Origin of the sequence: Microbispora corallina (assembly GCF_016863035.1) — a bacterium.
GTDB lineage: Bacteria > Actinomycetota > Actinomycetes > Streptosporangiales > Streptosporangiaceae > Microbispora > Microbispora corallina.
On record NZ_BOOC01000030.1, the window covers coordinates 1 to 54523 of the forward strand.

60 protein-coding genes and 1 tRNA gene (1 of these 61 cut by a window edge) are annotated in these 54523 nt (G+C 72.1%); 21 read left to right on the forward strand and 40 right to left on the reverse strand.

The window, feature by feature from the left end; translation table 11 throughout:
* Window positions 1-490: 490 nt before the first annotated feature.
* The 10 genes from Mco01_RS26065 to Mco01_RS26110 form a co-directional block, all read right to left on the reverse strand.
* The gene (locus Mco01_RS26065) at window positions 491-1033 is read right to left on the reverse strand and encodes a hypothetical protein (protein WP_239103927.1); all 543 of its coding nucleotides are present in this window, start codon (window positions 1031-1033) and stop codon (window positions 491-493) included.
* Window positions 1030-1518, reverse strand: coding sequence for an Rv1363c family protein (locus Mco01_RS26070; RefSeq protein WP_204059511.1), 489 nt, complete (start codon window positions 1516-1518; stop codon window positions 1030-1032). Before Mco01_RS26070 ends, Mco01_RS26065 begins: the two co-directional genes overlap by 4 nt.
* Window positions 1519-1707: 189 nt before the next feature.
* A complete protein-coding gene (gene rplL / locus Mco01_RS26075) occupies window positions 1708-2103 on the reverse strand; it encodes a 50S ribosomal protein L7/L12 (RefSeq protein WP_036328549.1) in 396 nt (131 codons plus the stop codon).
* A gap of 75 nt (window positions 2104-2178) precedes the next feature.
* On the reverse strand, window positions 2179-2703 hold the full coding sequence (gene rplJ / locus Mco01_RS26080) for a 50S ribosomal protein L10 (RefSeq protein ID WP_036328551.1): 525 nt from the start codon (window positions 2701-2703) through the stop codon (window positions 2179-2181).
* Window positions 2704-2921: 218 nt separating this feature from the next.
* Complete coding sequence (locus tag Mco01_RS26085) at window positions 2922-3752, reverse strand: SCO4651 family lipoprotein (RefSeq protein WP_204059512.1); 831 nt, start codon at window positions 3750-3752, stop codon at window positions 2922-2924.
* 190 nt (window positions 3753-3942) lie between these two features.
* A complete protein-coding gene (rplA, locus tag Mco01_RS26090; RefSeq protein ID WP_198167359.1) occupies window positions 3943-4656 on the reverse strand; it encodes a 50S ribosomal protein L1 in 714 nt (237 codons plus the stop codon).
* A gap of 113 nt (window positions 4657-4769) precedes the next feature.
* Complete coding sequence (gene rplK, locus Mco01_RS26095; protein ID WP_204059513.1) at window positions 4770-5201, reverse strand: 50S ribosomal protein L11; 432 nt, start codon at window positions 5199-5201, stop codon at window positions 4770-4772.
* Between the two features lie 114 nt (window positions 5202-5315).
* Window positions 5316-6089 (reverse strand): transcription termination/antitermination protein NusG, encoded by a 774-nt coding sequence (gene nusG, locus Mco01_RS26100; protein WP_036328559.1) that lies wholly within the window; start codon window positions 6087-6089, stop codon window positions 5316-5318.
* Between the two features lie 55 nt (window positions 6090-6144).
* On the reverse strand, window positions 6145-6402 hold the full coding sequence (gene secE / locus Mco01_RS26105; RefSeq protein ID WP_036328561.1) for a preprotein translocase subunit SecE: 258 nt from the start codon (window positions 6400-6402) through the stop codon (window positions 6145-6147).
* 76 nt (window positions 6403-6478) lie between these two features.
* A tRNA-Trp gene (locus Mco01_RS26110) sits at window positions 6479-6551 on the reverse strand.
* Between the two features lie 233 nt (window positions 6552-6784).
* Here Mco01_RS26110 and Mco01_RS26115 point away from each other — a divergent pair.
* Window positions 6785-7990: a pyridoxal phosphate-dependent aminotransferase gene (locus tag Mco01_RS26115; protein WP_204059514.1), complete on the forward strand. Its 1206-nt coding sequence runs from the start codon at window positions 6785-6787 to the stop codon at window positions 7988-7990.
* A 57-nt stretch (window positions 7991-8047) separates the two neighbouring features.
* Here Mco01_RS26115 and Mco01_RS26120 read toward each other — a convergent pair whose 3' ends face one another.
* From Mco01_RS26120 to Mco01_RS26130, 3 genes are all read right to left on the reverse strand, one after another.
* Window positions 8048-9289: an ATP-binding protein gene (locus tag Mco01_RS26120; protein ID WP_204059515.1), complete on the reverse strand. Its 1242-nt coding sequence runs from the start codon at window positions 9287-9289 to the stop codon at window positions 8048-8050.
* A gap of 77 nt (window positions 9290-9366) precedes the next feature.
* Window positions 9367-10347 (reverse strand): PASTA domain-containing protein, encoded by a 981-nt coding sequence (locus tag Mco01_RS26125; protein WP_204059516.1) that lies wholly within the window; start codon window positions 10345-10347, stop codon window positions 9367-9369.
* The gene (locus tag Mco01_RS26130) at window positions 10344-10844 is read right to left on the reverse strand and encodes a SigE family RNA polymerase sigma factor (protein WP_204059517.1); all 501 of its coding nucleotides are present in this window, start codon (window positions 10842-10844) and stop codon (window positions 10344-10346) included. Before Mco01_RS26130 ends, Mco01_RS26125 begins: the two co-directional genes overlap by 4 nt.
* 74 nt (window positions 10845-10918) lie before the next feature.
* Between Mco01_RS26130 and Mco01_RS26135 the strand changes: the two genes are divergently transcribed.
* Window positions 10919-11938: an adenosine deaminase gene (locus Mco01_RS26135; protein ID WP_036329442.1), complete on the forward strand. Its 1020-nt coding sequence runs from the start codon at window positions 10919-10921 to the stop codon at window positions 11936-11938.
* A gap of 19 nt (window positions 11939-11957) precedes the next feature.
* Here the strand turns inward: Mco01_RS26135 and Mco01_RS26140 are convergent, their stop codons facing one another.
* Both Mco01_RS26140 and Mco01_RS26145 read right to left on the reverse strand, forming a co-directional pair.
* Window positions 11958-12779, reverse strand: a complete 822-nt coding sequence (locus Mco01_RS26140; RefSeq protein ID WP_204059518.1) for a hypothetical protein — start codon at window positions 12777-12779, stop codon at window positions 11958-11960.
* Window positions 12763-13305, reverse strand: a complete 543-nt coding sequence (locus tag Mco01_RS26145) for an RNA polymerase sigma factor (protein WP_204059519.1) — start codon at window positions 13303-13305, stop codon at window positions 12763-12765. The genes Mco01_RS26140 and Mco01_RS26145 overlap by 17 nt, the downstream gene beginning before the upstream one ends.
* Window positions 13306-13440: 135 nt before the next feature.
* Here Mco01_RS26145 and Mco01_RS26150 point away from each other — a divergent pair, with 135 nt between their 5' ends.
* From Mco01_RS26150 to Mco01_RS26170, 5 genes are all read left to right on the forward strand, one after another.
* Window positions 13441-14172, forward strand: a complete 732-nt coding sequence (locus Mco01_RS26150; protein ID WP_204059520.1) for a class I SAM-dependent methyltransferase — start codon at window positions 13441-13443, stop codon at window positions 14170-14172.
* Window positions 14173-14261: 89 nt separating this feature from the next.
* Window positions 14262-14738: a hypothetical protein gene (locus tag Mco01_RS26155; protein ID WP_204059521.1), complete on the forward strand. Its 477-nt coding sequence runs from the start codon at window positions 14262-14264 to the stop codon at window positions 14736-14738.
* Between the two features lie 213 nt (window positions 14739-14951).
* Window positions 14952-15650 carry a response regulator transcription factor gene (locus Mco01_RS26160; protein ID WP_036328575.1) on the forward strand — a complete coding sequence of 233 codons (699 nt, stop codon included), beginning with the start codon at window positions 14952-14954 and terminating at the stop codon, window positions 15648-15650.
* The gene (locus tag Mco01_RS26165) at window positions 15650-17035 is read left to right on the forward strand and encodes a sensor histidine kinase (RefSeq protein WP_204059522.1); all 1386 of its coding nucleotides are present in this window, start codon (window positions 15650-15652) and stop codon (window positions 17033-17035) included. The genes Mco01_RS26160 and Mco01_RS26165 overlap by 1 nt, the downstream gene beginning before the upstream one ends.
* A 45-nt stretch (window positions 17036-17080) precedes the next feature.
* Entirely contained in the window at window positions 17081-18955 is a 1875-nt protein-coding gene (locus Mco01_RS26170) for an acyl-CoA dehydrogenase family protein (protein ID WP_204059523.1), read from the forward strand.
* Window positions 18956-19028: 73 nt separating this feature from the next.
* Here Mco01_RS26170 and Mco01_RS26175 read toward each other — a convergent pair whose 3' ends face one another.
* Window positions 19029-19202 carry a hypothetical protein gene (locus Mco01_RS26175; RefSeq protein ID WP_204059524.1) on the reverse strand — a complete coding sequence of 58 codons (174 nt, stop codon included), beginning with the start codon at window positions 19200-19202 and terminating at the stop codon, window positions 19029-19031.
* A 377-nt stretch (window positions 19203-19579) separates the two neighbouring features.
* Between Mco01_RS26175 and Mco01_RS26180 the strand changes: the two genes are divergently transcribed.
* Window positions 19580-19735, forward strand: coding sequence for a hypothetical protein (locus Mco01_RS26180; protein ID WP_157099699.1), 156 nt, complete (start codon window positions 19580-19582; stop codon window positions 19733-19735).
* Between the two features lie 52 nt (window positions 19736-19787).
* Here Mco01_RS26180 and Mco01_RS26185 read toward each other — a convergent pair whose 3' ends face one another.
* The 5 genes from Mco01_RS26185 to Mco01_RS26205 form a co-directional block, all read right to left on the reverse strand.
* The gene (locus tag Mco01_RS26185) at window positions 19788-20933 is read right to left on the reverse strand and encodes an acetyl-CoA C-acetyltransferase (RefSeq protein ID WP_036328581.1); all 1146 of its coding nucleotides are present in this window, start codon (window positions 20931-20933) and stop codon (window positions 19788-19790) included.
* An 84-nt stretch (window positions 20934-21017) separates the two neighbouring features.
* Window positions 21018-22157: a hypothetical protein gene (locus tag Mco01_RS26190; protein WP_204059525.1), complete on the reverse strand. Its 1140-nt coding sequence runs from the start codon at window positions 22155-22157 to the stop codon at window positions 21018-21020.
* A 91-nt stretch (window positions 22158-22248) separates the two neighbouring features.
* Window positions 22249-23157: a class F sortase gene (locus tag Mco01_RS26195; protein WP_239103928.1), complete on the reverse strand. Its 909-nt coding sequence runs from the start codon at window positions 23155-23157 to the stop codon at window positions 22249-22251.
* A gap of 9 nt (window positions 23158-23166) precedes the next feature.
* Entirely contained in the window at window positions 23167-24051 is an 885-nt protein-coding gene (locus tag Mco01_RS26200) for a hypothetical protein (protein ID WP_204059526.1), read from the reverse strand.
* A 150-nt stretch (window positions 24052-24201) separates the two neighbouring features.
* Window positions 24202-24711, reverse strand: coding sequence for a hypothetical protein (locus tag Mco01_RS26205; RefSeq protein ID WP_204059527.1), 510 nt, complete (start codon window positions 24709-24711; stop codon window positions 24202-24204).
* Between the two features lie 7 nt (window positions 24712-24718).
* Here Mco01_RS26205 and Mco01_RS26210 point away from each other — a divergent pair, with 7 nt between their 5' ends.
* A complete protein-coding gene (locus tag Mco01_RS26210) occupies window positions 24719-25369 on the forward strand; it encodes a hypothetical protein (protein WP_204059528.1) in 651 nt (216 codons plus the stop codon).
* Between the two features lie 270 nt (window positions 25370-25639).
* Complete coding sequence (locus Mco01_RS26215) at window positions 25640-26371, forward strand: hypothetical protein (protein WP_204059529.1); 732 nt, start codon at window positions 25640-25642, stop codon at window positions 26369-26371.
* Between the two features lie 15 nt (window positions 26372-26386).
* Here Mco01_RS26215 and Mco01_RS26220 read toward each other — a convergent pair whose 3' ends face one another.
* Window positions 26387-27277, reverse strand: coding sequence for a class F sortase (locus Mco01_RS26220; protein ID WP_204059530.1), 891 nt, complete (start codon window positions 27275-27277; stop codon window positions 26387-26389).
* Window positions 27278-27288: 11 nt separating this feature from the next.
* Entirely contained in the window at window positions 27289-28719 is a 1431-nt protein-coding gene (locus Mco01_RS26225; protein WP_204059531.1) for a hypothetical protein, read from the reverse strand.
* Between the two features lie 220 nt (window positions 28720-28939).
* Here Mco01_RS26225 and Mco01_RS26230 point away from each other — a divergent pair, with 220 nt between their 5' ends.
* A complete protein-coding gene (locus Mco01_RS26230; protein ID WP_204059532.1) occupies window positions 28940-30085 on the forward strand; it encodes an acyl-CoA dehydrogenase family protein in 1146 nt (381 codons plus the stop codon).
* A 6-nt stretch (window positions 30086-30091) separates the two neighbouring features.
* On the opposite strand, the gene Mco01_RS26235 is transcribed toward Mco01_RS26230, so the two are convergent.
* From Mco01_RS26235 to Mco01_RS26250, 4 genes are all read right to left on the reverse strand, one after another.
* Window positions 30092-30253 carry a hypothetical protein gene (locus Mco01_RS26235; RefSeq protein WP_204059533.1) on the reverse strand — a complete coding sequence of 54 codons (162 nt, stop codon included), beginning with the start codon at window positions 30251-30253 and terminating at the stop codon, window positions 30092-30094.
* A 65-nt stretch (window positions 30254-30318) separates the two neighbouring features.
* Window positions 30319-31101, reverse strand: a complete 783-nt coding sequence (locus Mco01_RS26240; RefSeq protein WP_204059534.1) for an alpha/beta fold hydrolase — start codon at window positions 31099-31101, stop codon at window positions 30319-30321.
* A gap of 176 nt (window positions 31102-31277) precedes the next feature.
* Complete coding sequence (locus Mco01_RS26245) at window positions 31278-33506, reverse strand: ATP-binding SpoIIE family protein phosphatase (RefSeq protein WP_204059535.1); 2229 nt, start codon at window positions 33504-33506, stop codon at window positions 31278-31280.
* Window positions 33507-33625: 119 nt separating this feature from the next.
* Window positions 33626-34330 (reverse strand): iron-dependent transcriptional repressor DtxR, encoded by a 705-nt coding sequence (locus Mco01_RS26250; RefSeq protein WP_036328604.1) that lies wholly within the window; start codon window positions 34328-34330, stop codon window positions 33626-33628.
* Window positions 34331-34408: 78 nt separating this feature from the next.
* Between Mco01_RS26250 and Mco01_RS26255 the strand changes: the two genes are divergently transcribed.
* Window positions 34409-35020: a UdgX family uracil-DNA binding protein gene (locus Mco01_RS26255; RefSeq protein ID WP_204059536.1), complete on the forward strand. Its 612-nt coding sequence runs from the start codon at window positions 34409-34411 to the stop codon at window positions 35018-35020.
* Between the two features lie 41 nt (window positions 35021-35061).
* Here Mco01_RS26255 and pdxH read toward each other — a convergent pair whose 3' ends face one another.
* Window positions 35062-35706, reverse strand: coding sequence for a pyridoxamine 5'-phosphate oxidase (gene pdxH / locus Mco01_RS26260; RefSeq protein WP_204059537.1), 645 nt, complete (start codon window positions 35704-35706; stop codon window positions 35062-35064).
* Between the two features lie 170 nt (window positions 35707-35876).
* Here pdxH and Mco01_RS26265 point away from each other — a divergent pair, with 170 nt between their 5' ends.
* Together Mco01_RS26265 and serC are read left to right on the forward strand one after the other, a co-directional pair.
* Window positions 35877-36983 carry a citrate synthase 2 gene (locus tag Mco01_RS26265; protein ID WP_204059538.1) on the forward strand — a complete coding sequence of 369 codons (1107 nt, stop codon included), beginning with the start codon at window positions 35877-35879 and terminating at the stop codon, window positions 36981-36983.
* A gap of 170 nt (window positions 36984-37153) precedes the next feature.
* Window positions 37154-38266 (forward strand): phosphoserine transaminase, encoded by a 1113-nt coding sequence (serC, locus tag Mco01_RS26270; protein WP_204059539.1) that lies wholly within the window; start codon window positions 37154-37156, stop codon window positions 38264-38266.
* Window positions 38267-38298: 32 nt separating this feature from the next.
* Here serC and Mco01_RS26275 read toward each other — a convergent pair whose 3' ends face one another.
* From Mco01_RS26275 to Mco01_RS26300, 6 genes are all read right to left on the reverse strand, one after another.
* Window positions 38299-38874: a rhomboid family intramembrane serine protease gene (locus Mco01_RS26275; protein ID WP_239103929.1), complete on the reverse strand. Its 576-nt coding sequence runs from the start codon at window positions 38872-38874 to the stop codon at window positions 38299-38301.
* 157 nt (window positions 38875-39031) lie between these two features.
* Window positions 39032-39811 (reverse strand): crotonase/enoyl-CoA hydratase family protein, encoded by a 780-nt coding sequence (locus Mco01_RS26280; protein ID WP_204059541.1) that lies wholly within the window; start codon window positions 39809-39811, stop codon window positions 39032-39034.
* Window positions 39812-39827: 16 nt separating this feature from the next.
* The gene (locus tag Mco01_RS26285; RefSeq protein ID WP_204059542.1) at window positions 39828-40601 is read right to left on the reverse strand and encodes an SDR family NAD(P)-dependent oxidoreductase; all 774 of its coding nucleotides are present in this window, start codon (window positions 40599-40601) and stop codon (window positions 39828-39830) included.
* A 33-nt stretch (window positions 40602-40634) separates the two neighbouring features.
* Window positions 40635-40979, reverse strand: coding sequence for an STAS domain-containing protein (locus tag Mco01_RS26290; RefSeq protein WP_036328620.1), 345 nt, complete (start codon window positions 40977-40979; stop codon window positions 40635-40637).
* A 233-nt stretch (window positions 40980-41212) separates the two neighbouring features.
* The gene (locus Mco01_RS26295) at window positions 41213-43018 is read right to left on the reverse strand and encodes a glycosyltransferase (RefSeq protein WP_204059543.1); all 1806 of its coding nucleotides are present in this window, start codon (window positions 43016-43018) and stop codon (window positions 41213-41215) included.
* 92 nt (window positions 43019-43110) lie between these two features.
* Complete coding sequence (locus Mco01_RS26300) at window positions 43111-43686, reverse strand: hypothetical protein (RefSeq protein WP_204059544.1); 576 nt, start codon at window positions 43684-43686, stop codon at window positions 43111-43113.
* Between the two features lie 362 nt (window positions 43687-44048).
* Between Mco01_RS26300 and Mco01_RS26305 the strand changes: the two genes are divergently transcribed.
* The gene (locus Mco01_RS26305; RefSeq protein ID WP_204059545.1) at window positions 44049-45305 is read left to right on the forward strand and encodes an MFS transporter; all 1257 of its coding nucleotides are present in this window, start codon (window positions 44049-44051) and stop codon (window positions 45303-45305) included.
* 17 nt (window positions 45306-45322) lie between these two features.
* Here Mco01_RS26305 and Mco01_RS26310 read toward each other — a convergent pair whose 3' ends face one another.
* Window positions 45323-46186, reverse strand: a complete 864-nt coding sequence (locus Mco01_RS26310) for a helix-turn-helix transcriptional regulator (protein WP_204059546.1) — start codon at window positions 46184-46186, stop codon at window positions 45323-45325.
* Window positions 46187-46287: 101 nt separating this feature from the next.
* Here Mco01_RS26310 and Mco01_RS26315 point away from each other — a divergent pair, with 101 nt between their 5' ends.
* From Mco01_RS26315 to Mco01_RS26325, 3 genes are all read left to right on the forward strand, one after another.
* Window positions 46288-47205: an SDR family NAD(P)-dependent oxidoreductase gene (locus Mco01_RS26315; RefSeq protein ID WP_204059547.1), complete on the forward strand. Its 918-nt coding sequence runs from the start codon at window positions 46288-46290 to the stop codon at window positions 47203-47205.
* Between the two features lie 101 nt (window positions 47206-47306).
* A complete protein-coding gene (locus Mco01_RS26320) occupies window positions 47307-47876 on the forward strand; it encodes a DUF6232 family protein (protein WP_204059548.1) in 570 nt (189 codons plus the stop codon).
* Between the two features lie 22 nt (window positions 47877-47898).
* Entirely contained in the window at window positions 47899-48243 is a 345-nt protein-coding gene (locus tag Mco01_RS26325; protein WP_204059549.1) for a hypothetical protein, read from the forward strand.
* A gap of 19 nt (window positions 48244-48262) precedes the next feature.
* On the opposite strand, the gene Mco01_RS26330 is transcribed toward Mco01_RS26325, so the two are convergent.
* Window positions 48263-49135 (reverse strand): NAD(P)H-binding protein, encoded by an 873-nt coding sequence (locus Mco01_RS26330; RefSeq protein WP_204059550.1) that lies wholly within the window; start codon window positions 49133-49135, stop codon window positions 48263-48265.
* Between the two features lie 97 nt (window positions 49136-49232).
* On the opposite strand from Mco01_RS26330, the gene Mco01_RS26335 reads away from it, so the two are divergent.
* Complete coding sequence (locus tag Mco01_RS26335) at window positions 49233-49607, forward strand: winged helix-turn-helix transcriptional regulator (RefSeq protein ID WP_036328637.1); 375 nt, start codon at window positions 49233-49235, stop codon at window positions 49605-49607.
* A 29-nt stretch (window positions 49608-49636) separates the two neighbouring features.
* On the opposite strand, the gene Mco01_RS26340 is transcribed toward Mco01_RS26335, so the two are convergent.
* Window positions 49637-50311, reverse strand: coding sequence for a GntR family transcriptional regulator (locus tag Mco01_RS26340; protein ID WP_204059551.1), 675 nt, complete (start codon window positions 50309-50311; stop codon window positions 49637-49639).
* A 120-nt stretch (window positions 50312-50431) separates the two neighbouring features.
* On the opposite strand from Mco01_RS26340, the gene Mco01_RS26345 reads away from it, so the two are divergent.
* Window positions 50432-51517 carry a mandelate racemase/muconate lactonizing enzyme family protein gene (locus Mco01_RS26345; protein ID WP_204059552.1) on the forward strand — a complete coding sequence of 362 codons (1086 nt, stop codon included), beginning with the start codon at window positions 50432-50434 and terminating at the stop codon, window positions 51515-51517.
* Between the two features lie 85 nt (window positions 51518-51602).
* Here Mco01_RS26345 and Mco01_RS26350 read toward each other — a convergent pair whose 3' ends face one another.
* Together Mco01_RS26350 and Mco01_RS26355 are read right to left on the reverse strand one after the other, a co-directional pair.
* Window positions 51603-52472 (reverse strand): alpha/beta fold hydrolase, encoded by an 870-nt coding sequence (locus tag Mco01_RS26350; protein WP_204059553.1) that lies wholly within the window; start codon window positions 52470-52472, stop codon window positions 51603-51605.
* Between the two features lie 93 nt (window positions 52473-52565).
* Window positions 52566-53129 carry a YciI family protein gene (locus Mco01_RS26355; RefSeq protein WP_204059554.1) on the reverse strand — a complete coding sequence of 188 codons (564 nt, stop codon included), beginning with the start codon at window positions 53127-53129 and terminating at the stop codon, window positions 52566-52568.
* A gap of 379 nt (window positions 53130-53508) precedes the next feature.
* Here Mco01_RS26355 and Mco01_RS26360 point away from each other — a divergent pair, with 379 nt between their 5' ends.
* Window positions 53509-53958: a hypothetical protein gene (locus Mco01_RS26360; RefSeq protein ID WP_204059555.1), complete on the forward strand. Its 450-nt coding sequence runs from the start codon at window positions 53509-53511 to the stop codon at window positions 53956-53958.
* Between the two features lie 152 nt (window positions 53959-54110).
* On the opposite strand, the gene helR is transcribed toward Mco01_RS26360, so the two are convergent.
* Window positions 54111-54523: the final stretch of an RNA polymerase recycling motor ATPase HelR gene (gene helR, locus Mco01_RS26365; protein WP_204059556.1), read on the reverse strand. The gene runs 1735 nt beyond the window's last position; the window shows 413 of its 2148 coding nt (coding positions 1736-2148); its start codon lies beyond the right edge, outside the window; the stop codon is at window positions 54111-54113.

Sequence of the window (54523 nt, forward strand, 5' to 3'; positions counted from 1 at the left end):
CGATACGTGAAAACGACACGGTACGGGGACCGGCGGGTACGGCGGAGGCGTTGCGCGAGGCTGCCAACAGATGTCCTTCCGAGGGCTCGCGGACTGACTACACGCACGCCAGACGACCAGGACTAAGCATTACTCAGAGAAGCGGTCGTCAAAGGGCAGCGCAAAGGGGCAGTGTAGCCGATAGGCATACACCTGTCCACTCCGCTCTCGCTCTGCGCTCCACGTTGGTGGCAGCATCACCCGTCCGCGCCGAAACGTCAAGCCCGAGAGCCGACATTTCGCCTAACTGACAGGCACCACGCTGGGTTTTTCCCGCCCGTGTGACTGCCTACCGCCGACGGATCCAGTCCCTACCCGGGAGCCGGTCCAGGTAACGCTCTGTCACACGGAGGGTCCAACGCTGACCGTCGGTCGACGCCGCCGTGCCCTTGTCATCCCACCGGGCGGCCCATCCCAAACGCAGTCTTTGCTAACAATTTAGTCACGCCCCTCAGCGGGCGGGCGTGTCCCCCAGGAGGGTCGACAGGGCGGACACCCTCCAGCCGTCGCCCTGCGTGACCAGCACGAGTCTCGCCCTGCTCTGGACCACCTGCTGGGTCGGCCGGGACGCCCCTGGATCGGTCCTGCTGGTGACCAGGTTGACGAACACGAGCACCCGGACCTCGCCCGGCGACTGCGACTCGACGCCCGCCGCGGCCACCACGGCCTGTTGCACCTTGTGACGCAGCCGGGCGTCCGGGCCGATCGCGGCCGGCAGGCGGCGGTACTGCTCGGCGAGCGCGCCCGTCGCGTGTGCGCCCGCCCGCGCGAGGTCCCTGTCGATCGTCCGGTAGTCGTACGACAGCATCTCGGGCGCGTACGCCCGCGCTGCCGCCAGGGCGCTTCCTCCGGCCTTCTCGGCGTCCTGGAGGCTCCGAAGGTCGCGGTAGGCCGACAGGGCCGCGAGACCCAGGCCGACGGCCGCCAGGGCCATTAGGGCCACCAGGAGACGTCTGAGCCGCCCCGGGGGCCGCCGCCCCTCCTCCGGGGTCACTGGACGAGCTCCGACCCGGCCACGAGCCACGAGCCGGACGTCTTGACCAGGTCCATCCGCCACCGGAAGAACCGCTCCTCGGGGGCGGCCTTCCTGCCGTCCTCCCAGTGGATCACGGCGTCGGCCACCACCAGCACCTCCGCCGTACGGCGGTCGGCGCCGAACGAGGCGAGCGCGGTGGCCCGCAGGACGCCGGTCTGCACGACCTTGTTCTTGGTCGTGGCGTCCCTGAGGTCGGTCTGGCCGGCCGCGAACCGCTCCCGCTCGGGCCCGGTGGACGTCGCCAGGACCCGCTTGATGTCGTCGTCGATCGTCCGGTGGTCGACCGACAGGAGGGCCACGGCGTGGGACGCCGCCGCCCGGACGGCCGCCTCGCGGTCGTCGGCGAGCGCCTGGGCGGCGCTCCTGTCCTGCCCCAGCCGCACGACCAGGGCCGCCAGCGCGGCGACGAGGAGGACCAGGCCGAGGGTCAGCGCGCGCCGCATGGTCGCCCACCCCCTGATCACGTCGCCGGACGCCGGATCCTAACCCGCAACATAGATCAGCGGCCGCGGGTGTGCCCATAGGGTCTGGAGCCCGTACGGACCCCGGGCATGCGAAAGGGGCGGGTCATCCGGCACCTGGATGGACCCGCCCCTTCCGGTGAAGCGTGGTCGGCTCGACCCGGAACGGTCTTACTTGACCGTGACGGTGGCGCCGGCGCCCTCCAGGGCGGCCTTCGCCTTCTCGGCCTGCTCCTTGTTGACCTTGCCGTCGAAGACGGGCTTGGGAGCGCCGTCCACGAGGTCCTTGGCCTCCTTGAGGCCCAGGCTCGTCAGGGCGCGGATCTCCTTGATGACCTGGATCTTCTTGTCGCCGGCGGCCTCGAGGATGACGTCGAACTCGTCCTGCTCCTCGGCCTCCTCGGCGGCGGCGGCACCGCCGGCGCCGGCCGGGGCGGCGGCCACGGCCACGGGGGCGGCGGCCTTGACGTCGAAGGTCTCCTCGAAGACCTTCACGAAGTCGGACAGCTCAAGGAGGGTCATCTCCTTGAAGGTCTCGAGCAGCTCGTCGGTGCTGAGCTTCGCCATGTTGGTGTTCCTCCAGTGGATCTAGCAAAAATGAAAAGGGACCGCGGTGCGCGCTCCCCCGCCCGCTGCGCGGACCTACTCGCCGGCCTCTTCGCGCTTGGCGCGCAGAGCTTCGGCCAGTCGAGCCATCTGCGTGGGCAGCGCGGCGAAGGTGGCGGCAGCCTGGGACTGCTTGGCCTTCAGCGCACCGGCCAGCTTCGCGAGGAGCACCTCACGGGACTCGAGGTCAGCAAGCTGGGTGATCTCCGAGGGGGTCATCGACTTGCCGTCGACGACGCCGCCCTTGATCACCAGGAGGGGGTTGGCCTTGGCGAAGTCACGCAGACCCTTGGCCGCCTCCACGACGTCGCCCTTGACGAACGCGATGGCGGTCGGGCCCTGGAGCAGGTCGTCCAGGGCGGTGATCCCGGCGTTGTTCGCCGCGATCTTGGTCAGCGTGTTCTTCGCCACGGCGAACTTCGCATTCCCACCGAGCGAGACGCGCAGCTGCTTGAGCTGGGCGACGGTGAGACCGCGGTATTCGGTCAGAACGGCGGCGCTGGAGCCTTCGAACTCGTTCGCGAGCTCGGCGATCGCACCGGCCTTGTCTGCCTTCGCCATGGGCCTCCTTCCAGATGTGCCGCCGGCGAAGGCCCGGGAAAACGAACAAGCCCCGGCGCAGGCGCACGGGGCTTGGATGGACGTGACACGTCCCAAGCGTCTCCATACCTGCGCGGGTCGTCCACTTCCGTGGATCCTTCGGTCACCGGGGTTTGCCCGGCGACGACCGGCGGTCTTCGGCAGGAGACAGAATACGTGTCAATCCCTAGGACGCCAAATCAGTTGCCCGGCCGGAAGTTCTGCGGCAGCTCACCGACCTGGTCGGCCGGGGGCGCGTCGATCGTGACCGGCTCGTTGAACGACTTGAACAGGGCGGTCGCCTTGAACGTGCCCTGATCGGCCTTGCCGCCGTTCAGCTCGATCTTGCGCGGCAGGCCCTGGCCGTCGATCCAGGCGTCGAACTTGACGTCCTTGGCGTCGGCGAGCTGGCCCCGCATCCGCGCCTGGGCGTCCGCAGGCAACTGCTTCACGGCCTGATCCACCGGGAACGTGCCCGAGTAGTGCGTGGTGTCCACGCCGCCCACGCTCTCGGTGCCGACCGACTTGACGTCCTTGGACGCGGTGAGCAGCGCCACGCTGGTCTTCAGGTCGATCTGCTGGGCCTGGGCGAGGTACTGGTCGACGTTCACGCCGGCGTTCGAGCCGAGCTGCTTGAGGTCGAGCCTGATCCACGGCTTGGTGGCGCCCACGAGGGTCTTGAGCATGTCGAGCTTCACGTACGCGACGTCGCCCTGGAGGATCACCCGGACGCCGCCCGGCAGGTTCTGCCCGCCGAACGCCACCTGGTTGAGCGTGATGTCGGACGCGATCTGCGGGGTCTTCTTGTAGAGCATCGTGCCCTGGACGCCGCCCGTGCCCCCCTGCTTGTCGCTGACGTTCACGACGAGGTCGGCGGAGTACGAGGTGACATCGTCGGCCTTCTGCGCGGTCTGCTGCAGGACTTCGGCCGCCGAGAGCTTGGCGTTCTCCAGAGACGGAGTCGCGGTCGTCCCGCATCCCGCGACCGTGATCGCGGCCACCGCTCCGGCGGCCACCAGTAGTCGGCGCATGTTTCCATCCCTTTCGTCTCCCCGATTTACCTGCCCTTGACCCTATGCGCCTAACTCGCGCCGCGCGGCGATCGCCCGCAAACCCTCATGGATCATCCACAAACCCTGCACAACTGCCGCAGGACGCGCGGAAACGCGGAAGGCCTCCGTCCCGAGGGACGGAGGCCTTCGCTGCTGTGCCGGAGAGGGCTCAGGCGTCGATCTCGGCGGTCATCGCCCGCGTCACGTTCGGGTCGACCGGGATGCCCGGGCCCATGGACGTGGTGAAGGTGACCTTCTTGAGGTAACGGCCCTTGGCGGCCGACGGCTTGAGACGCAGCACCTCGTCGAGCGCGGCGGCGTAGTTCTCCAGGAGCTGGCGCTCCTCGAAGGACGACTTGCCGATGATGAAGTGCAGGTTCGCGTGCCGGTCGACCCGGAACTCGATCTTGCCGCCCTTGATGTCCGTGACCGCCTTGGTCACGTCCGGGGTGACGGTGCCGGTCTTCGGGTTCGGCATGAGACCGCGCGGGCCGAGCACCCGGCCCAGGCGGCCGACCTTGCCCATCAGGTCCGGCGTGGCGACGACCGCGTCGAAGTCGAGACGGCCCTTGGCCACCTCGTCGATCAGCTCGTCCGAGCCCACGATGTCGGCGCCCGCGGCGCGGGCCTCCTCGGCACGGTCACCGGTCGCGAAGACCAGGACCCGGGCGGTCTTGCCGGTGCCGTGCGGGAGGTTGACGGTGCCGCGGACCATCTGGTCCGCCTTGCGCGGGTCGACGCCCAGGCGCAGGGCGACCTCGACGGTGGCGTCGAACTTGGTGGTCGCGGTCTGCTTGGCCAGCCGGACGCCGTCCAGCGGGCTGTAGAGGCTCGCGCGGTCGACCTGGGCCGCCGCGTTCTTCCAGTTCTTGCTGCGCTTCACGATGGGTCTCCTTCATGGAGTTCGTGGTTCCGGGCCCGCGCAGGCCCTCCCACTCTGCTTGTCTGCCACGCCGCTGCCGGCTGCCGACGTCGCCGCGTCCGCGGCGCCGAAGGCTAGTCGGCGATGGTGATGCCCATGGAGCGGGCGGTGCCGGCGATGATCTTCTCGGCGGCGGCGATGTCGTTGGCGTTGAGGTCCTGCATCTTCGTCTCGGCGATCTGCCGCAGCTGGTCGCGGGTGAGCTTGCCCACCTTGTCCTTGTGCGGGTTCGCGCTGCCCTTCTGCAGACCGGCGGCCTTCTTGATCAGCTCGGGCGCCGGCGGCGTCTTCGTGACGAAGGTGAAGCTGCGGTCCTCGAAGATGGTGATCTCGACGGGGATGATGTTGCCCCGCTGGGACTCCGTCGCCGCGTTGTACTGCTTGACGAAGTCCATGATGTTGACGCCGTGCGGACCGAGGGCGGTACCGACCGGCGGCGCGGGCGTGGCCTGACCAGCGGGAAGCTGGACCTTGACCAGCGCCGCGATCTTCTTCTTTGGAGGCATCTGTTTTTCTCCGGGTCCTTTTTTCCTACAGAACCCTCACACGCGTGTGGGGAGCCGCCGCAGGACGACTCCCGGAAACGCGGTGAGGACGGCTATCGAGTCTATGCGAAGGCGTCAGATCTTCGAGACCTGGTTGAACGACAGCTCCACCGGGGTCTCCCGGCCGAAGATCGACACGAGCACCTTGAGCTTCTGCGACTCGGCGCTGATCTCGCTGACGGTGGCGGGAAGCGTGGCGAAGGGGCCGTCCATGACCGTGACGGACTCGCCGACCTCGAAGTCGACGGTCGCGGCGGCGGTCTTGGCGGTCGCCTTCTTGGCCTCCTCGGTCGGCTCCGGGGCGAGGAGCTTGGCGACCTCGTCGAGGTTGAGCGGGCTGGGCTTGTTCGACAGGCCCACGAAGCCCGTCACGCCCGGAGTGTTGCGGACGGCGGCCCAGGACTCGTCGGACAGGTCCATCCGCACCAGCACGTAACCGGGCAGGACGCGCTCCTTGATCGGAGTCTTCTTGCCGCCCTTGAACTCGGTGATCGTGTGCGTCGGCACCTCGACCTGGAAGATGAAGTCCTCCATGTTGAGGGAGCCGATGCGGCTCTCGATGTTCTGCTTCACGCGGTTCTCGTAACCGGCGTAGGAGTGGATGACGTACCACTCGCCGAACTGGCCGCGGAGCTGACGCTTGAACTCTTCGATCGGGTCGACGTCCGGGACGATGTCGCCGTCCTCGTCGACCTCCGCCTCGGCCGAGGCGGCGTCGTCGCCGGCATCGTCCGAGCCGGCGGACTCGACGTCGCCGGTCTCGGTGTCGCCGACCTCTGCTACGGCCTCGTCCGGCTCGGTCTCCCACTCGTCACGGGAGCCGTCAGCCGGCATCGGGGACTCGGACACGGGACTCTTCCTTCTTCGATCGATGACTTTGACGCGCTGCGACGTCTCGGACGGATCAGGATCCGCCGAAGGCCCAGAGCACGCCCTTCGTCAGAAGGAAGTCTAGTCCGGCCACGACCCCGACCATGATCACAACGAAGACCAGGACGACCGTGGTGTACGTGACCAGGTCGGTTCGCCGGGGCCAGATGACCTTGCGCAGCTCGGCGACGACCTGCCGGTAGAACAGTGCGGGCGAGGTGCGCCTGACCTTCTTCTCACCGGTTGGCTTGCCTGGCTTTCCAGCGGTCTCGCCGCGGGTGTCGATCGCCACAATCCTCACCTGATCCGTCGTGTCCGTCGCATCGCGCGGCGCGCTTTCACGCCATTGTTGCGCGGACCGCACTCCGCAGGGCACGAGGGACTCGAACCCCCAACCGCCGGTTTTGGAGACCGGTGCGCTACCAATTGCGCTAGTGCCCTAAGCCGTGCACCACGATACCCGAGAAACGTCCTTAAGCATCCGTACATCGCTCGCGTGGCCCACTAGTCGGTGAAGTGTACGTGGGAATCACCGCTTCGTCGAACCACGCGGCCGGCACGGTGAAGGGACGCCGGCCCGGTACCGCCGTGTGCTGCTCAAAAGTACCGTGCGGACCTGTCCGGATCCTGGATATGCCGAGGAAACCGCACGGCGCGTCTGGAACGATGGGGGCATGACCCGACCTCGCATCTCCGCGCGTATCTCCGCGATCTCCGAGTCCGCGACGCTCGCCGTGGACGCCAAGGCCAAGGCGATGAAGGCCGCCGGTCGCCCGGTCATCGGCTTCGGCGCCGGCGAGCCCGACTTCCCCACGCCCGACTACATCGTCGAGGCGGCTGTCGAGGCGTGCAGGAACCCCAAGTTCCACAAGTACACGCCGGCGGGCGGCCTGCCCGAGCTCAAGCAGGCCATCGCGGACAAGACGCGCCGCGACAGCGGGTTCGAGGTCGAGGCGTCGCAGGTGCTCGTCACCAACGGCGGCAAGCAGGCGGTCTACGAGGCGTTCGCCACGCTGCTCGACCCGGGTGACGAGGTGCTGGTCGTGGCGCCGTACTGGACGACGTACCCGGAGGCGATCAAGCTCGCGGGCGGCGTGCAGGTCGACGTGGTCACCGACGAGACGACCGGCTACCTGGCCACGGTCGACCAGCTCGAGGAGAAGCTGACCGACCGCACCAAGGTGCTGCTGTTCGTCTCCCCGTCCAACCCGACCGGGGCCGTGTACACGCCCGAGCAGGTCGAGGAGATCGGCCGCTGGGCCCTCGACAAGGGCCTGTGGGTCGTCACCGACGAGATCTACGAGCACCTCGTGTACGGCGGCGCCCGGTTCTCCAGCATCGCGACCGCCGTGCCCGAGCTCCGTGAGCGCGTGGTCGTGCTGAACGGCGTCGCGAAGACGTACGCCATGACCGGCTGGCGGGTGGGCTGGCTGATCGGCCCGTCCGACGTGGTCAAGGCCGCCACGAACCTGCAGTCGCACGCGACCTCGAACGTCGCGAACGTCTCCCAGGCCGCGGCCCTCGCCGCCGTCGCCGGCGACCTGTCGGCCGTGGCGCGCATGCGCGAGGCGTTCGACCGGCGGCGGCAGACGATGGTCCGGATGCTCAACGACATCCCGGGCGTCCTCTGCCCCGAGCCGCTGGGCGCCTTTTACGCCTACCCCTCGGTCAAGGCCCTCCTCGGCAAGGAGCTGCGCGGCCGGCGCCCGCAGACGTCCGCCGAGCTGGCCGAGCTCATCCTGGAGGAGGCCGAGGTCGCGCTGGTGCCCGGCGAGGCCTTCGGCACCCCGGGCTACTTCCGCCTCTCGTACGCCCTGGGCGACGACGACCTGGCCGAGGGCGTCAGCCGGGTGGCCAAGCTCCTCGGCGAGGCCCACTGAGCGTTCTTCCGACGGCCCGGGCGACGCACTCCGCCCGGGCCGTCGCCGTGTCCGGCCTCAGCTCCAGATCGCGCAGATGGGCGCGGCCACGATCCGCTCACCCAGGTCGTAGACGGCCGGCCCGGTGTGCAGGACCACCCCGGCGACGAACCGGTCGCCCAGCTCGTCCCTGAGCCATTTGAGGTGCTTCGCGTCGTCCGCTCGTGGCGCGGCCTTCGCCTTCACCTCGATGCCCACCACCCGGCCCATGCCCAGCTCCAGGACGATGTCCACCTCGTGCCGTCCCTGGTCCTGGCGCAGGTGGTACATCCGGGGGCGGGACGCGGACACGGGCGTCTCCGCTCTGAGCTGCTGGGCCACGAACGTGTCGACCAGCCGTCCGAGCAGGTCCGGGTCACGCAGGACCGCCTCGGGGCCGGTCCGCAGCAGGGCCGGGACCAGCGCGGGCTCGACGACGTACCGCTTCGCTCCGCGAACCAGTCGCTTGAGCCGGTTGCTGAACCAGGCCGGGATCTTGTCGACCAGCAGGAGATCCCGCAGCAGCCGTTCGTACGCCTCCGCCGTGCGGGCGTTCACGGCTGCCGACTCATAGAGCGTCCTGTCCGTCACCACGCCGGCCGTGTTGAGCGCCAGCGCCTCAAGGTAGGCCCTGAGCCGGGCCGGGTCGCGGCGTCCGTCCAGTGTCTCGATGTCCCGGGTGAGGGTCTGCTCGACGTAGCTCTCCAGCCATCGGGTCCGGACGGGGTCCGGCATCCGGTGTGCCTCCGGGTATCCGCTCCTGAACGCCATCGTCACGTAGTCGACGAGATCCGGAGGCCGGGCCGGCGTCGCGAGCTCCTCCGTACGGCCCTCCGCGAGGAGATCGACGAACGACGGCCTGCCGGTGGTCCGCTCGATCTCCTTGACGGCGAGACCGGTCATGTCCAGCCGCACGACGCGTCCGGTCCCCGGCCACGTACGCCCACCGAAGTCGGACCAGACCGAGCCGGTGAGGATGAAACGCCCGGGGCGGTGGCCGGCGTCCACCGCCCGCTTGACCGCCCCGAGCACCTCCGGGACGACCTGCCACTCGTCGAGCAGCGCCGGCTCCCGCAGCCGCCGCAGGGCGGCGTCTGGATCGGCCAGGAAGGGGGCGTTCTCCTGCTCGCGGTCGAGCCGGACGACGGTCTCCACGTGACGTGCGGCCGTCGTGGTCTTGCCCGTGGCACGCGGCCCCACCAGCATGATCGCTGGAAGGGTCCGGAACATCTCCTCGATCAGCGGGTCCACGAGACGAGGGATGTACGCGTCGGGGGCCATGACCTACACACTACCAAGATGACCCAGGGCCGAGTGCGAAGATGACCCAGGGGTGAGTGCGAGGATTCCGCAGTTGGTCAGCCGGCGGGGGTGACGTGGGCGGCGATCTCGCGGAGCTCGGCGTCGGCGGCGTCCTCTCCCAGCTTCGCGCGGTAGTCGGGGCTGATCATCACTTCGACCCCCAGGCCGGGCCGGAGGGTCCAGAGGACGGCGCGGGTGGTGTTCCCCTCGGCCTCCGACACGAGGTAGGCCGTCGTGCCGCCCAGATCCACGGGCGTGCCGGTGCCGCGGGCGGCCTTGACGCGGCTGGCCAGGTCGCCGGCGGCCGCGCCGCGGTAGACGACCATCTCGACGCTGTACAGCCCGGTCTTCTCCAGGCCGCGCTCCACCCAGCTCGTGGCGTAGCTGTGCGTGCCGAAGCCGTCCTTGCCGGACCACTCGCCCCACACGAGGCCCTTCGGGAGGTATCCGACGTGGACGCCGCCGAAGGCCCGCCCGTCGCCCAGGTCGCCGAGGTCCTGCGGCATCTCGTCACGGCTCCCGGACGGGTCCGGGGTCGGCGTCGCCGAGGGGCGGTCGGTGGTCGCGATGACGGCCGCGACCTGCGAGCCGGGCGCGGCCGGCGCGCCGGCGGCCGGGTCCTGGGAGACGATCGTGCCCGGCGTCACGCCGGGCGTGACGGTCTTGCGGAAGGCCACGGCGAGCCCTGCGTCCTCCAGCATCGCCCTGGCCCGCTCGACGGCGACGCCGACGATGTTCGGGACCACGATCTGGGGCACGGCCACGTCGTCACCCGAGACGGCGGCCGACGGTCCCGCCGAGGGCGCGGCCGCCCCCACCGGAGCCGGAGACCCCCGGTGTCCCGTCGCGTCCTGCAGGGTCAGGTAGGCCGGTGCTGCTCCCGCCACCGCGACCGTCACCGCCGCCGCCCCCGCCGTGCGGAAGCGGACCTGGTGGCGGCGCCTGCGCCGCCGTACCGCCTGCCCGATCGACGGCGACGCGTGCACGCCGGCGACCTGCGCGCCCATCGCGTCCCTCAGCGCCTCTTCCACGTTCATGCCGACGCCCCTTCCATGTGTCCCATTCGTGCGCGGACGCGGGCCAGGCCCCGCGCCGCCTGACTCTTCACGGTCCCGACCGAGCAGCCGAGCATGGCCGCCGTCTCGGCCTCGGACATGTCCTCCCAGTAGCGCAGGACGAGCACCGCCCGCATGCGGGCGGGCAGCCTCCTGAGCTCGTCGAGAAGGGCCTGCCGCAGGCCGACGTCCGGGGACTCGACCGGCGTGTCCGGCGGGTGGGCGAAGGTGATCTCCTGGAGGACCTTCCTCCTGCGGGCCCGGCTGATCGCGCCGTTGACGACGACGCGCCGGGCGTACGCCTCCGGGTTGTCGTGCCGGATGCGCGGCCAGTGGCGGTAGACCTTCTCCAGCGCGCTCTGGACCATGTCCTCGGCGTCGGGCGTGGACGCCCCGCAGACCAGGATCGCCGTGCGGAGCAGGGCGGTGCTGCGCGCGGCCAGGAACTCGTCGAAGGCCGCCTCGTCTTCCTCGGTCATGGACTCCCCTTTCGCCCGTCCCCAACGTGCGAGGCGGGCGGGAGGTTGAGAGCGGGATGCGGGAGGATGTGGAGATGCCGCGTCCACTCGACAAACTCCCCAAGGCCCATCTGCACCTGCACTTCACCGGCTCGATGCGGCACGGCACGCTGATCGAGCTCGCCCGCGAGCAGGGGGTGCACCTGCCGGACGCGCTGGAGCAGGACTGGCCGCCCAAGCTGCGCGCAACCGACGAGCGCGGGTGGTTCAGGTTCCAGCGGCTGTACGACATCGCCAGGTCCGTGCTCCGGCGGCCCGAGGACGTCGGCCGCCTGCTGCTGGAGGCCGCGCAGGACGAGGCGCGCGAGGGCTCCCGGTGGCTGGAGATCCAGGTCGACCCCTCGGGGTACGCGCAGCGGTTCGGCGGCCTGACGGAGACGCTCGAGCTGGTGCTGGACGCGGCCGGGCGGGCCTCCGGCGCCACGGGCGTCGGCATCGCCGTGATCGTGGCCGCCAACCGCACCCGGCATCCCCTCGACGCCAGGACGCTCGCCCGCCTGGCCGCGCAGTACAGCGACAGGGGCGTCGTGGGGTTCGGCCTGTCCAACGACGAGCGGCGCGCCCGGGCCCGCGACTTCGACCACGCCTTCCGTATCGCCAAGCGTGCCGGCCTGCTGGCCGTGCCGCACGGCGGCGAGCTGCTGGGCGCGGGAAGCGTCGCCGAGTGCGTCGACGACCTCGACGCCGACCGCGTGGGCCACGGCGTGCGCGCCGCCGAGTCGCCGCGGCTGATGGAGCGCCTCGCCGACCGGCAGATCACGTGCGAGGTGTGCCCGCTGTCCAACGTCGGCCTCGGCGTCGCCGAGCGGCCCGAGGACGTGCCGCTGCGCCGGCTGTTCGAGGCGGGCGTGCCGATCGCGCTCGGCGCCGACGACCCGCTGCTGTTCGGCGCCCGGCTGCTGCCGCAGTACGAGCTCGCCCGCGAGGTGTACGGCTTCGACGACGCCGAGCTGGCCGAGCTGGCCCGCCAGTCGATCCGGTCCTCGGCGGCGCCCGAGTCGGTGAAGAAAGAGGTGCTGTCGGAGATCGACGCCTGGCTCGCCGCCCCCGCCTGACTCGGCCCCGGCCGTACGGTCAGCGGACCGACGCGGCGATGCGGAGGGCGCGGGCGCGGTCCGGGCCCTCCAGGCGCAGGCCGACCGCGTGGCGCTGCCAGATGAGCGTGGGCCCGGCCACCCGTTCCTCACGCGGGACCCCATTCGACGGCACGTACGAGACGCCGTGGGGTCGCTGGATCCACCAGCCCCGGATCTGCGGCTGTTCCTCCGGCCACGGCTCGCCCAGCTCCTTGCGGAACACCACGCCCAGCGTGCCGTCGTACTCGTCGAGCCGGATCCCGGGCCAGAGCAGGGTCACGACGCGTCCGCCGTCGGCCACGCGGACGTCGGCGGGCTCGGGCAGCGCCGTCGGCACGGCCACCGGGAAGCGGACCGAGGCCCGCGCCTCGTCGAGCGTCACCCGCCGCTCCCCCGGCAGCGGCCGGGGGACGCCGGTGGGCAGCGGCCCGGGCTCGCCCACGTGGATCTCGACCCCGGCGAACCGCAGCACCGACGCGACCGCGGCCCGGCCCTGCGGGGTGGCCCCGAGCAGCACGGCGAGGACGACGGCGACCCCGGCGGCGACCCGGCGCGGCGACGGCCGGAGGCGTCGCAGGATGCCCCAACGGTTCCGGTCCGCGCGCCCGGGGTCCGCGCCGGGCCCGCTCCCCGGGACCGCCTCGCGCCCACGCCCGTCCGGCGACGCCTCGCGTTCCAGGCGGGCGCGGACGGCCCGGGCGACGCCGGAGGGAGGCGGGGCGGGAACGGCGAGGCTCTCGCCGAGCGCGAGGAGGTCGGCCTCCAGGTCCGCCAGGCGCTCGTCCGGGCGGTCGTCCGGGCGATCAGGCGAGGAGCTCACGGCCCACCTCCTCTCGCAGGCGCTTCAGGCCGCGGAAGGCCCGGGACTTCACCGTGCCGAGCCGCACCCTGAGGACCTCGGCCGTCTCGGCCTCGGACAGCTGAAGGAAGTACCGGCAGACCAGGACCTCTCGTTCCCGCTCGGGCAGCCGCCGCACCGCGTCCAGCAGACGGCCGCGGCCGTCCGCGGCGACGGCGGCGTCCTGCGGGTCCTCCGGTCCGCCGGGCTCGCCCCGCGCCTCCAGACGCAGGCCGAGGTCCGTGCGACGGCCGCGCGAGCGGGTGACGTTGTGGGTCTCGTTGGCCACGATCCGCAGGAGCCAGGGCTTGAAGGCCGCCTCCCGCCGGAAGCTCGCGAGGTGGCGGAACGCCTTAACGAACGCCTCCTGCACCACGTCGTCGGCCTCATCCCCCGCGCCCAGCAGGCTCGCCGTACGGTGGGCGGCCGCGCTGTACCGGGTGACCAGCACCTCGTAGGCGTCCAGGTCACCGGCCAGGGAACGTGCAACGGCCTCGTCGTCGTCCATAGGGGGGATGAATCCGGTCGGGATGGGAGGTGAAGCCTACGATCGAGCGGGCATGCCGTCCAGAAGAACGCACACCGCCCGAACGGGCGGGCACTAGACTCTCCAAGACCGTCAGCCCGCGTAAACGAGGATCCTATGTCTGGATATGACCGTGTAGTTCAGCCGGCGGCCGGAGACGAGGCTCTCGAGAACCACCTCGGCGGCGACGAGGCCAAAAACTACCGGCAGTACGAGTTCGACATGGTCGCGCCGCACGTAGGGCGCTCCCTGCTGGAGATCGGATCGGGGCTCGGACACTTCGCCGAGCAGTTCCTCCCCCGCCTCGACCGCCTGGTGGTCAGCGACTTCGACCCGTACTGCGTCGAGCAGCTGGAGAAGCGCTTCGCGGACCGCTCCGACGTGTCGGTGCTCCAGTTCGGGCTGCCGACCGAGATCCCGCTGGCCGAGCCGGTGGACACCGTCGTCATGATGAACGTCCTGGAGCACATCGAGGAGGACGCCGAGGCGCTGCGGTCGCTGGCGAAGGTGACGGCCCCGGGCGGCCGGATCGTGATCTGGGTGCCGGGCTACATGCAGCTCTACGGGGACTTCGACCGCAAGGTCGGCCACGTCACCCGCTACACCCCCGCCACACTGCGCAAGACGGTGACCGAGGCCGGGCTGGGGATCGACGTGCTGAAGCCCATCAACTTCCTCGGCGGCATCGCCTGGTGGGCCGCAGTGCGGCGGGGCGGCGTCGGCTACCCCGACCCCAGGCTCGTGAAGATCTACGACCGCACCGTGGTGCCCACCACGCGGCTCATCGAGCGCTTCATCCGGCCGCCGTTCGGGCAGACGGTCTTCTGCGTGGCCCGCGTCCCGGGCTGACGACTCTCAGGGTTTTCCCATGAATCTCCTCCTCTAGGCCAAGCGGGGACCGCTTGTCTGAAACGGTCACCCGGCAAGAGGAGTGCTGAATGAGGAAGCTGGCCATGGGCGCCGCGGCTGCGGCCGCCGCCGGCCTCCTCAGCGGTGGCGCCGCACTCGTCGGCGGCCAGACCGGTGCGGCAGCGGCACCGGCCGCGTCGTACACCCGGCCCGGTCAGGCCGCCGGCGCCACGTCCGCCCTCCGCGCGCACCGGCGCACGGCCGGAATCCACGGCCAGGCCACGTTCCGCGCGAAGGGCGGCGCCTTCGTGGTGCGAACCTGGCAGCGCGGCGCCGTGACCGCGAGGACGGCCGCCACCGTCACCGTCAGGAGCGCGGACGGCCTGTCCTGGACCTGGTCCACCGGCGCCTCTACCCGCGTACGCCGGGACGGCGGCCGCTCGGCCCTGTCCGCCGTCGCCGTCGGCGACACCGCGACGGTCGTGGGCACCCCGGCCTCCTCTCCTTCCGGATACCCGGCCGCCACGGCCGTCGTCGTCCGGACTCCGACCGCTCAGGGGAACTGAGGGGATCGCGGGTGCGGGGCCTCCAGGTGCGACGGAGGCCCCGCACCTGCACAATGGGTGCTCCATGAGTGCAGCGAAGAAGGCGAATCACCAGGCACGGCGCGATTCGCGAACGCGGCCCCCAGTCGGCGGGCGAGGGGGTGGCATGAGCGAGCGAAGCGAGCGAATCACCGGGCTCGAACGCGACCCGGAGCCGGCGGGCGAGGGGGCGGCATGAGCGAGACGAGGATCCTCGTCGTGGAAGACGATCCGAACATCCGGGACGTCATCGACGTGGCCCTGCGCTTCCACGGTTTCCGCGTCACGGCGGTGGGGACCGGCAAGGGGGCGCTGGACGAGGTGAGCACGTCCCGGCCCGACCTGGTTGTCCTCGACGTCATGCTGCCCGACGTCGACGGGTTCGAGGTGTGCCGCCGGATCAGGGCCGACGGCGTCGGCGCTCCGGTGATCTTCCTGACGGCCCGCGACACGGTCGCCGACACGGTCAAGGGTCTGACCCTCGGCGGCGACGACTACGTCACCAAGCCGTTCTCGGTGGAGGCCCTCGTGGCCCGCATCCGCGCGGTGCTGCGGCGCACGACCGTGCCCGCCGAGGCCGAGCGCGCCAGCGGGAACCTGCTGCGCGTGGCCGACCTCGAGCTCGACGAGGGCCGGTGGGAGGTGCGCCGGGGCGGTGTCCCGGTGGAGCTGTCGCCGACCGAGTTCCGCCTGCTGGCCTTCCTCATGCAGCACGCCGGGCTCGTGCTGACCAAGCGCCAGTTGCTGGAGGAGGTCTGGGGCTATGGCGGGTCGTCGCAGGTCCTCGAGACGTACATCTCCTATCTGCGGCGCAAGCTCGACCCGCTCGGGCCCGCGCTGATCCACACGCAGCGCGGGATCGGCTATTCGCTGCGCCCGCCGCAGAGCCCGTGATGTCCCTGCGGACGCGCCTGCTCGCCGGCCTGCTGGGGGTGAGCGCCGTCCTGCTGGTGGTGCTCTCGTTCGTCAGCGTGGTCGTCCTGCGCGGGCACCTGCTGACCCGGCTGGAGGGGCAGGTCCTCGCCGCGACGGCCACGGCGGCCCGGCGGTTCGTGGACGAGGAGCCGGTCTCGCAGGCCCTGACGGGCTCCACCTACGCCGTCGCGTCGTACAACATCACGCTTGAACGGGCCCGGCTGGTCAGCGGGGACGCGTCGGAGGCGTCGGAGGTCCCGCGGCTGGTCGAGGCCCTCGGCAAGCAGCGCCTGCTGGCCTACTCGACGCAGAGCAACACGTTCAGCCTCGACCCGACGGGACGATACGAGCTGATCGCTGCGGCGGCCCTGGCCCGCAGCGGCTACCGCCTGGTGATCGTGGCCGTGCCGATGGACGCGGTCGACGACCCGGTCCGGCATCTGGTGCTCAGCGAGCTGGTCACGGGCGGGTTCCTCATCCTGTTCCTCGCGGTGGGCGGGCGGCTGCTGATCGCGAGCGGCCTCGGGCCCCTCGAGAAGATGGCGGTGACCGCGCACCGGGTGGCCGAGGGCGGCGACCTGTCGGAGCGGATGCCCGAGGGCTCGACGGAGATCGGCAGGCTGGGCGGGGCGATCAACCTGATGCTCGACCGCATCGGCGAGGCGTTCCGCGACCGGGGGGCGTCGGAGGAGCGGGTCCGCCGGTTCGCCGCCGACGCCTCGCACGAGCTGCGCACGCCGCTGTCCACCATCAGCGGGTACGCCGAGCTGTACCGGGCCGGGGCGATCCCCCCGGAGGACCTGCCGAAGATCATGGCCAGGATCGAGGGCGAGGCGGGGCGGATGGGCCGCCTGGTCGGCGAGATGCTGGAGCTCGCCCGCCTCGACCGCGGGGCCGTGCTGGAACGCTCGGAGACCGATCTGTCGGAGATCGCGCGGGAGGTGGCCGCGGATTCCACGGCCCTCGACTCCGGGCACCCGATCGCGGTCGACGCCCCGCACCCGGTGGTCGCGGTCGTCGACGATGCCCGGATCAGGCAGGTGCTGGTCAACCTGCTGGGCAACGTCCGCGCCCACACGCCCGAGGGCACCCCGGCGACGGTGCGGGTGTTCAGGACGGACGACGCGGTGGCGCTGGAGGTGGCCGACAAGGGGCCGGGGATGCCGCCCGAGCAGGCGTCCCGGGCGTTCGACCGGTTCCAGCGGGGCGAGGAGCGGCTGTCGGACGGCGCCGGTCTCGGCCTGTCGATCGTCAAGGCCATCGCCGAGGCGCACGGCGGACGCTGCCACATCATCTCCTCCCCGGGGGGCGGCACGGTCGTAAGCATCGAACTTCCCGCGATGCAGGAGGCTACTGGCGGGTAGGTATCGGGCATGGCTTCGTGAGCAGGCACCCTGAGGAGGTCGCCGATGACCGATTACGCCAGGGCCCGAGAGGTCGCCGAGCAGGCCCGCGAGACGGAGTGGACGCGCCCGAGCTTCGGCAGGCAGCTATTCCTGGGCGACTTCCGGCTCGATCTGGTCCATCCCGCCCCCCGTCTCACCGAGGAGGCCGTCAAGAAGGGCGACGACTTCCTCCGGGCCCTCCGCCGGTTCCTGCAGGACAAGGTCGACCCCGCCCTCATCGAGCGCACCGCGCGCATCCCGGACGAGGTGGTCAAGGGTCTGGGGGCCATCGGCGCCTTCGGCATGACGATCGAGGAGGAGTACGGCGGCCTCGGGCTGAGCCACCTCTACTACAGCAAGGCGCTCCAGATGGTGGCGTCGTACTCCCCCGCGCTGAGCGCGCTGCTGTCGGCCCACCAGTCGATCGGCGTCCCCCAGCCGCTGCGGCTGTTCGGCACGCCGGAGCAGAAGCAGCGGTTCCTGCCCCGGTGCGCCGCCGGGGAGATCTCGGCGTTCCTGCTGACCGAGCCGGACGTGGGCTCCGACCCGGCGCGGCTCGGCACGACCGCCGTACGGGACGGCGACGCGTACGTCATCGACGGCGTGAAGCTCTGGACCACGAACGGCGTGGTGGCCGACCTGCTCGTCGTCATGGCCAGGACCGGCGCCAAGATCTCGGCGTTCGTCGTCGAGGCCGACTCACCCGGCATCACGGTCGAGCGGCGCAACGCGTTCATGGGCCTGCGCGGCATCGAGAACGGGGTGACCCGCTTCCACCAGGTCCGCGTCCCCGCCGACAACCTCATCGGCCGCGAGGGCCAGGGCCTGAAGATCGCCCTGACCACGCTGAACACCGGCCGCCTGTCGCTGCCCGCCACCTGCGCGGGCGCGGCGAAGTGGGCCGCCGGGATCGCCCGCGAGTGGGGCACGGCCCGCGTCCAGTGGGGCCGCCCGATCGGCGAGCACGAGGCGGTGGCCGGCAAGATCGCGTTCATCGCCGCGACGGCGTACGCGGTGGAGGCCGTGGTCGACCTGTGCAGCCGTCTCGCGGACGACGAGCGCAACGACATCCGGATCGAGGCGGCCCTGGCCAAGCTGTACGGGTCGGAGATGGCGTGGCAGGCGGCCGACGAGCTGGTCCAGATCCGGGGCGGGCGCGGCTACGAGACCGCGGAGTCGCTGCATGCGCGGGGCGAGCGCGGCGTTCCGGCCGAGCAGATGCTCCGCGACCTGCGGATCAACCGCATCTTCGAGGGATCCACGGAGATCATGCACCTGCTGATCGCCCGGGAGGCCGTGGACGCCCACCTGTCGGTCGCGGGCGAGCTCATCGATCCCAAGGCCGGGATCAGGGCGAAGGGCCGCGCCGCCACGCGGGCCGGCGGCTTCTACGCCCGGTGGCTGCCGAGCCTGCTGGCCGGGCCGGGACAGCTGCCGAGCTCGTACGCCGAGTTCGGCCCGCTCGCCCAGCACCTGCGGTACGTCGAGCGGACCAGCCGCAAACTCGCCAGGTCCACGTTCTACGGGATGTCGCGCTGGCAGGGGCGGCTGGAGCACAAGCAGGGCTTCCTCGCCCGGATCGTCGACATCGGCGCGGAGCTGTTCGCGATCACGGCGGTGTGCGTGCGGGCCCAGGAGGACGGGGCCGAGCTCGGCCGCCCGCCGTACGAGCTGGCGGACGCGTTCTGCCGCCAGGCGCGCGTGCGGGCCGAGGCGCTGTTCGACCGCCTGTGGGACAACACCGACAGCGCGGACGTGCGGCTGACCCGACGGGTGCTGGAGGGGCGGTACGCCTTCCTGGAGGACGGCGTGCTCGACCCCTCACTCGACGGTCCCTGGATCGCGGCGCAGCGGCCCGGCCCGTCGGAGGCGGAGGACGTCCACCGGCACGTCCGCTGATCGTCACGGGCCCGCAGACACGCGTGGACCGCCCCCTCGTCGAGGGGGCGGTCCACGGTGTCTCCTTGGGAGATCAGACGTCGTAGCACCACATCCAGCCGTAACCGGAGATGTAGCAGCGGTACCAGCCGTCGCCCGGCTGCATCGCCTGCGCCGGGCTCGACATCACGCCGAAGGTCGCGACCGCGACGGCGGACGTGGCGAGGAGCGCGGCGGAGCGGGTGAGGGTGCGGCGGACGGACTTCATGTCGGGTGTCTCCTGTGGTTCGTCGTCCCGTTGACAGGACGAGTAGATCCGAGGCGACTTGCAGCCAACTGCGCGATCACTTGGACGCCGCCTGAGCCTGGATCGCGTCCCCGGCCGAGCGCGGCCGACGGGCGTCACGGTAGGGGCGGCACGGGGGCGTTGGGGCGGCGCGAGGGCGGCGGGAAAACCTGTTGGGCCGCGGCCGGGCGGGCTGTTACGGTCGCGGCATGTGGATTCTGTACGGCGACCGCTGATCCGCCGGGCGTCCCCGCACGCCCGACCGGTCGCGCCTCAGCTCTCTGGCCCTGTCCTTCCCGACGCGGCGGCTGAGTGACGGCACCTCGGTGCCGCGTCCCGTACGTACAAGGAGATTCCGCATGCCTGCTCACCCCTACGCCAAGCGCGGCAAGGACCAGCCGCGCACTCCGCAGCCGCAGCCCAAGCACGGATTCCCGCCGGCGCGTCAGACGCCGGCGCCGCCCATGCCGGCCCGCCCGATCCGGGCGCCGCGCCGCATCCCCCGCACCAAGTGACGGGAGAAGGGCACCCCGGGCCGGCCCGGGGTGCCCTTCTCCGTCTGCGACGTCAGAGACGTTCGATGATCGTGACGTTGGCCTGGCCGCCGCCCTCGCACATCGTCTGCAGGCCGTACCGGCCGCCGGTGCGCTCCAGCTCGTGCAGCAGTTTGGTCATCAGGATCGCGCCGGTGCCGCCGAGCGGGTGGCCGAGGGCGATGGCGCCGCCGTTCGGGTTGGTGCGCTCCGGGTCCGCGCCGATCTCCTTGAGCCAGGCCAGCGGGACCGGGGCGAACGCCTCGTTGATCTCGACGACGTCGATCTGGTCGATGCTCAGGCCGGCCCTCTTCAGCGCCTTCTGGGTCGCCGGGATGGGCGCGGTCAGCATGTAGACCGGGTCGTCCCCGACCAGCGACAGCGTGACGATCCGGGCGCGCGGGGTCAGGTTGTGCTCCCGCACCGCCTGCTCGGAGGCGATGAGCACGGCGCCCGAGCCGTCCGAGATCTGCGACGAGGTGGCGGCGGTGATCCGGCCGCCCTCCCGGAGGGTCTTCAGCTCGGCCATCTTCTCGAGCGTGGTGTCGGGACGGGGGCCCTCGTCGTCCTCCACGCCGTTGATCGGCGCGATCTGCTCCTTGAAGTGACCGTTCGCGATGGCCTTGGCCGCCCGCTGGTGGCTCTCGTAGGCGTACCGGTCCAGCTCCTCGCGGCTGAAGCCCCACTTCTCGCACATCAGCTCGGCGCCGCGGAACTGGGAGATCTCCTGCTTGCCGTACCGCTCCACCCACTTGTCGCCGAACGGGAACGGCATTCCCTTCTCCAGGGCCGCCGTGATGCTCGACCCCATGGGCACGATCGACATCGACTCGACGCCGGCCGCGACGACCAGGTCCTGCGTGCCGGACAGCACCCCCTGGGCCGCGAAGTGCACGGCCTGCTGCGAGGAGCCGCACTGGCGGTCGATCGTGACGCCCGGGACCGTCTCCGGCAGGCCCGCGCTCAGCCACGCGTTCCGGGCGATGTCCATCGACTGCGGGCCGAACTGCATGACACAGCCCATGATCACGTCGTCCACCGCGGCCGGGTCGACGCCGGTGCGCTCGACGAGCGCGGCTAGGGTGTGAGCGGCAAGGTCGGTCGGATGGACCGTGGACAGCCCGCCCTTCTTCTTGCCGACCGGGGTCCGGACCGCCCCGACGATGTACGCCTCTGCCACAGTGCCTCCATAGGAAACCGAGCAATGTTCGGTCAATGAGAGGTTACATCAGAACTTTCGTCTGTGGACGGTCCGGGTGGGGCCTCAGGCGTACCGCCCGGGCAGCACGTCCTCAGGCTCCCCGAGCTGGAACGCCCCGGAGTCCGCGGCGATCCCCTGGAGGCGGTCGGCGAGGGTCAGCGCCAGCGTCGCGCGGGCGAGCATGGCCTCCTCGGCATCGGCCGACCCGGTCTCCGGGCCGTACGCGAGGTCGTCCTCGTCCCCGGACGCCTCCTCCATCTCCTCGGACTCCACGCTCTCCGGCTCGCCGCCCGCGCCGTCGACCACCGCGCCGTCGACCACCGCGCCATCCGCCGCGCCGCTCTGAGCGTCCTGCGCCGTCGCGGTTGCCTCGTCGTCCGCCGTCCCGTCCCGCTGCCCGTGCTCCCCCGCATCCTCCGGATCTTCTACGGCTCTCGCATCCACGTCGGCCACCTCGACGGTCTCGGCGGGCTCCTCCGGAGCGGCCGGCTCGTCCAGGTCGTCGGCGGCCCCCCGGCCGGGGTCGGCCTCGGCAGGCGGCCGGGGCGGCAGCGGGGAGACCCGCAGGACGGCGACCTCCGTCAGGTACGGCCAGCGGACCCCGACGGCCGGAGGGACCCGGTGGCCCTCCTCCACGGTGACGACGGTGTCCGCCCCGGCGTACACGTCGGTCACCCGCCCCTGGCGGACCGCGACGTGCACGATGCCGTCGGCCAGCTCGCCGTCCGGCCACCGGGCGGTGTCGAGCGCGTCGACCGGGCGCAGCAGCCCGGCGAGGACGGGCAGCGTCTCCTCCGGCGTCGGCGCGGCGGGCAGGTAGACCACGGGGTAGCGCCGTTCGTCCTCGACCGGGTCGGTCGGCTCGCCCTGGCAGAGCGACCAGCCGCCCAGCCGGTAGGCGATGCCCTCGGCCAGGGTCTTGTCGAAGAAGTCGACGGGCAGGGGGCCCTCGGCGGCGATCCGGCAGGCCCACAGCCGCTCCTCGCCCTCTACGCCGAGCTTGGCCAGCATGTCGGCGCCGAGCTCGACGGCGGGGAGGATGCGCGAGCCGCCCGCGAGGATTCCGTCGCCGTCGGGCCTGGCGGCGGGGTCGGCGAGCTGGGCGATGGCCAGCAGCGTCTTGGGGTCCGGGCGGACGGGAAGCAGGACCGTCGGTCCCGTCCTCAGCCGGCCGGGCAGCAGAAGATTCGAGAACCAGCCCACGGGCCCTCCTCATGATCGGTCGAAGAGACGATAGCCCCACGGACCGCGATCCACATGCCCTTCGGGAAGGGGCCCCCGTTCGGTCGTGTCCCTAGGATTTGGCCTTGGCGAGATGCGTGCTCGTCATCGTCGCGTACACGATGACGTTGTCCACATAATGGCCGGTCGTACGGTTGTAGGCACCCCCGCAGGTGATGAGCCGCAACTCCGCGTTGGCCGCCTGCCCGTAGACGCGGTTGGTCGGGAAGGTCTGCTTGTTCGCCTGCTCGACGCCGCCCACCATGAACACGGCGACCGTGCCGTCCATGCGGGTCACCTCGATCTCGTCGCCGTACCGCAGCTCGTGCAGGCGGCTGAAGACGGCGCTGCGGGTGGTGGTGTCCTTGTGACCGAGCATGACGGCGGGCCCGGCCTCGCCCGGGGTGGGTCCGCCGCGGTACCAGCCGACGAGGTTGGCGTTGTTGATCGGCGGCGTCTCGATCGCCCCGGCCTTATCGGTGCCGACCGAGACGATCGGCGCGTTGATCCCGAGCTTGCGGATGATGAGCCGCTTCGGCGAGGACGGCTGCATGGCCGGCGCCGCGGGAGCCGGCGGCGCCGGCGGGGGCGCCATGGGCACGGCCTGGGTGAGCGCCTGCCCCGGGCCGCCCGGCCCGACGCTGGGCGCGAGGCCGCCCTGCCCCTTGGCCAGGTTGAGGCCCGTCCGCTCGGGCGGGGCGTACTCGTCGGGTGAGCTGACCATGAAGACGGCACCGAGGACGACGGTCACCAGACCGACCACGGCCGCCAGGATGAGCACGCCGCGGATCGCCTGCGTGCCGCCGCCCCTCGGCTCCTCGGGCTCCTGCGGCGGCGGCTGGACCTGGGGCAGCATGACCGGCTGGTAGACCGGTGGGCCCCACACCGGCTGGGGATGCCCGTGCAGGCGGGGGTCGTAGGGCACGCCGTACGGCGGCTGCCCGGGCTGACCCGGCGGGTACTGTCCAGGCGGCGTCGTCACGACCCCGTCCTACTGCCGCACGGGCCGCCGGCGGGCCCGCATCATGAGTCCGCCCGTGGCCGCGGCGAGCATCAGGCCGGTGCCGGTGAGGACGAGGACCCGCCCGTCCGGGCCCGCCTCGCCGCCGCCGCCCGTCGCGGCGCCGCCGCCGGGCGTGTGGGTGACCTGCCCCGAGCGCCGCGACTTGGACGGGCTCGCGGTGACGGTCTCGTACACCGTCCGGGTGTGCCGCGGAGTGGGGCTCGTCGAGGTGCTGGGCGAGGTGCTCGCTGACGGCGTCGAGGACGCGGTCCCGACGGCGACCGTCGCGACCGCCGGCAGCGTGGACACCCCGGTCGTCGAGATCTTGCAGTCGTAGAGCAGCTCGGGCGTCGTGGAGCCGCTCGTGGCCGAGCCGAGCAGGTTCAGCTTGAAGTCCCTCGCCGTGAGGACGACCGACGTCGCGCCCGTGGACGGCGTGACCGTGATCGTCGCCACTGGGAGGGCCCCCATGGGCGAGCCGACGGGCGCTGAACTGAGCGAGGCGGAGGGGGACGGCGTGGACACCCCTGCGGCGCCCGAGGCCGAAATCGACGGCTCGACCTGGATCCACTTGTCCGTCCCGATGGCCACGGGCGCGGGCAGCGCGGAGGCCCCGGACGACAGCGTCAGCGTCGCGGTGAAGGCGGTGCCGACCGCGGCGCTCCCGTTCGCGGTCAACGACACCGTGAAGTCGTGCGTGACGGCGGCACCCGAGGACGGGGTGCACGTGTAACTGACCGTCTTGGTGTCGGCGTGCGCGTTGACGACCGCCAGACCGCCGAGGAGGACGCCCGCGCTGACCACTCCGGCCCCGGCGGCCCTCCGGACGACTCGGCCGCGTGCCCTGGACTTCAGCACTGACTTCTCTCCCATCCCGGATCCCCGTAGTAACAGGCGTACCAGCATTCCAGCATACGGTCACGGTCAGGTAGCGATCCTACGGACAAAGCCCCCCTAATGGCCTCTCTCTGCCGGGAATCCGTCAGGGAACGGCCAAGAAACGCCGCCCCCGGCGTACGGGTCCTAGACATGGCGCACGCCTCGTGCCGACGTCCGCGAGCCGGATCTGCGCAGCACGAGGCCGCCGGTCGCGGAGGCGGCCATCAGGACGGCGCCGGCGAGCACGAAGACCCGTCCGTCGGGGCCGATCTCGCCGCCGCCACCTGTCTGCGCGCCGCCCAGCGGAGTGCGGGAGATCTGGGCCGTCGCCCGGTGGGTGACGGTCGCGGTCGACGACACGGTCGAGGTGACCGTCGTGGTCGCCGACGCCGTGGTGGTCTCCGTGACCGTCTCGGTCGGGGCGGGAGAGTCGTCGGCGCCGTCGGTGCCGTCGTCGCTCGGCGTGGCGCTCGGGCTCGTGGCGGGGGACGACACGATCGTGAGGGCGACCGAGGCCCGCGAGCCGGACTCGGGAGCGGTGCAGGTGTAGAGGTCGTGGGTGGTCGTCCCGCTCTGCGGCGCGAGTTCCAGCCCGAAGTCGCCGGCCACCACGCCCACCGTCCCCACGGCGGTCGGGGTAAGGGTGATCACCATGTCGGGGATGGGCGCCAGCGTGGCCGTGGCCGGCACGGCGGTGCTGACGGTCGCCGAGGCGACGGGCGTCACGGTGACCGCCGGCACGGCGGCCGAGAACGGGTCGCCGGTCGTGTCCGTCGCCTCCGGGCTCGGGGAGCCGGTGCCCGCGTCGCCCGGCGAGGACGCGGCGTCCGTAGGCGTTCCGGAGTCGGTGGGCGTTCCGGAGTCGGTCGGAGACGAGGTGGCGTCGGCCGCGGTGTCCGAGAACTCGGAGCCGGCGCCGTCGCCCGACGGCGTGGTGCCGCTGCCGGAGGGGCTCGGGCTAGGGGAACTGGGAGACGGAGACGCGCCGCCGGCGGACGGGCTCGCGCTGCTTGACGGGGACGGGCTCCCGCTACTTGACGGCGTCGGGCTGCCGCTGCTCGACGGCGTCGGGCTCGCGCCGCCCGCGACCGGGGCTCCGGTGGCCTCGGCGGTCCCCTCGGCCACGATCACGTCGCCACTCGCGAGGCTCGTCCCCGCGACCATCGGCGACTGCCCGGCGCCGGGGCTGCCGGGCGTGATCCTCCAGGTGATCCGCGCGGTCTGCCCGGGCGTCACGCCGTCGGGGGCCTGGAGGGCGACGGTGACGGGGTACGTCGCCGTGGCCGTGCCGCCGAGGGCGGTGCAGGAGTAGAGGACGGTGGCGGAGCCGTCCTGCGCGAGCACCGGCCAGGCCATCAGCGCGATCGCACCCGCGCCCGCCGCCGCGGCCGCTCGCATGGCGATGCGCCGCCGCGCACTTCTGTGCCGGACGCTCACGTTGGGCACAGCTGTCTCTCCCACCACCGCGGTCACGATCAAGCGGGCCCAGTCTTCCAGGCTTTGACCGCGGGCATCACCAAAAGCGGACTTATGTCAGGAAACACTCAGGGAACCTTCACGGCATTCCCGGTGTATCGGGTGCATGAGACGACTACTCGTGGCGCTCGCCGCCGTGGCGGCGATCCTGGCATGGGCGCCCCCCGCGTACGCGGGGAACTGGGCGGTGACCGAACTCGACCCGCTCCCCTCCCGGATGGAGCCCGGAGTGGCCTACACGGTCGGCTACTGGGTCCTCCAGCACGGCACCCACCCGTTCGACGGCACGGCCGCGGAGCTCGGCACCACCGGGCTTCGCATCGTCGGGGAGAACGACAAGGGGGTCACGTTCGCCGGCACGCGACTGCCGGAGCCGGCCCACTACGCCGTTACGATCATCCTGCCGCCGGGCGTCTGGCGGTTGCAGGGCGTCCAGGGCGTCTTCGGGACGTGCGAGCTCGGCCTGCTCACCGTGCCGGGCGGACTGCGGCCGGTCCCGCCGGAGTTCCCCGCCGCGCCCGGCGGGGAGGTCAAGGACTACTGGGGCGACGCGAAGCCGCCCGGCTTCCCGTGGTCGTCGACCCCGGTCGCGGCCGCACCCGCGACACCCGCGGCCACGACGGCCGCACCCGTGCCAGCCACACCCGCGCCGGCCACGTCGGCGAAGGCCTCCTCGGCGTCCGGCGGCGTGCCGTACCCGCTGGCCGCCGTCCTCGTCCTGGCGGCGGGCGCGGCGGCGCTGCTCACCCGCAGGGGAGCCGGCCGGCGGGCGGAAGACGACGCCGCTGAGCCGGACGGCCCGGCTCAGGACGTGATCACAATCGGCCGGGGAAGCTGACCCCGACCGGGGACGTCACTTGCCCTGCACGCCGGTCAGCGTCGCGTACACGATGATGTTGTCGGTGTAGCTGTGCCGCTTGGCGTTGAAGACGCCGCCGCAGGTGACCAGCCGGAGCGAGGCCGTGATCGTGTTGCCGTAGACCCGCTTGGTGGGGAACGTCGTCTTCCCCACCTGCTCCACGCCGTCGACCGTGAAGATCGCGATCTTCCCGTCGGCGCGCAGCACCGAGATCTTGTTGCCCCGCTTCAGCTCGTGCAGGCGGCTGAAGACGGCCGCGCCCGTACGGGTGTTCACGTGGCCCAGGATGATCGCCGGTCCTTGGTCGCCGGGGGCCGGGCCGAGGCGGTACCAGCCGGTGAGGCTCGGCCGGCTCAGCGGAGGCGCCTGGATCTCGCCGGACTTCTGCACGCCGACGGCCCCGACCTTCGCCTTGACCCCGATGGACGGGATGCTGATCTTGACGGGCCGGCTGGACGTCTTCAGGGCCGTGGCCGTCTTCGACGACGAGGACGAGGACGTCGGGACGTTCACCGGCAGCGACGAGGACGAGGCGGTGGTCGTCGTCAGCGACAGCGGCGCGAACGGCTGGAGCGCGGGCGCCGGCGGCGGGGCCGTCGGGTCGGCCGCCGTCAGCGGCACCCCCGGGCCTCCCGGGCCGACGGTCGGCGGCAGGAACGCGACGTTCCCCGCGTCCTGGACGGTCGTCTGGTACCCGGGCACCTCCTCCGTCCCGGAGGAGGGCGCGAGGACGGCCAGCATGCCGGCCATCACGGCCACGATGCCGCCGAACGACCCGGCCACGAGCAGCGTCGCGAGGACGGGCTGCGGGAGCGACCGGCGCTTCGCGGGCGTGGCGGGCTGCTGAGGCTGGGGAGCCTGGCCCTCGGGAGGAGTGGCGGTCATCGTGATCCTCCTCAGACCGTGAGGTTCCGGTCGCCCGAGTGGGCCGCCCTGCGCCTGAGCAGGGCCACCCCGCTGAACACGCCTATCACCAGCATCACGCCGCCCGACCCGACGAGCAGCGGGCCGGACGCGGAGGTGCGGACCGGCTCCTCACCGGTCTGCGCCCCGCCCTTGGGGGTGACCCGCACCTGCGCCACGGTCGGCGTGGCGGTCAGCGTGACGGTCGTGGTGGCCGTCGGCGTCGGGCTTCCCTGCACCACCACCGCGACGACCTGGCTCTGCGACTGCGACGGAGTCGAGCTCGGCGACGCGGAGGCCGAGCCGCTCGGGCTGGGCGAACCGGACGGAGGAGGCGTGGAGCCACTGGGGTCGGGCGAACCGCTGGGAGAGCCCGAGGAGGACGGGGTCGTGGGCGGGGTCGTCCCGCCGCCGCCGCCGTCGCCGCCGCCACCGCCGATCGTCACCCGGACGGCCGTCGGCTTCTTGGTCGGCGTGCACACCGCCTGGAGCTGCTTCGGCGGGGTCATGATCTGCTCGGTGACGACGCGGAAGCCGTCCACCATGGCCCACTTGGCGTCCAGCTTCTTCACCGTGAGCGTGTGCTGCTTGTACGGCAGGCCGCGCATGCCCCACAGCGTGTGGTTGCCCTGGTTGGCGACCACCACCGGGTTCCCGTTCTCGTCCTTCGAGGCGTCGGCCGTGGCCGGGATGCCCGGCTTGCCGTCGATCGCGAACTGCACCTGCCCGGCGCGGTAGTCCTGCTCGGTGATGAAGTCGACGCCCGTGCCGGTGAAGGGGAAGGAGACCTCCGCGCCGGTGACCTCGCTCGCGTGGACGTCCTCGTGGATGTCCTTGAACTGCGGCGCGCGGTCGTTGTAGTCGGCCCAGTCCGAGCCGACGTACGCGATCGAGGGGTCGTCGTCGTTGACGACCGTCTCGGACGCCGGTGGGGTGAAGTCGATGAACAGCTTCTTGGGCACCAGTTCCAGCGTCCCGGCCTGGGTCGTGGACACCGCGCCGGAGATCAGCTCCGGCAGCTCGATCGGCCCGCCGTTCTGGAGCAGCGCCTGGTCCTTGTATCCGAGGGAGTTGAGCTCCCCGTTCCACAGGTCGCCGCTGATTCCGGAGACGCCGGTCGCGGACAGGCGGGCGCCGGGCTGGAACAGGCCGGGCGACAGGAACCGCGTGCCGTCCCGGTAGGCGACGCCCCACCGGACGTCGAGCGGCTGGCCCACGGCCAGGGCGGTCTGCAGCGTGAGCGTGACCTTGAGGTTGACCGGCGTGGGCGCCACGCCCTGGGGGCCGGAGACACACGTGTAGTTGAGGTCGATCTCGACCGCCTCGGCCCTGGCCGAGGTCAGGGGCAGCGCGAGGAGCACCCCTCCGGCCACGCTCACGACCGCGGCGGCGAGCGTGCGCCGCCCCGCTCTCCACCGAACCACGACGCGCTCCGATCGGGAAGCCTGGCCCCACGGGCAAGAACAGCAAACCGAGGCTAGATCTTACGGGTTACGTCAGGGGCTTATGGGGTGTAATCGACGATGGTGGCGGAGTTGTAATCGACTCGTCCACTAACGTGACGAGCCGCGACAATCGACCCCGAGAGACTAGAATCGTATTCTGGCCGCGGCAACGACCACGCGACTTCGGAAGGCGTACCCGATGCGGCGAGACCTCTTCGACGAGGAGCACGACCTCTTCCGCGAGACCGTCCGCGAGTTCATGGCTCGCGAGGTGGTCCCGCACCACGCGCAGTGGGAGCAGGACGGCATCGTCCCGAGAGAGGTGTGGAAGAAGGCCGGCGAGCTCGGCATGTTCGGCTTCTCGATCCCCGAGGAGTACGGCGGGTCGGGCATCACCGACTTCCGCTACAACACGGTGATCGTCGAGGAGATCATCCGCCACGGCGCGACCGGCCTCGGCTTCGGCCTGCACAACGACATCATGGCGCCGTACCTCGTCGACATGACCGACGACGAGCAGAAGCAGCGCTGGCTGCCCGGGTTCGCCTCCGGTGAGCTGATCACGGCCATCGGCATGACCGAGCCGGGCGCGGGCAGCGACCTGCAGGGGGTGCGGACGACCGCCGTCCGCGAGGGCGACCACTACGTCGTCAACGGGCAGAAGACGTTCATCACGAACGGCATCAACTCCGACCTCGTCGTCGTGGTGACCAAGACCGATCCCACGGCCGGGGCGCGGGGCACGACCCTGCTGGTCGTCGAGCGCGGCATGGAGGGGTTCACCCGCGGCCGCAATCTCGAGAAGGTCGGCATGCACGCCCAGGACACGGCCGAGTTGTTCTTCGAGAACGTCCGGGTACCGGTGGCCAACCGCCTCGGCGGCGAGGAGGGCCAGGGCTTCATCCAGCTCATGGTCAACCTGCCCCAGGAGCGGCTGTCGATCGCCGTCGCGGCCGTCGCCGCCGCCGAGACCGTGCTGGAGCAGACGATCGAGTACTGCAGGAGCCGCAAGGCCTTCGGCAGGAACATCGGGCAGTTCCAGAACACCCGCTTCCTGCTGGCCGAGCTGTCGACCGAGGTGGAGATCGCCCGCCACTACGTCGACAAGTGCATCCTCGCGCTGAACGCCAAGGAGCTGACGGTCGTGGACGCGGCCAAGGCCAAGTGGTGGACGACCGAGCTGCAGAACAAGGTCATCGACCGGTGCCTCCAGCTTCACGGCGGCTACGGCTACATGCTGGAGTACCCGGTCGCCAAGGCATGGCTCGACAGCCGCGTCCAGACGATCTACGGCGGCACGACCGAGATCATGAAGGAGATCATCGGCCGCTCGTTCGGCTTCTGACCCCGGTCAGCGGTGCTGCTGACCCCAGATGGCGAGCATGGCGATGATGAACACGATCATCACGCCTACGTAGGCCACCGGGCCCAGCCGGAAGAACCTGCGCACCCGGTTCAGCAGCCACGCGAACAGGAACGCCAGGAAGACCAGAAGGATGAGTCCGGGGTCCATGCTGATCAGTATGCGCGGCTTTCGCCTCCGGCGCGGGCTTGCCGGAGGGGAAGGCCCCCGGACCCTCAGGAGTCGCGGCTGCCCTCGATGACGATCCGCGCCACGAGCGCGGGGTCGTCGCTCATCGGCAGGTGGCCGCACCCCTGGAGGATCTTGACCCGCTGCCCCGCCCACCGGGCCGCCCGTACGGCCTGCCGGTACGGCGGCAGCAGCCGGTCGTGCTCGCCCCACGCGAGCGTGATCGGCACCTTGGGCGGGGCGGGCGGCGGCGTCCACGACATCGCCTCAAGCGTCTCGTCGAAGCCCGGGCAGGTCCCCAGCGCGTGGGCGGCGGCCAGCACCGCCTCGTCCGAGATCCGGTCGGGCCTGGCGACCAGCAGGCCCATGGCGGCCGCCTTGCCCCACGGAGTCGAGGTCAGCGCCGCGGCCAGTCCGCCTCGCCCGGCGCCGGCGGTCGCCCGCAGCACGCGCAGCACCATGCGCGCGTACAGGTGCTCAGGCCGGGACCAGAACCCGGCCGGCGAGAGGGCGACGGCCGAGCGGACGGTCCCGCCCGACGCCAGGTCGAGCGCGATGTAGCCGCCGAGCGAGTTGCCCGCGACGTGCGGGGCGTCGACGCCGAGCCCCCGCCAGAACTCCTCGACCGCGCCGCCGAGCGTCTCCGGCGTGTACGGGATGCCGGCCGGCAGCGGCGGGGACTCGCCGAAGCCCGGCAGGTCGACCGCGATGACGTCGTGCCGCTCGGCGAGCAGGTCCAGCACCGGCAGCCAGCCCTGCCGGTGGTGGCCGATGCCGTGCAGCAGGACGAGCGGCGGCCCGCTGCCCCGGCGGTCGTAGGCGAGCTCCATACCTGCGAGTCAAGCACCGAACGGCCGCACCGGCCAGCGTCCGCGCCCATGGACACGCCTTGGGCTGCCAGGGGCGGTCAGGGCGGCTCGCCGGTGCTCCACGCGGTCCGGGACCGGCCGGGGGCGTGCGGGAGGCCAGTGCCGCCTTCTCGCCCGCCGCGAGGAACGACCGCCGGTCAGCGGCCGCCGATGGGGATCTCGAACCAGACGGCCTTGCCCTCGCGCGTCGGCCGCGAGCCCCAGCGCCGGGCCAGCTGGTCGACCAGGTAGAGGCCGCGGCCGCCCTCGTCGTTCTCGCCGGCGCTGCGGATGCGGGGCAGCCGCAGGTCCTGGTCGAAGACCTCGACCCAGATGGACTCCCCGCCGCGGCGCAGCCGGAGCATGAACTCCTTGTCTCCGGCGATCTCCTCTTCGAACCCCGGCACGTCCCACGACTCGTCGAACGGCAGCGGCGGGCCGTCGAAGACCAGCTCCCGCCGGGGGACGCTGGCGCTCGCCGCGTGCAGGACCACGTTGGTCACGACCTCGGAGACCAGCAGGCAGGCCAGCTCGGCGCGCTCCTCGGGGACCCGCCATGCCGCGAACGCCTCCGCCGCCATGCGGCGCGCCTCGCTCACCATGATCGGCTGCGCCGGGAACGTGCGCTCCTCGACCTCCAGCTCGCTGCCGGCGGACCTGACCACGAGGATCGCCATGTCGTCGTCGATCTCGCCCGGGACGGCGACGGTCGCCATGTCGGCGATCCGCTCGACGGGCTCGTTGGAGACCTTGGCGAGCTTCTCGAACAGCACCCCGAGCGTCTCGTCGTCGCTGGGCGGGGCGCCCTCGGCGTCGCGCGGCGGCCGCCGGTCGACCAGGCCGTCGGTGTAGAGGAGCAGCGTCGCGCCGGGCGGCAGCGTCCGCGTCTCCTCCTTGTAGACCAGGTCGGCGTGGACGCCCTTGGCGCGCACCCCGAGCGGCTGGCCGACCTCGGTGATGTCGAGCTCCGTCACGTTGCCGTCGACGATCAGCAGCGGCGGGGCGTGACCGGCGTTGGCGAACGACAGCTGGCGCGACCACGCGTCGTACACCATGTACTGGCAGGTGACGATCGGCGGATTGGTGATGTCGGCGCCGAAGTCGTCGTGTTCCGGCGCGGCGACGATCCTGGTCCACTCGTCCAGGCGGGCGAGGATGTCGGCGGGTGGCTTGTCGTCCTGGGCGAAGGCCCGCAACGCGGCCCTGAGCTGGCCCATGACCGCCGCCGCCTTGGCCCCGCGGCCCTCGACGTCCCCGATCACGATGCCGACGCGGCCGGCCGACAGCGGGATCACGTCGTACCAGTCGCCGCCGACCTGGGTCTGGATGCCCTGCCCGTGGGAGGCGAGCGGGGCGGCCGGGTAGTAGCGGACGGCGATCTCCAGGCCGTCGAGCGAGGGCAGCGGCTGACGCGGGAGCAGGTTCTTCTGGAACGACTCGGCCGTGTGGCGCTCCTCCTCGAAGAGCAGCGCGTTGTCGACGGCGAGCGCTACCCGGGTTGCGATGGCGCCCACGAAGTCGCGGTCGAAGGTGTCGTAGTGGGGCGAGCGCCGGTCGGTCAGGTTGGACATGCCGAGATACATCAGCCCGAGCGTCTCCCCGCGCACGCACAGCGGCGCGACGATCGCCGAGGTCATCCCGATCTCCCCGCACACGCGGGCCGCGCCCTCGCTCGGGGCGGGGTAGCTGACCTGCGAGAAGTCCTCGACGAGGATCGTCTCCTGGCGGCGGATGGCAATGTCGGCGTAGTGGCCGGGCGGGTACCGGATCTCGCCGCCCACCGGCTGCCAGCTGTCCGGTGGCGGCGTCCAGCCGTGGACGTGCGTCGACACCTTGCGGATCAGCCGGTCGCCCTCGACGAGCTCGATGAAGCAGTGGTCGGCGAACTGGGGGACCAGCATCTCGGCGACGCGGTTGAGGGTCTCCTCGACGTACAGCGAGCCGGCGAGCCGCTCGCCGATGCGCTCCAGCAGGCCGAAGCGGTCCTTCTCGCGCTCGTTGCTGCGCATCGCCTCGCGCGCGGTGATCACGATGCCGGTGACGGAGCCGGACGGGTGGCGCAGCGGGACGGCCTGGGCGCGCACGTAGATCATCGTGCCGTCGCCGCGGACCACGTCGAAGGTGCCCTCCCACACCCCGCCCCGCAGCACGTGCTTGGCGAGGTCGACGGCGAGAGGGTGGTCCTTCTCCATGATCCCCAGCGAGAGCAGGGACTCCTTGCCGGTGGGGGCGCCGACCCGGCCGAACAGCTGCTCGGCGAACGGGTTCCAGTAGAGGACGTTGCTGAAGCGGTCGGTGACGACCACGGCCATCTCGGCGTGATCGAGGACGGAGCCGGCGGTGAGGTGGTCGTCGGTGTCCTGTGACAGGTCTCCCCAGCGTCTCATCCCACGACCACCCCTCGACGGGGTGCTTTCGCTATGCCGGGCACGGGCGCTCCTGCAAGGGCTGGGTCGCGAGAAATGAGGGACTCCCTATGGGATTCAACCAGGCACAACTCTTTCCGTCATCGTCTGGTGACGAAAACGTGAGCGGCGACGTCGCGCGGAAGATCCACGGCCGTGCTGCCCGCCTCACCATCACCCGTCACCCGCACACCGTCGTCGCTCGCCGCGAGCGTCACCTCGCGTCCGGGTTGTATCCCAACTTGCTTGAGTTTAAGCATCACGGCGGGGTCGCTTTGCACTTGTTCGCTGATTCGGCGCACTACAACCGGGGTCTCCGCCGCACCGGCGAGGTTCGCCATGGGAGACACCATCTCATCTGCGGAGAATCCGGACTGGGCCACCCCGAGCTCGTCAAGACCGGGGATCGGGTTGCCGTGCGGGCAGAACCGGGGATTGTCGAGAAGGTTCACGAGCCGGCTCTCCACCGACTCCGACATCACGTGCTCCCACCGGCACGCCTCGATGTGGACCTCTTCCCACGGCATGCCGATGACCTGGGTGAGGAGGCACTCCGCCAGGCGGTGCTTGCGCATGACGCGGATGGCCAGCGTGCGGCCGCGCTCGGTCATGCTGAGATGCCTGTCCCCCTGCACCTTGACGAGGCCGTCGCGCTCCATACGTGCCACCGTCTGGCTGACCGTCGGACCGCTCTGCTGCAGGCGCTCCGCGATGCGGGCGCGCAGAGGCACGATGCCTTCCTCTTCGAGTTCGAAGATCGTACGGAGATACATCTCCGTCGTGTCGATCAGGCCGTGTGCGGTCAAGGCTCCTCCAGTCCTTGTAAATCGATGCTACGACCTCCCCCGCGTTCGCAGGTGACCTTATTGGGGAAGCGACCCAGGATGGGAAACATCGGAGCCGAACGATTCCTTCCTGGCGAAGTCAGCCTGCCCGCGCTCCGTGAGGCCGCCCGGCACTGCGAGGGGTGCGACCTCTACCGGAACGCCACCCAGACCGTGTTCGGCGACGGCGTCCCCGACGCCACCTTCATGCTCGTCGGCGAGCAGCCCGGCGACCAGGAGGACCGGCGGGGGACCCCGTTCGTCGGTCCGGCCGGTCACATGCTGGACAAGGCGCTCGAAGAGGCGGGGATCGACCGCGAAAGGGTCTACGTGACGAACGCGGTCAAGCACTTCAAGTTCGAGCCACGCGGCAAGCGGCGCATCCACCAGAAGCCGAACGCGGCCGAGATCGACGCCTGCCGCCCCTGGCTGGAGGCCGAGATGCGGCTGGTGGACCCGCTCGTGACGGTGGTGCTGGGCGCCACGGCCGCCCGGGCGCTGCTCGGGCCGTCCTTCCGGGTCACCCGGCACCGGGGGGAGCCGGTCCCCCGCCGCGACGGCGCGTACTACGTGGCGACCATCCACCCGTCCGCCATCCTGCGCGCGCCGGACAGGGACGCGGCCTACGACGGCTTCCTGGCGGACATCAGGGTCGCCGCGGCGCTGCCCTGACCGGTGACGTGCGTACACGCGGGCCCTCGGGGCCGCCGGTCTCAGGGCGCGAGCCGCTCGCGCACCCACGAGCCTCCCGTCAGGCGGTAGCGCAGCCGGTCGTGCATGCGGTCGGTCTGCCCCTGCCAGAACTCGACCTCGGACGGCATGACCCGGAAGCCTCCCCAGAAGTCCGGCAGCGGCGGGTCCTGCGGCCAGCGCCTGGCGAGCTCCTCGTACCTCCGGTCGAGCTCCTCCCGCGAGGCGACCACGGCCGACTGCCGGGAGGCCCACGCCGCGATGCGGGAGCCGTACGGGCGGGAATGGAAGTAGGCGGCGCTGTCCTCGCGCGGGAGCCGGACCACCCGGCCCTCGACGCGGACCTGGCGCCGGATCGGATGCCAGGGGAACAGCAGACAGGCACGTGGGTTCTCGGCGAGGTCGCGGCCCTTGCGAGACTCGTAGTTGGTGAAGAAGACGAACCCGCGCTCGTCGAAGCCCTTGAGGAGGACGGTGCGGGCGGAGGGGCGGCCGCCCGCGGAGCTGGTGGCCACGATCATCGCGTTGGGTTCCGGCAGGCCCGCGGCCACCGCGTCGCCGAACCAGACGGCGAACTGCTCCATCGGGTCGTCGGCCATGCCGGACTCGAGCAGGGGCTCGCCCTCGTAACTGTGGCGGAGCCCGGGGAGTTGCGAAGCGCTGTCCACGGAACGGTATTCTTGCGCGCTCGGTTGATGTCCCGCGCGTTACCCCCTACCAGGGAGAACGGCGTGGGGGAGGGCCGGGGGCACAACAGTGCCGCGCTGAGGGTTAAATTGACCCGCCGGTATCTCGACATCAAGGCTCTGGACTTCACAAGAGAGGGAGGCGGCCGAGAATGTCCGACTTCAAACCCGGGCTCGAAGGCGTGGTCGCGTTCGAGACCGAGATCGCGGAACCGGACAAAGAAGGGGGCGCCCTGCGGTACCGGGGCGTCGACATCGAAGAGCTCGTGGGCAACGTCTCCTATGGACATGTCTGGGGCCTGCTCGTCGACAACACGTTCCAGCCGGGCCTTCCCCCGGCGGAGCCGTACCCCGTTCCCGTCCATTCCGGCGACATCCGCGTAGACGTGCAGAGCGCGCTGGCCATGCTGGCGCCCGCCTTCGGCTTCCGCCCGCTGCTCGACATCGACGACGACCAGGCCCGCGACGACCTCGCCCGCGCCTCGGTCACCGCGCTGTCGTTCGTGGCGCAGTCGGCCCGCGGCCTCGGCCTGCCCATGGTCCCGCAGAAGCGGGTCGACGAGGCCGAGAGCATCGTCGAGCGCTTCATGATCCGCTGGCGTGGCGAGCCCGACCCGCGCCATGTCAAGGCCATCGACGCCTACTGGACCTCGGCGGCCGAGCACGGCATGAACGCCTCCACGTTCACCGCCCGCGTCATCGCCTCCACCGGCGCCGACGTGGCCGCCGCCCTGTCGGGCGCGGTGGGCGCGATGTCCGGCCCGCTGCACGGCGGCGCCCCGGCCCGCGTCCTGCACATGATCGAGGGCGTCGAGCAGATGGGCGACGCCCGCAAGTACGTCCAGAGCGAGCTCGACAAGGGCCAGCGGCTCATGGGCTTCGGCCACCGCGTCTACCGCGCGGAGGACCCGCGGGCCCGCGTCCTGCGCCGTACGGCGAAGGAGCTGGGCGCGCCGCGCTACGAGGTCGCCGCCGCGCTGGAGACCGCCGCGCTGGAGGAGCTGCACGCCCGCAAGCCGGACCGCGTCCTGGCGACCAACGTGGAGTACTGGGCCGCGGTGATCCTCGACTTCGCCGAGGTTCCCTCGCACATGTTCACCTCGATGTTCACCTGCGCCCGCACGGCCGGGTGGGCCGCCCACATCCTGGAGCAGAAGCGCACGGGCAGGCTGGTCCGCCCCAGCGCCGACTACGTGGGCCCGAAGCAGCGCTCGATCAACGAGGTCCCCGGCGCCACCGAGGTCGTCGGCAGGATCTGAACCGCCCCGAGAGGGCCCGCGATCCCCGGGACCGCGGGCCCTTCGCGTGCCGGCGACATGTCCTTCTCACGGCCCGGCGTCCGGCATGCCCCCGACGACGCGGTGAGACGTGGGTCTCAGAATCCGGACCCGCGTCGGGACCACGGCCCGGGCTCACTACGCTGGACCACGTGGCTGACATCGTGATTCCCGCTGACATCAAGCCCGCCGACGGCCGCTTCGGCTGCGGGCCCTCGAAGGTACGTCCCGAGCAGCTCGCCGCTCTCGCCGAGGCCGGAGCGAGCGTCATGGGCACGTCCCACCGCCAGAAGCCCGTCAAGAACCTGGTCGGCCGGGTCCGCGCGGGCCTCGCCGAGCTCTTCTCCCTCCCCGAGGGCTACCAGGTCGTCCTCGGCAACGGCGGCACGACGGCCTTCTGGGACATCGCCTCCTTCGGGCTCATCCGGGAGAAGTCGCAGCACCTCCACTTCGGCGAGTTCTCCTCGAAGTTCGCCGCGGTGGCCGCCAAGGCCCCCTGGCTGGCCGAGCCGACCGTGATCAAGTCGGAGGTCGGCAGCCACCCCCTGGCCCGCGCCGAGGAGGGCGTGGACGTCTACGCGCTCACCCACAACGAGACCTCGACCGGCGTCGCCATGCCGATCGAGCGCGTCGTGGACGACGAGTCGCTGGTCCTCGTCGACGCGACCAGCGGCGCGGGCGGCCTGCCCGTGTCGGCCGAGCAGTTCGACGTCTACTACTTCGCCCCGCAGAAGAGCTTCGCCTCGGACGGCGGCCTGTGGATCGCGCTGTTCTCGCCCAAGGCCCTCGACCGGGTGTCGGAGATCGAGGCGAGCGGGCGCTTCGTGCCCGAGTTCTTCAGCCTGCCGACCGCCATCGACAACTCGTCGAAGGACCAGACCTACAACACGCCGGCCGTCGCCACGCTGTTCCTGCTGGCCGACCAGATCGACTGGATGAACTCCCAGGGCGGCCTCGCCTGGACCACGGCCCGGTCGGCCGACTCGGCCTCCCGGCTCTACACCTGGGCCGAGAAGACGTCGTACACGACCCCGTTCGTGGCCGACCCCGCGCAGCGCTCCAACGTCGTCGGGACGATCGACTTCGACGACTCGGTCGACGCCGCGGCCGTGGCCAAGGTGCTGCGGGCCAACGGCATCGTGGACACCGAGCCGTACCGCAAGCTCGGCCGCAACCAGCTGCGCATCGCGATGTTCCCCGCGATCGACCCGGCCGACATCGAGGCGCTGACCGCCTGCGTCGACCACGTGGTCGAGCGGCTCTAGGCACCGCCGTTCGCCGCCGCCGCGCCCGTCAGTCAGGAGGCGCGGCGGCGCAGCAGCCAGGCGGCGAGGACACCGCCGATCAGCCCGAAGAGGTGGCCCTGCCAGGAGATGCCCGGCTGGGACGGCAGGGCGCCCCACAGGATCGAGTAGTACAGCACGGCGACGACGACGCCGAGGACGATGTCGAGGGCCCGGCGGTCGAAGAGCCCCCGGGCCACGACATAGCCGAAATATCCGAACACGAGGCCGCTTGCGCCGATCGTCAGCGTGTTCGGCGGGCTGGTGAACCACACGCCCAGCCCGCTCACCACGATGATCACGAGGCTCGCGGCGAGGAACCGGCCGATCCCCCGGATCGCCGCCACGAAGCCCAGGATCAGCAGCGGCAGCGAGTTGGCCATGAGATGGCCGAACCCCGCGTGCAGGAACGGGGCGAAGACGATTCCGGTCAGCCCATCCGGCTCGTGGGCCACGATGCCGTACCGGTCGAGCCGGCCATCCTCGACGTAGTCGACCACCTCGACCGCCCACATCACGCCCACGAGGGCGATCATGAGGATCGCGCTGCCGAGGGCGCCGCTGACGAGCCTCGCTGTACGGTCCTTCATCGACCGGCCGGATGGAGGAAGTCCGGTCCCGGAATCACTCATGGCCTTAAGGTACGCAGTCCCGCTCACGAACGAGCGATCTGCCCCGTAAGCACAGCCTTATGTATGGAAACGCCCGGGACTCGCGAGCCCCGGGCGTCGTCCTCCAGCGGAGGCGTCACTCGCCCTTCCAGACGGGCGCCCGCTTCTCGGCGAAGGCGGCGGCGCCCTCCATGGCGTCCTTGGAGCCGAACACCGGGTTGACGATCTCGCCCTGCTTCCTGAACATCTCGTCCCGCGACCAGTCGGCCGACTCGATCATCACGCGCTTGGTGGCGGCCAGCGCCAGCGGCGCGTTCGCGGCGATCGTCCGGGCCAGCCCGAGCGCGCCCTCCAGTGCGCCGCCAGCGGGGGTGACCCGGTTGACGAGCCCCAGCTCGTACAGCCGGGACGCCGGGTAGTGGTCGCCGGTCAGCGCGATCTCCATCGCGATGTGGTACGGGATGCGGCGCGGCAGCCGCATCACGCCGCCGGCGCCCGCGACCAGGCCGCGCTTGGGCTCCGGCAGGCCGAATCTGGCCTCTTCGGACGCGACGACGATGTCGCACGCGAGGGCCAGCTCGAACCCGCCGGCCAGCGCGTACCCCTCGACGGCGGCGAGCAGCGGCTTGCGCGGCGGCGCCTCGACGAGCCCGCCGAACCCCCGGCCCTCCACCACGGGCAGGTCGCCCGTGAGGAAGCCCTTGAGGTCCATGCCGGCGGAGAACGTGCCGCCCGCCCCCGTGAGGACGATGGCGGACACGTCGCTCCGCTCGTCCAGGTCGTCCAGGGCGGCGGCTATGCCGCGCGCCACGGCGCCGTTCACGGCGTTCCTGGCCCTGGGCCGGTTGATCGTGATGACGGCGACCCCGCCGTCCACCTCTACGAGTACTTCTTCCGCCTCGGCAGCGTCGGACACCTGATCTCCCCTGCGGTCACTTGGGCTGGAAGCGGATGCCGCCGTCGAAGCGGATGACCTCGCCGTTCATGTAGTCGTTCTCGACGAGCGAGCGCACGAGGTGGGCGAACTCCGACGCCCGGCCCATGCGCTTGGGGAACGGCACCGGCGCGGACAGCTTGGCCTTGAACGCCTCGGCCTCCGGCCCGCTCCCGTAGATCGGCGTGTCGATGATGCCGGGGGCGATGGTCAGCACCCGCACGCCGATCGCGGCCAGGTCGCGGGCCGCGGGCAGGGTCATGCCGATGATGCCGCCCTTGGAGGCGGAGTAGGCCACCTGGCCGGTCTGGCCCTCGATGCCGGCGACCGAGGCCGTGTTGATCACCACGCCGCGGGCGCCGTCGGCGTCGGCCGGCTCGGTCTTCGCCATGGCCGCCGCACCGATGCGCATGAGGTTGAACGTGCCGATCAGGTTGACGTCGATCACCTTGCGGTACGACGCGAGGTCGTGCGGCGAGCCGTCGCGGCCCACCGTCCGGGAGGCCCAGCCGATGCCCGCGCTGTTGATCACGGCGCGCAACGGCCTGCTGGTGGCGACCGCGGCGTCCACGGCGGCCTGGACCGAGCCCTCGTCGGACACGTCGGTCTGCGCGAACACGCCACCGAGCTCGTCGGCCAGCGCCTTGCCGCGCTCGGCGTTGAGGTCGGCGATGACCACGGTCGCGCCGATGCGGGCCAGCTCGCGGGCCGTCGCCTCGCCGAGGCCGCTGGCGCCGCCCGAGATGATTGCTGCTGCTCCGTTCAGATCCATAGCGGGACCTTAACGCGCCAACCGAATGAAGTTCTACTCGGGGTGACGCAAAATCGCGGTATCGACATCGGGGTAGACCTTGATGCGCCGGTCGAGCCCGGTGGTCTTCAGGATGCGGGCGACCGGGGGCTGCGGCGACGCCAGGCACACCACCCCGCCCTGGCTGGTGGCCAGCCGCCACGCCTCGATGAGCACGCTGAGGCCGCTGGAGTCCATGAACGACAGGGCGGCCAGGTCGAGCACGAGCGTGGGGCCGTCGCTCTTGATGGCCTCACGCACCTCGTCCCGCAGGAACGGCGCCGTGAAGAGGTCGAGCTCGCCCTCGACGGCCACGACGACGGCGTTGGAGAGCGATTGGCGCGCGAGCCGCAGCTTCATCGGTGAACCTCCTCAGCCAGGCCCACTTTACTTGCGGATCACGCCCGGGCGAGCGAGAGGCGGCGAGCCGTGCGGCGGCCCCAGGCCACAGGCCGCCGGACGGCTCGGCCGCGGCACGCTGAAGCGCCGCATGGCGGGCCGGGGGCGGCTCGGCTTGGCGCGCCGGGCGGCTCCGCTTCGCGGGCCGGGGGGCGGCTCGGCTTGATGGGCCGCTTGGCGGGCCGGGGGGCGGCTCAGCCGCGCCGCAGGGCGCGCAGCATGCGCCGCACGACGGTGAGCGGAGTCGCGAGCCGCACCGACACGCTCAGCCTGCGGTTCACGGCCGTCGCGTACGGCCGCGCCGTCCACTGCACGGGCCCCCGCCACCAGCGCAGCGGGCGGTCGAGCGCGTCGGGGCCGCCGACCTTCACGGGGAACCGGGCGGGCGGGCCGCCCACGTCCAGCTCCAGGTAGGCGTCCCAGGTCCCGGGACGGAAGCCGCCCGTCTCCGCGGCGAACCCCTGAGGCCCGGCGGCCTCGACCGCCTCCCGCCGCTCCTCGCCCGACGCGCGCTCCCGCCACACGAGATGCCGTACGGCGGAGGCCGCCGGGGCCCGGCCGACGCGGACCTCCCCCTCGATCCGCAGTCGCCTGCCGCGCCAGGCCGTCGCGGTGAGCCGTACGGCGCCGGGCACCCGGACGGCGTGGCCGCCGACGTCGATCCCGAGGTGGCCGCCCGTCCGGGTGAGGAAGGGCACCACGACCACCCCGCCCGTGAAGCGCGGATCGGGGACCGCGACGGACGCGTCCCTGGCCGGGCCGAGGCGCACCAGCCGGCGGGCGCCCCCGCAGTCGACGGCCGCGTGGACGTCCCAGACGCCGGGCGGGAGCGCGGACGCCTCGACCGTGCCGCTGAACAGGTCGGCCACCCGGGTCACCGGGGGCGTGCGCTCCTCCCGGGACGTCCGCTCCCGCAGCACCAGCCCCGGCTCGCCGCGCATCCCGGCGAGCGAGACGCTCCCGGAGATCGTGAGCCGGTCGCCGTCCCATTCCAGCCCCGTCAGGCGGTGGCGCAGCGTCGCCGTCCCGACGCGGGCCAGCCGTACGAGGTGGCCGAGGTCGTCGAGCGACGCGGCGCGGGCGCGGTCGGCGGCCTCCAGGAGGTCGCGCACGCCGGCGGTGAGCCACTGGGCGCAGATGTCGGCGACCTCGACCGCGATCTTCTCCCGGTCGGCCTCCCCCGCCGTGAGGAAGGGCGCGCCGAGCTGGGGGAAGACGTCCCGGCGGAAGTGGCGCAGGAGCAGGTGGTCGCGCAGCGGGCCCGCCGGCACGTGGCGGGCCATGAGCTCGATGGGGACGCGGACCGTGCGCAGCCAGGCGAGCGGGTCGCGGCCGGCCGGCGGCCCGGGGAGGGCGTCGCCGTCGCGGCGGCGGCTGACGTGGTAGCAGTCGTGGTCGGCCACGACGGAGATGACCCGCGCGTGGCAGTAGGCGTGGACCGCGAAGGCCATGTCGGCGCCCAGGCGAAGGCCCTCGTCGAACCGGATGCCGTGCCGCAGCAGGGTCGCACGGCGGAAGAGCTTGAAGCAGGACAGGTCGTCGTAGACGCGGCTGCCGCGTAACGGCACGCGTTCGGCGCTCTCCCGGTAGACGGACGCCGGGACGCGCTCGGGGTCGCCGACGACCCGGCCGAGGACGATGTCGGACTCGTTGCGGTCGCCCGCGGCCACCATCCGCCATAACGCGTCGTGGCCGAGGTGGTCGTCGGCGTCGCAGAAGAAGGCGTAGCGGCCGGTCGCGAGGTCGAGGCCCCGGTTGCGGGCGGCGCCCGGCGTGCTCGGGTGCGGCTCGCGGACCACCGTGATCATCCGGGGGTGGTGGGCCGCGTAAAGATCGAGGAGCGCCCTCGTGCCGTCCGGCGAGCCGCCGTCCACGATGATGATCTGCTTGCTGACCCGCTGCACGAGCAGGGAGGTGAGGCACCGGTCGAGGTGCGCGCGGCAGTTGTACGCCGGCACTATCACGCTGACGTCGACCCCGTCGTCACTCCCCGTGTTCATCGCCTTTCATTATGTGTCCCCTGGGGCCCGGCGGGGCGGTTCCGCCGCGCGACCCGCCAGAGGCGTCCGAGGACGCGCGGGGCGTGCGCCCGTCAGGACCGGCCCCGGGCGCCGACCTCCCCCTGGCGGTCCGGATCCCGCGACGGGAACCAGCCGGTGCCCACCGGCCCGACGTCGTGGTGGCGTCCCGGCTGTACGGCCGCGTGGCGGCGGCCGGGTCCGGGTCCACTGCGGGCGGCCAGGGCGTCGGCCACCACACCGGTGGCCATGCCGTACACGGTCTTGTGCAGCACGTCGGCGGCCAGCTCGTCGCGAGGCCAGGTCCAGGGCGGCGCGCCGACCCCGGTCGCGTTCTCCAGGAGCTGGTCGTTCGTCAGCCGGACGGCGGTGAACATGGCCGAGGCCCACGGGCCGCGCAGCCCCGCGTGCGCCATCGCGGCCCGCAGCACGCCCATCAGCGCCCCCTGCCCGGCGTGCATGGCGACGTTGAGCACGCGTCCCCAGCGCGGGGACACCTCGCACACGCGCAGCAGGCGCTGGAGTGTACGGCCCGGCACCTTCGAGTCGGGCCGGCCGGTGAACCGCTGCTCGATCTTCTCGCCCAGGGTCATCACGGCGGCGCCCGTCAGGCCGGCGACCAGCCCCTCGACGACGGTGCCTTTCATCATGCGAGTGGCGTACCCGTCCATATCGGGACATACCGCCCACGCTCCTCCCGCTGCGCCGACCGGTCGCGCCGATGGTCATGAAGCGCGGAGCGGGGGGCAGTAACCCCCTAGACCGGTGACGAGACCGTCTGAAAGGGTTGGATCGCTCGCGGGATGCGGGCGGATCGGGGGCGACGGTGACGGCAGAGGGACCGCGAAGGGTGCCGGGCTTCCCGGCGGACCGGGCGAAGGCGCGGCGCGGATCGCCGGAACCGCGCCAGGACGGGGCCACGCGGCAGGACGCACCGGAACCCGGCCAGGACCGCGCGGACGGGCGTCGCGAACCGCCGGAGCCGCGCCGGGACCGCGCCGAGCGGCGGGGCGTGCCGGGGATCGTCCGCTACCTGGCGGCGGCGGTGCTCGTCCGTACGGCGGACGGGGGCGCGGCCGTGGGGCTGGTCCTGCTCGCGCTCGACCCGGCGCTGCGCCTGCGCGACGCCGCCGCGACCGGCGGCCTGCTGGCGGCGGCGCTGAGCGCGCCGCACCTCATCGGGCCGTGGGCGGCCCACCGGCTCGACCGGTCCCGTGACAGCCGCCGCATCCTGGCCGTGGCGTACGTCCTCTACGGCGCCGGACTGGCCGCCGGGTCGCTGGCCCTCGGCCGGGCTCCGCTCGTCACCGCCGTGGCACTGGTGGCCGTCGCGGGAGCGTGCGGCCCCCTGCTGACGGGCGGCCTGAGCAGCAGGCTCGGCGGCATCGTGGGCCCCAGCGTGCGCGAGCAGCGCCGGGCCCAGGGCTGGGACTCCCTGACGTACGGCATCGCCGGTACGGCCGGGCCGGGCGTAGTGGCCGCGTTCGCCGGGCTGCTCGGCCCGCTGCCCGCCCTGCTCGGCCTCAGCTGCGCGGCCGCGGCGGCCGCCCTGCTGACGTGGACGCTGCCGCACGACGGCCGTGGACGGCCGGCCGAGGAGGAGACCCCGGGCGTGCTGGCCGGGATGGCGGTGATGGCCCGGATCGGGCCGCTGCGCCGGGTGACGCTGCTGACCCTGCTCAGCGCGCCGCAGATCGGCGCCCTCCCCGTCATCGCCGCCGTGCTCGCGCCCCACCTGACACACCGGCCGGGCGCCGCCGCGACGCTGACGGTGGCGGCCGGGCTGGGCAGCCTCGCCGGATCGCTGGTCGTGACCGTCTTCCCGCTCAGGGGGGAGCCCGAGACGCTGGCGCTGCGGCTGTTCGCGGTGACGGCGGCCGCCACCGCCCTGTGCGCGCTCGCGCCGGCCTATCCCCTGGCGCTCGCCGGGTTCGCCGCGATCGGCGCGGCCAACGCGGTCTCCTTCACGGCCACCCTCGCCGCCCGTCAGGCGTACGCGCCGCCCGGCGCGCGGGCGCAGGTCTTCGTTACAAGCGCGGGGCTGAAAGTGGCGCTCGCCTCGGTCGGGTCGGCCACGGCGGGGGCGGCGGCGGGGCTGGGCGGCAATGCTCTGCTGCTGCTCACGGCCGCGCTGTTCGGGGTGGCCGTCCTGGCGGCGGCCGGCGACCTCGCCCTCACCGGGGGACGGCGTGCCGGCCGGAGGGCAGCCCGTCGGCCTGCTCCTGACCAGGCGTCCCCGCCGGAGCGCAGCCCGTCGGCCTGCTCCTGACGCGGCGGCCCGGGCCGTCAGGGGCGGGTGGCGGCCGGCGAGGACGGCCGGGCCGGAGCGGGCGGGGCGGCCAGGTGCCCGAGCAGGTGCAGCCGCTCGTACGAGGCCGAGCCCGGCTCGGCGTGGTACGTCACGAGCATCTGCCCCGGGGCGCCGGGGAGCGCGAGCTTCTCGTAGCGCAGGTCGAGCGGGCCGACCTGGGGGTGGAGCAGGCAAGTCAGGCCGCTCGTCTTCTGCCGGACGTCGTGCCGGGCCCACAGGGTGCGGAAACGGTCGCTGCCCAGGCTGAGCTCGCCGACCAGCTCGAGGAAGCGCGGGTCGCCGGCGAGCGACCCCGTGACCGACCGCAGGTAGGCGACCGCCTTGGCCGTCATCTCGTCCCAGTCCCGGTAGAAGACCCGCATCTCCGGTTCGAGGAACGCGGCGCGCAGCGTGTTCACGCCGGGCGCGAAGAACGGGCTGAGCGCGACGGCCAGCGGGTTCGCGGCCAGCGTCGTCATGTACCGGCCGTGGACGAGGGCCGGCGTCGTCGTCCAATTGGCGATCAGGCTCCGCACGCTCGCGCTGACCCGCTCGGGCCGGGACGGCCTGCGTGCGGCGGGCCGGGCGGGACGGGCCAGCTCACGGAGGTAGGCGACCGCGTCGCCGTCGAGGCGCATGGCGCGTGCGATGCTCTCCAGGACCTGGTCGGACGGGTTGTGGTCGCGGCCCTGCTCCAGGCGCAGGTAGTACTCCACGCTGATCCCCGCGAGGAACGCGACCTCCTCTCGCCGCAGGCCCGGGACCCGTCGCCGGCCTCCCGAGGGCAGGCCGACGTCCTCCGGACGCAGGCGCTCGCGGCGCACGCGCAGGTAGTCGCCGAGGGTGCTGCTGGTCGCCATGGCTTCAGGGTAGGCGCGGGCCGCCGGTGGATCCTGTCCCAGCGACTACCAGTGTCGGCGGGGACTTACTCCGCGTCACGGAAGTGTCCAGGGTGGACGCCATGACACAGACCCTGACGACACCGTTCGGATTCAGCTCGACCGCCGACGAGGTCCTCGCCGGCGTGGACCTCACCGGGGCCCGGGCCGTGGTCACCGGAGCCTCTTCCGGCGTGGGGACCGAGACGGCCCGCGCCCTCGCCGCCGCCGGGGCCGCCGTCGTGCTCGCCGTACGCGACCGGGAGGCGGGCGGGCGGACCGCGGCCGGCATCGCGGAGTCCACCGGAAACCGGGACGTGCGCGCCGCCGTCCTCGATCTGGCCGACCTCGGCTCGGTCCGCCGGTTCGCCGAGGACTGGGACGGGCCGCTGCACATCCTCGTCAACAACGCCGGGATCATGGCGCTGCCGGAGCTCACCCGCACGCCGGAGGGGCGGGAGATGCAGTTCGCCGTGAACGTCCTCGGGCACTACGCGCTGACCGTCGGCCTCCACCGGGCCCTCGCCGCGGCGGGCGGCGCCCGGGTCGTCTCGCTCAGCTCGAACGCCCACCTGTTCGGGCCTCCGGTGTTCGACGACCTCGACTACCGGTTCCGGCCGTACGCTCCCCTTCCGGCGTACGCGGAGTCGAAGACGGCCTGCGTGCTCCTGGCGGTGGCGGTCACCCGGCGGTGGGCGGACGACGGCGTGCTGGCCAACGCGGTGCATCCCGGGGCCATCGCCACCGGCCTCCAGCGGCACACCGGCGGCCTGCGCACCCCTCCCGAGCGCCGCAAGACCCCGGCCCAGGGCGCCGCGACCTCGGTGCTCGCCGCCGCCTCGCCGCTGCTGGCCGGGGTGGGCGGCCGCTACTTCGAGGACTGCGCCGAGGCCGAGGTGAGGCGGGAGGCGCCGCCCCTGTTCGGCGGCGGCGTCGCCCCCTTCGCCCTCGACCCGGCCAACGCCGACCGCCTCTGGTCGCTCGCCGCCGCCATGATGTGAGTAGGGGGGTACTCTCCACGTCCGGGCCCTTCCCGTCCCACCATCGAGGCGTCGATGGCGCACGGGCCGCCGTCCACGCGACGGCCGGAGGTGGGGACGAGATGGGCAGGGAACGGGTCGGAGAGATCCGCATCAGCAGGCGGACCGTCCAGATCGGGCACGAGGTCTACCCGCTGGCGAACATCTCGCGGGTGCAGAGCCTCCGCCTGGTCTGGGGCGGCCGGCTCGCGACGCTCTACCCGCTCCGGCAGATAGCCGTGACTTTGCTGCTGGCCGCGGTTGTCGTCGCGGCTGCGGGACTCGTCCCCCGTCTCGGCCTGGACACCGGCGTCGACCTCGACGACCTTTCCCGGCAGGTCGCCGCCGGGGCCGCCGTCCTCGCCGGGGTAAGGATCGCGTATCTGCTCCTCGTGCTGCTCCACCGCCTGCTGGTCAGGCGGTCGCGGTACGCGCTGATGATCGAGACGGCGGGCACGCAGTACGCCGCGCTGTCGGGGACGGACGAGAACGAGATCCACCGGATCAAGGGCGAGATCGTCCGGGCCATCGAGGACCCGCCGGCGCACGACCGCGTGGTTCAGGTGCACGGCGACCTCGTGATCGGCGAGAAGGTCGGCCGGGACAAGTACCAGGTCGGCGGCGCCGGCAACTCGATGACCGTCAACAAGTGAACGTCGTCAGGAGGGGTGGCCGATGCCGGACCACGTGTTCGGGAGCAAGGTCGGGCGCGACCAGTACACGCAGAGCGGCAGCAACAACAGCTTCGTCGTCAACCACGGCGCCGAGGTGTCGCGGGCCGAGGTGGACGCCGCCGTCGAGGAGCTGCGCGCGTTCGTCGCCCAGCTGACCCGCGACGGCGTGGTCCACGCGGACGGGAGCGTCGCCGACCCCGGCGCGGTCGTCGCCGCCGTGGAGTCGCAGCCGAACCGGCTGCGGGCGCTCGCGGGCGCCATCGCCGGCGGCGCCAAGGACGCCGTCCTCTCCGTCGTCAAGGACGGGGTGGCCGCCCTGATCGTCGCCCTCGTCGGCCGGATGTGACCCCCTGCCGGGGCGGCGTTCACGACGCCAGCGCGTCGGCGATGCTCCGGGCGATCGGCGTGGTGGGACGGCCGATGAGACGCGACAGGTCACCCGGCGTGCCGGCCAGCAGGCCGCGCCCGATGGCGAGGTCGACGTCGACGTAGACCTCGGCGACGGGCTCGGGCAGGCCCACGCCGACGAGGATCGCACGGCGCTCCTCCGGGGTGACGGAGACGTGGACGACCGTCCTGCCGGTCTGCCGCGACACCTCCTCGGCGAACTCCTCGAACGTCCACGCGGTGTCGCCGCTCAGCTCGTACGCCGTGTTCAGGTGGCCGTCCTCGCGGAGGACGACGGCCGCGGCGGCGGCGTAGTCCGCACGGGCGGCGGTGGCGATGCGGCTTCCCGGGGCCGCGTTGGTGACGACGGCCCCGCGCTCCACGACGCCGGGGAGGTCGCCGACGTCCCCGGCGTAGACCTCGGAGTACCAGTTGTTGCGCAGGAAGGTGTACGGCAGGCCGGAGTCGAGAATCAGCTGCTCGGTCTCCCTGTGGTCGGCCGCGAGCAGGAAGTCGGCCTTCGGGCCCCCGAACACGCCGGGGTAGGCCACCTGGCCCACGCCCGCCGCCCCGGCGGCCTCGATGACGCCCGCGTGCTGCGCTCCGCGCCTGCCCAGGTCCCCTCCGGGGATGAGCAGCAGGCGGTCGTCCGGCCCGAAGGCGCCCGCGAACGACTCCGGCCGGTCGTAGTCGGCCACGTGCAGCCGTACGCCCCGGTCCGCCAGGTCGGCGGCCTTGTCCTTGTCGCGCACGACGGCCGTGATCCCGGCCGCCGGCACCCCGGACGCGAGCAGGTCCCCGATGACCAGGCGGCCGAGCCGTCCCGTCGCGGCGGTGATGACGATGCCCATCGACGTGCTTCTCTCCTCAGTGGGTGGATCCGTGCGGCTCGACCCTAGGCGCCCTACTGGCGGGAAGTAAGTACCCACTTTGAAGTAAGGTACTGGGATGGAGGTAAGGACGACCGAGGTCCCGGACGTGGACCGGTTCTGCCGCTTCTCCCGGGCCGTGCTCGAACACGTCACCAGCCGGTGGGGGGTCCTCGTCCTCATCGCCCTGCTGGAGCGGTCGTACCGGTTCAGCGAGCTGCGCCGGCGGGTCGGCGACGTGAGCGAGAAGATGCTCGCGCAGACCCTGCAGACGCTGGAGCGCGACGGGTTCGTCCACCGCGACGCCAAGCCCGTGATCCCGCCGCGGGTGGACTACTCCCTGACGCCGCTCGGCCGCGAGGCCGCCGAACGGATCTGGGAGCTGACCCGCTGGGTGGAGGCGAGGCTCGACCAGGTCGCGACGGCGCAGGAGTCGTACGACGGCCGCCCCTGACCAGCCTGCGGCTCGGGCCGCGGCCGGGTTCAGTCGAACGCCGGCAGCTGCCGCTCGCGCGCGCGGCTGAGATGGGCGCGCATGGCCTCCTCCGCCTCTTCCGGACGGCCGGCCCCGATGGCGGCGGCGACCCGCCGGTGCTCCTCCACCGTCGTGCCCGCGTGGGCGTACGGGAAGTACCTGCGGTGCAGGTGGAGGTGGACGTGCAGGCGTTCGAGCCCGTCGCGCAGCAGCGGGTTGCCCGACGCCTCGGCGACCAGGTCGTGGAACCGGGCGTCGTGCGTGGTGAAGGCCGCGTGCCAGCCCCGGCCGTCGGGGTCGTCCGCCTCCGGCGTCAGTGACGTCGCGGCCTCCATGGCGATCGCCTCCCGCTGCTCGGACGTGGCGCGCTCCGCGGCCCACCGGGCGGCCGCGCACTCCAGCAGCAGCCGCATCTCGAACATCTGGGTGAACTCGGCGGGCGTGAGGAGGGGGCTCACGGTGTAGCCGGCGAGGGGCCTCTTGCGTACCAGCCCGTCGGACTCCAGCCGGGCCAGGGCCTCGCGGACCGGCGTGGGGGACACGTCGAGCTCACGGGCCAGCGCGTCGATGTTGACCCGGTCGCCGGGCCGCATGCTGTGCTCGAGGATCAGCGCCCGCAGCGTCTCGTACACGTCGTCGCCGAGCGTGGACCGCCTGAGTCGGATCGGTTCCGGCCGTGCCATCGAGCGCAATCCTCCCAGCCTTACGCCTTGACGTCCCACCGAGGAGCGGACTATATCTCCGTTTTGAAATCCTATAGGATCTACGATGGGCGTCCACCCGCCCAGCCAGGAGCTCTCCCCTTGCTCGCGATCACCCAGGCCGAGGCCTACCTCGTCGACCTCGAGGTCGAGACCGTCCGCACCGACGCCGTCCAGTCGTTCGTCAAGCAGGAGACCGTCTTCGTCGAGATCCGGACCGACGACGGCGGCGTCGGCACCGGCTACTCGTACACCATCGGCACCGGCGGCACGGCGGTCCTCGCGCTGCTGCGCGACTACCTCTTACCGCGGCTGCTGGGCGCGGACGCCCGGCGGGTGGAGGCGGTGTGGCGCGACCTGTTCGCCGCGACCCGGGCGACCACGGTCGGCGCGATCACCTCTCTCGCCCTCGCCGCGGTCGACACGGCCCTGTGGGACCTGCGGTGCCGTGACGCGGGACAGCCACTGTGGGTGCTCGCGGGCGGGGCGAAGGACCGGATCCCCCTGTACGACACCGAGGGCGGCTGGCTGCACCTGAGCACCGAGGAGCTGATCGCGGGCGCAACGGCGAGCCGGGCCGCGGGCTGGCCCGGGGTGAAGCTCAAGATCGGCCGCTCGCCGGTGGAGGACGCGGAGCGCCTGGCCGCCGTCCGGGCCGCCGTCGGGCCGGACCTCGACCTCATGCTCGACGCCAACCAGTCGCTCACCCCGGCCGAGGCCGTCCGGCGGGCCCGGCTCCTCGAGCCGTACGACCCGTACTGGTTCGAGGAGCCGCTGCCGGGCGACGACGTCGCCGGGCACGAGGCGCTGGCGGCGGCGTCCACGATTCCCATCGCGGTCGGCGAGTCGCTCTACTCGCCGGCGCAGTTCCGCGAGTACCTCCACCGGCGGGCGGCGGGCGTCGTCCAGGTGGACGTGGCGCGCATCGGCGGCATCACGCCGTGGCTCAAGGTCGCGCACCTCGCCGAGACGTACAACGTGCCGGTCTGCCCGCACTTCCTGATGGAGTTGCACGTGAGCCTGTGCTGCGCGGTGCCCAACAGCCGCTACCTGGAGCACATCCCCCAGCTCCGGGCGATCACCCGCGGGGAGATCGCGGTCGCCGACGGGCACGCGCTGCCGCCGGCCGCGCCCGGCCTCGGCATCGAGTGGGACCGCGACGCCATCGACGACCGAAGGGTCGCGTGACCACGCCCACCACGCCCACCATGAGGCGGCCGTGGGCGCCTGCGGCGCGGCCATTTTCGATGGCAACTGACACGCGATGCCGCTGCTACTGCTCGGTGAGGACCTGGCGGAGCGTGACGGCGAAGGCGTCCGGGTCGCCCTTCATGCCGAACTCACCGCCGAGAAAACCGCCGTGGTGGCTGGGGAAGACCACGGGCTTCGTGCCGAGCCGTTCGGCGACGGCCAGGCCCGCGCGGTGGGCCATCTCCCCCTCCGACTCGGCCCCGACACCGACGACGATGCGGGTGGAGGCCGCGCGCAGCGCGTCGAAGTCGTGCTCGTAGTGCGTGCAGGTCACGAGGTTCTGCCTGAACAGCGGATCGTCGCGGGTGCCGTCGTCGTCCGCCGGCAGCCCGAATTCGGCCGGGCTCGCGACCGGGCGGTCCGCGAAGTCGTCCGGGATCTCGCCGCGCAGGCCGGTCACCGCGATGAACTTCACCATCGCCGGCCCGAACCCGCTCTGCTCGTACGTCCGGCGGATGTCCGCCACCGCGGCCAGCGCCTGCTCCCGGTCGGGCAGCACCTGGGCGGCCGGCGGCTCGTGCGCCACAAGCGTGCGCACCTGCCGGGGGTGCCGGGCCACCAGCGCGAGCGCGTTGACGGCGCCCCCGCTGCTCGCGAACATGTCCACCGGCCCGCCGCCGAGCGCGTCGATGAGCCGGTGCAGGTCGTCCGCGTGCTGCTCGGGGGTCGACTCGCCGGCGCCCTCGGCCCGCGTGCTCCGCCCGATCCCGCGCGGGTCATAGGTCACCACCGTGCGGTCCGGGAAGTGCCCGGCCAGGGCGGTGAAGCCGCCGGCGTCCATCGGCGACCCGATCATCAGCAGGATCGGGGAGCCGCTCCCGTCGGCCTTCCGTACGTCGTAGCAGATGACGCAGCCGGCCGTCTCAAGGGTGTGGGTCTCGGGCTCGGTCATGCGATCGCTCCTTGCTCATCGCCTGCGATGCGACAGGCATCGCACACCAGTTCGACGACAAGCTACTACACCTCGTTACTCCCGCGCCGGTGTTCATGCGGGCCGGCCGCCGAACGCCCAGTTGTGCACCTCGATGTCGGCGTACCGGTCCTGTGTCAGGATGGCGCGCGCCGCGTCCGCGTCCCGCGCCCGGAGCAGCGCCGCCGTACCCAGCCAGGCGGCGCCGTCGTCCGACAGCAGCGGCCCGTACGCGATCAGGTCCTCGTCCACACCGGCCGGTACGGCGAGGTCGGCGGCCTGCCCCGCACCGAGGCCGAGCACCAGGTAGCGGTTGCCGCCGGTACGGCCGCCGGAGAAGTCCCACATCGTCCGCCCCAGCGTGTTGCGCCAGCGCCGAAGCAGCACGTCCCGGTACACGCCGGCCTGGTAGTTGGGCTCGTCGAAGGCGAACGCGCGTGCGGCGGCGGAATCGGGCAGGTCGGCGATGTGCACGCTGCCGGTGGCCGGGTCGTCGTCGCCGCCGTCGCCCGCGAAGGTCGGGCCGCGGGCGATCATCTCGGCGGCGTGCCGGTCCATGTAGGACCAGTGCTCTTCCAGCAGTTCGTCGCGCAGGGCCATGGAACCGGGCCGGTCCCGGTGATAGCAGAAGAACTCCATGGTCGATTATCCGATCACCATGCCCGCTGTCCCGTGCGGGTGTAGTGGTCGTACTGCCTCTTACGGCCCCCGCTCTACGGACGGGTTTCGACTCGGCTGTGCACTCCGGCCGTACCCTGATCGACAGCCGATGCCGGGGCACACAGAATCGGCTCAGGTCGAGCCCCGCCAGGTCGGCTGCCCGTAGATCAATCTTCTCCAGTTCGATGCCATCTCCCGAAAGGACCATCGTTCGTCGGCTGAGCACCCCCATCACCGCACCGATGTCGTCGCGAAGTCCCCCGTGATAGCGCTCCCGTTCACGGTCGACTTCCTTCATCGGGCGGGTCGGCGGCCAGGGCGCGTGCAGTCGGACGAAGGAGGCCAGCAGGGCGGCGGCGTGACCGCGGTAGTGCGGCGCAGCAGACGCGATCTGCTCCATCGCGTAGACGCCCCCCATCCGCGTTCCGATGTGCTCGCTGGCCAACTGCTCGATGGCCTTGGCGAACAGGTCGACGAACTGTCCTTCTCGGTTCACTCGGATCTGGCGCAGTGTCATCACGGCGCCCAGCGCGACACTGCCCAGCGCCACCAGCGCCGCCAGTCCCTGCAGCAAGGTCACCCGCACGTCGTTGATGGCTTTGAGCCGGTCGCCGGCCGCAAAGCCCGGCGCTCCGCCGCCAAGATCGTGCTGGACAAGCCAGGCGGGAAGAAGGAAGACGCATGCGACAACCAGGACACCCACAACGACCACGCCCAGAGTCACCACAATCGCACGTCGAATCACCCCGTGGGGCATGACGCCACCCCCTCCCGAAGTACGGTCGAGCCAGAAGATTCAGGAACATGACTCCGCTTCGTCGCGAGTCGACCAGCGGGTGGCGTAGCCGGCAGCTGATCATGTGGCGTCGGCGAGTTGTGGTTGGTGTGACTATGACCCGGCCAGGGCGGTGTGCGCCAGGTGTTCGGCCAGATCGCCTGCGAGCGGGGCCGTGTCTGACCTCAGGAGCCGGTGAGGATGACGAGCCGCTGGGTGGCCCGGGTCATCGCGACATAGCGGTCGACCGCTCCTTCGACCCCCGTGCCGAACGCCTCCGGGTCGACGAGCACGACCAGGTCGAACTCGAGCCCCTTCGCCAGCTCCGGGGTCAGCGACCGTACGCGGGACGTCTCCTGGAAGGCGGGGTCGCCGATGACGCAGGCGACGCCCTCGGCGTGCTCGGCGAGCCAGGCGTCGAGGATCGGGCCCAGGTCGGAGACGGATCCGTGGACGACGGGGACGCCGCTGCCGCGGATGGAGGTCGGCACGTTGGCGTCCGGGATCACGGCCCGGATGACCGGCTCGGCCTCCGCCATGACCTCCCCCGGCGTCCGGTAGTTGATGCTGAGGGAGGCCAGGGTGATCCGGTCGAGCC

Coding starts and splice junctions, on each gene's coding strand:
- Mco01_RS26070 (WP_204059511.1), bottom strand. CDS start 1,518: ATGCGGCGCGCGCTGACCCTCGGCCTGGTCCTCCTCGTCGCCGCGCTG.
- rplL (WP_036328549.1), bottom strand. CDS start 2,103: ATGGCGAAGCTCAGCACCGACGAGCTGCTCGAGACCTTCAAGGAGATG.
- rplJ (WP_036328551.1), bottom strand. CDS start 2,703: ATGGCGAAGGCAGACAAGGCCGGTGCGATCGCCGAGCTCGCGAACGAG.
- Mco01_RS26085 (WP_204059512.1), bottom strand. CDS start 3,752: ATGCGCCGACTACTGGTGGCCGCCGGAGCGGTGGCCGCGATCACGGTC.
- rplK (WP_204059513.1), bottom strand. CDS start 5,201: ATGCCTCCAAAGAAGAAGATCGCGGCGCTGGTCAAGGTCCAGCTTCCC.
- Mco01_RS26115 (WP_204059514.1), top strand. CDS start 6,785: ATGACCCGACCTCGCATCTCCGCGCGTATCTCCGCGATCTCCGAGTCC.
- Mco01_RS26120 (WP_204059515.1), bottom strand. CDS start 9,289: ATGGCCCCCGACGCGTACATCCCTCGTCTCGTGGACCCGCTGATCGAG.
- Mco01_RS26125 (WP_204059516.1), bottom strand. CDS start 10,347: ATGAACGTGGAAGAGGCGCTGAGGGACGCGATGGGCGCGCAGGTCGCC.
- Mco01_RS26130 (WP_204059517.1), bottom strand. CDS start 10,844: ATGACCGAGGAAGACGAGGCGGCCTTCGACGAGTTCCTGGCCGCGCGC.
- Mco01_RS26135 (WP_036329442.1), top strand. CDS start 10,919: ATGCCGCGTCCACTCGACAAACTCCCCAAGGCCCATCTGCACCTGCAC.
- Mco01_RS26145 (WP_204059519.1), bottom strand. CDS start 13,305: ATGGACGACGACGAGGCCGTTGCACGTTCCCTGGCCGGTGACCTGGAC.
- Mco01_RS26150 (WP_204059520.1), top strand. CDS start 13,441: ATGTCTGGATATGACCGTGTAGTTCAGCCGGCGGCCGGAGACGAGGCT.
- Mco01_RS26155 (WP_204059521.1), top strand. CDS start 14,262: ATGAGGAAGCTGGCCATGGGCGCCGCGGCTGCGGCCGCCGCCGGCCTC.
- Mco01_RS26160 (WP_036328575.1), top strand. CDS start 14,952: ATGAGCGAGACGAGGATCCTCGTCGTGGAAGACGATCCGAACATCCGG.
- Mco01_RS26165 (WP_204059522.1), top strand. CDS start 15,650: ATGTCCCTGCGGACGCGCCTGCTCGCCGGCCTGCTGGGGGTGAGCGCC.
- Mco01_RS26170 (WP_204059523.1), top strand. CDS start 17,081: ATGACCGATTACGCCAGGGCCCGAGAGGTCGCCGAGCAGGCCCGCGAG.
- Mco01_RS26175 (WP_204059524.1), bottom strand. CDS start 19,202: ATGAAGTCCGTCCGCCGCACCCTCACCCGCTCCGCCGCGCTCCTCGCC.
- Mco01_RS26180 (WP_157099699.1), top strand. CDS start 19,580: ATGCCTGCTCACCCCTACGCCAAGCGCGGCAAGGACCAGCCGCGCACT.
- Mco01_RS26200 (WP_204059526.1), bottom strand. CDS start 24,051: ATGGGAGAGAAGTCAGTGCTGAAGTCCAGGGCACGCGGCCGAGTCGTC.
- Mco01_RS26205 (WP_204059527.1), bottom strand. CDS start 24,711: ATGGTGATCACCCTTACCCCGACCGCCGTGGGGACGGTGGGCGTGGTG.
- Mco01_RS26210 (WP_204059528.1), top strand. CDS start 24,719: ATGGGCGCCAGCGTGGCCGTGGCCGGCACGGCGGTGCTGACGGTCGCC.
- Mco01_RS26215 (WP_204059529.1), top strand. CDS start 25,640: ATGAGACGACTACTCGTGGCGCTCGCCGCCGTGGCGGCGATCCTGGCA.
- Mco01_RS26220 (WP_204059530.1), bottom strand. CDS start 27,277: ATGACCGCCACTCCTCCCGAGGGCCAGGCTCCCCAGCCTCAGCAGCCC.
- Mco01_RS26230 (WP_204059532.1), top strand. CDS start 28,940: ATGCGGCGAGACCTCTTCGACGAGGAGCACGACCTCTTCCGCGAGACC.
- Mco01_RS26235 (WP_204059533.1), bottom strand. CDS start 30,253: ATGGACCCCGGACTCATCCTTCTGGTCTTCCTGGCGTTCCTGTTCGCG.
- Mco01_RS26240 (WP_204059534.1), bottom strand. CDS start 31,101: ATGGAGCTCGCCTACGACCGCCGGGGCAGCGGGCCGCCGCTCGTCCTG.
- Mco01_RS26245 (WP_204059535.1), bottom strand. CDS start 33,506: ATGAGACGCTGGGGAGACCTGTCACAGGACACCGACGACCACCTCACC.
- Mco01_RS26255 (WP_204059536.1), top strand. CDS start 34,409: ATGGGAAACATCGGAGCCGAACGATTCCTTCCTGGCGAAGTCAGCCTG.
- Mco01_RS26265 (WP_204059538.1), top strand. CDS start 35,877: ATGTCCGACTTCAAACCCGGGCTCGAAGGCGTGGTCGCGTTCGAGACC.
- Mco01_RS26275 (WP_239103929.1), bottom strand. CDS start 38,874: ATGAAGGACCGTACAGCGAGGCTCGTCAGCGGCGCCCTCGGCAGCGCG.
- Mco01_RS26285 (WP_204059542.1), bottom strand. CDS start 40,601: ATGGATCTGAACGGAGCAGCAGCAATCATCTCGGGCGGCGCCAGCGGC.
- Mco01_RS26290 (WP_036328620.1), bottom strand. CDS start 40,979: ATGAAGCTGCGGCTCGCGCGCCAATCGCTCTCCAACGCCGTCGTCGTG.
- Mco01_RS26295 (WP_204059543.1), bottom strand. CDS start 43,018: ATGAACACGGGGAGTGACGACGGGGTCGACGTCAGCGTGATAGTGCCG.
- Mco01_RS26300 (WP_204059544.1), bottom strand. CDS start 43,686: ATGATGAAAGGCACCGTCGTCGAGGGGCTGGTCGCCGGCCTGACGGGC.
- Mco01_RS26310 (WP_204059546.1), bottom strand. CDS start 46,186: ATGGCGACCAGCAGCACCCTCGGCGACTACCTGCGCGTGCGCCGCGAG.
- Mco01_RS26315 (WP_204059547.1), top strand. CDS start 46,288: ATGACACAGACCCTGACGACACCGTTCGGATTCAGCTCGACCGCCGAC.
- Mco01_RS26320 (WP_204059548.1), top strand. CDS start 47,307: ATGGGCAGGGAACGGGTCGGAGAGATCCGCATCAGCAGGCGGACCGTC.
- Mco01_RS26325 (WP_204059549.1), top strand. CDS start 47,899: ATGCCGGACCACGTGTTCGGGAGCAAGGTCGGGCGCGACCAGTACACG.
- Mco01_RS26330 (WP_204059550.1), bottom strand. CDS start 49,135: ATGGGCATCGTCATCACCGCCGCGACGGGACGGCTCGGCCGCCTGGTC.
- Mco01_RS26335 (WP_036328637.1), top strand. CDS start 49,233: ATGGAGGTAAGGACGACCGAGGTCCCGGACGTGGACCGGTTCTGCCGC.
- Mco01_RS26340 (WP_204059551.1), bottom strand. CDS start 50,311: ATGGCACGGCCGGAACCGATCCGACTCAGGCGGTCCACGCTCGGCGAC.
- Mco01_RS26350 (WP_204059553.1), bottom strand. CDS start 52,472: ATGACCGAGCCCGAGACCCACACCCTTGAGACGGCCGGCTGCGTCATC.
- Mco01_RS26355 (WP_204059554.1), bottom strand. CDS start 53,129: ATGGAGTTCTTCTGCTATCACCGGGACCGGCCCGGTTCCATGGCCCTG.